Source organism: Lentibacillus kapialis, assembly GCF_014646635.1.
Taxonomy (GTDB): domain Bacteria; phylum Bacillota; class Bacilli; order Bacillales; family Amphibacillaceae; genus Lentibacillus; species Lentibacillus kapialis.
Map to the genome: position 1 here is coordinate 1 of NZ_BMNQ01000020.1, position 48,480 is coordinate 48,480.

Annotated in this window: 59 protein-coding genes and 1 other annotated feature; of the genes, 21 read left to right on the forward strand and 38 right to left on the reverse strand. The window is 41.4% G+C overall.

The features are described from left to right. Positions 1–150: 150 nt before the first annotated feature. Together IEW67_RS08665 and IEW67_RS08670 are read right to left on the reverse strand one after the other, a co-directional pair. On the reverse strand, positions 151–342 hold the full coding sequence (locus tag IEW67_RS08665; RefSeq protein WP_188632675.1) for a hypothetical protein: 192 nt from the start codon (positions 340–342) through the stop codon (positions 151–153). A gap of 238 nt (positions 343–580) precedes the next feature. Then, positions 581–811, reverse strand: coding sequence for a hypothetical protein (locus IEW67_RS08670; protein WP_188632676.1), 231 nt, complete (start codon positions 809–811; stop codon positions 581–583). A gap of 283 nt (positions 812–1,094) precedes the next feature. Here IEW67_RS08670 and IEW67_RS08675 point away from each other — a divergent pair, with 283 nt between their 5' ends. Next, entirely contained in the window at positions 1,095–1,613 is a 519-nt protein-coding gene (locus tag IEW67_RS08675) for a CotY/CotZ family spore coat protein (RefSeq protein WP_188632677.1), read from the forward strand. Between the two features lie 83 nt (positions 1,614–1,696). On the opposite strand, the gene IEW67_RS08680 is transcribed toward IEW67_RS08675, so the two are convergent. Next, complete coding sequence (locus IEW67_RS08680) at positions 1,697–2,194, reverse strand: CotO family spore coat protein (RefSeq protein ID WP_188632678.1); 498 nt, start codon at positions 2,192–2,194, stop codon at positions 1,697–1,699. A gap of 106 nt (positions 2,195–2,300) precedes the next feature. Further along, the gene (mgtE, locus tag IEW67_RS08685; RefSeq protein ID WP_188632679.1) at positions 2,301–3,659 is read right to left on the reverse strand and encodes a magnesium transporter; all 1,359 of its coding nucleotides are present in this window, start codon (positions 3,657–3,659) and stop codon (positions 2,301–2,303) included. A gap of 556 nt (positions 3,660–4,215) precedes the next feature. Between mgtE and IEW67_RS08690 the strand changes: the two genes are divergently transcribed. Together IEW67_RS08690 and prpE are read left to right on the forward strand one after the other, a co-directional pair. Then, the gene (locus IEW67_RS08690) at positions 4,216–5,397 is read left to right on the forward strand and encodes an FtsW/RodA/SpoVE family cell cycle protein (protein WP_188632680.1); all 1,182 of its coding nucleotides are present in this window, start codon (positions 4,216–4,218) and stop codon (positions 5,395–5,397) included. Continuing rightward, entirely contained in the window at positions 5,397–6,137 is a 741-nt protein-coding gene (gene prpE / locus IEW67_RS08695; RefSeq protein WP_188632681.1) for a bis(5'-nucleosyl)-tetraphosphatase PrpE, read from the forward strand. Before IEW67_RS08690 ends, prpE begins: the two co-directional genes overlap by 1 nt. A gap of 28 nt (positions 6,138–6,165) precedes the next feature. On the opposite strand, the gene IEW67_RS08700 is transcribed toward prpE, so the two are convergent. Genes IEW67_RS08700 through yjbM form a run of 3 tightly spaced genes read right to left on the reverse strand, consistent with a single transcriptional unit; the run spans position 6,166 to position 8,511 of the window. After that, on the reverse strand, positions 6,166–7,059 hold the full coding sequence (locus IEW67_RS08700; RefSeq protein ID WP_188632682.1) for an RluA family pseudouridine synthase: 894 nt from the start codon (positions 7,057–7,059) through the stop codon (positions 6,166–6,168). Between the two features lie 23 nt (positions 7,060–7,082). After that, the gene (locus IEW67_RS08705) at positions 7,083–7,892 is read right to left on the reverse strand and encodes an NAD kinase (protein WP_188632683.1); all 810 of its coding nucleotides are present in this window, start codon (positions 7,890–7,892) and stop codon (positions 7,083–7,085) included. A 13-nt stretch (positions 7,893–7,905) separates the two neighbouring features. After that, a complete protein-coding gene (gene yjbM, locus IEW67_RS08710) occupies positions 7,906–8,511 on the reverse strand; it encodes a GTP diphosphokinase (RefSeq protein ID WP_188632684.1) in 606 nt (201 codons plus the stop codon). A gap of 129 nt (positions 8,512–8,640) precedes the next feature. Here yjbM and IEW67_RS08715 point away from each other — a divergent pair, with 129 nt between their 5' ends. The 5 genes from IEW67_RS08715 to IEW67_RS08735 all read left to right on the forward strand — a co-directional run bounded on the left by IEW67_RS08715 (position 8,641) and on the right by IEW67_RS08735 (position 12,077). After that, the gene (locus IEW67_RS08715) at positions 8,641–9,306 is read left to right on the forward strand and encodes a CYTH domain-containing protein (RefSeq protein WP_229671719.1); all 666 of its coding nucleotides are present in this window, start codon (positions 8,641–8,643) and stop codon (positions 9,304–9,306) included. 58 nt (positions 9,307–9,364) lie between these two features. After that, on the forward strand, positions 9,365–9,748 hold the full coding sequence (locus IEW67_RS08720) for a globin domain-containing protein (RefSeq protein WP_188632685.1): 384 nt from the start codon (positions 9,365–9,367) through the stop codon (positions 9,746–9,748). Positions 9,749–9,859: 111 nt separating this feature from the next. Beyond that, entirely contained in the window at positions 9,860–10,756 is an 897-nt protein-coding gene (locus tag IEW67_RS08725; protein WP_188632686.1) for a ClpXP adapter SpxH family protein, read from the forward strand. Positions 10,757–11,668: 912 nt separating this feature from the next. Further along, the gene (locus tag IEW67_RS08730; protein WP_188632687.1) at positions 11,669–11,812 is read left to right on the forward strand and encodes a hypothetical protein; all 144 of its coding nucleotides are present in this window, start codon (positions 11,669–11,671) and stop codon (positions 11,810–11,812) included. 79 nt (positions 11,813–11,891) lie between these two features. Further along, entirely contained in the window at positions 11,892–12,077 is a 186-nt protein-coding gene (locus tag IEW67_RS08735; RefSeq protein WP_188632688.1) for a hypothetical protein, read from the forward strand. A 135-nt stretch (positions 12,078–12,212) separates the two neighbouring features. Here IEW67_RS08735 and pepF read toward each other — a convergent pair whose 3' ends face one another. From pepF to IEW67_RS08790, 11 genes are all read right to left on the reverse strand, one after another. Continuing rightward, a complete protein-coding gene (gene pepF / locus IEW67_RS08740; RefSeq protein ID WP_188632689.1) occupies positions 12,213–14,024 on the reverse strand; it encodes an oligoendopeptidase F in 1,812 nt (603 codons plus the stop codon). Between the two features lie 159 nt (positions 14,025–14,183). Next, positions 14,184–15,350: a competence protein CoiA gene (locus IEW67_RS08745; protein ID WP_188632690.1), complete on the reverse strand. Its 1,167-nt coding sequence runs from the start codon at positions 15,348–15,350 to the stop codon at positions 14,184–14,186. Positions 15,351–15,506: 156 nt separating this feature from the next. Beyond that, positions 15,507–16,202, reverse strand: a complete 696-nt coding sequence (gene mecA, locus IEW67_RS08750) for an adaptor protein MecA (RefSeq protein WP_188632691.1) — start codon at positions 16,200–16,202, stop codon at positions 15,507–15,509. A gap of 354 nt (positions 16,203–16,556) precedes the next feature. After that, positions 16,557–16,952, reverse strand: a complete 396-nt coding sequence (gene spxA, locus IEW67_RS08755; protein ID WP_188632692.1) for a transcriptional regulator SpxA — start codon at positions 16,950–16,952, stop codon at positions 16,557–16,559. A gap of 270 nt (positions 16,953–17,222) precedes the next feature. Further along, positions 17,223–17,810, reverse strand: a complete 588-nt coding sequence (locus tag IEW67_RS08760; protein WP_188632693.1) for a GNAT family N-acetyltransferase — start codon at positions 17,808–17,810, stop codon at positions 17,223–17,225. 209 nt (positions 17,811–18,019) lie between these two features. Beyond that, positions 18,020–19,222 (reverse strand): putative glycoside hydrolase, encoded by a 1,203-nt coding sequence (locus IEW67_RS08765; RefSeq protein WP_188632726.1) that lies wholly within the window; start codon positions 19,220–19,222, stop codon positions 18,020–18,022. Positions 19,223–19,369: 147 nt separating this feature from the next. Next, positions 19,370–20,953, reverse strand: coding sequence for an FMN-binding glutamate synthase family protein (locus tag IEW67_RS08770; RefSeq protein ID WP_188632694.1), 1,584 nt, complete (start codon positions 20,951–20,953; stop codon positions 19,370–19,372). Positions 20,954–21,415: 462 nt separating this feature from the next. After that, a complete protein-coding gene (locus tag IEW67_RS08775; protein WP_188632695.1) occupies positions 21,416–21,832 on the reverse strand; it encodes a universal stress protein in 417 nt (138 codons plus the stop codon). Positions 21,833–21,860: 28 nt separating this feature from the next. After that, entirely contained in the window at positions 21,861–23,348 is a 1,488-nt protein-coding gene (locus IEW67_RS08780; RefSeq protein ID WP_188632727.1) for a SulP family inorganic anion transporter, read from the reverse strand. A gap of 241 nt (positions 23,349–23,589) precedes the next feature. Further along, positions 23,590–24,183 (reverse strand): peroxiredoxin family protein, encoded by a 594-nt coding sequence (locus IEW67_RS08785; RefSeq protein WP_188632696.1) that lies wholly within the window; start codon positions 24,181–24,183, stop codon positions 23,590–23,592. 17 nt (positions 24,184–24,200) lie between these two features. Further along, the gene (locus tag IEW67_RS08790; RefSeq protein ID WP_188632697.1) at positions 24,201–24,959 is read right to left on the reverse strand and encodes a cytochrome c biogenesis CcdA family protein; all 759 of its coding nucleotides are present in this window, start codon (positions 24,957–24,959) and stop codon (positions 24,201–24,203) included. Between the two features lie 224 nt (positions 24,960–25,183). Further along, positions 25,184–25,364 (forward strand) — a binding site (T-box leader). Between the two features lie 72 nt (positions 25,365–25,436). On the opposite strand from IEW67_RS08790, the gene trpS reads away from it, so the two are divergent. After that, a complete protein-coding gene (gene trpS, locus IEW67_RS08795; RefSeq protein ID WP_188632698.1) occupies positions 25,437–26,441 on the forward strand; it encodes a tryptophan--tRNA ligase in 1,005 nt (334 codons plus the stop codon). 164 nt (positions 26,442–26,605) lie between these two features. Here trpS and IEW67_RS08800 read toward each other — a convergent pair whose 3' ends face one another. The 6 genes from IEW67_RS08800 to IEW67_RS08820 form a co-directional block, all read right to left on the reverse strand. Beyond that, positions 26,606–27,367, reverse strand: a complete 762-nt coding sequence (locus IEW67_RS08800; RefSeq protein WP_188632699.1) for a YjbA family protein — start codon at positions 27,365–27,367, stop codon at positions 26,606–26,608. A gap of 145 nt (positions 27,368–27,512) precedes the next feature. Then, positions 27,513–27,716, reverse strand: a complete 204-nt coding sequence (locus IEW67_RS18570; RefSeq protein ID WP_505735185.1) for a YuzI family membrane protein — start codon at positions 27,714–27,716, stop codon at positions 27,513–27,515. Positions 27,717–27,933: 217 nt separating this feature from the next. After that, on the reverse strand, positions 27,934–29,172 hold the full coding sequence (gene fabF / locus IEW67_RS08805; RefSeq protein WP_188632700.1) for a beta-ketoacyl-ACP synthase II: 1,239 nt from the start codon (positions 29,170–29,172) through the stop codon (positions 27,934–27,936). Between the two features lie 31 nt (positions 29,173–29,203). Continuing rightward, positions 29,204–30,145: a beta-ketoacyl-ACP synthase III gene (locus tag IEW67_RS08810; protein ID WP_188632701.1), complete on the reverse strand. Its 942-nt coding sequence runs from the start codon at positions 30,143–30,145 to the stop codon at positions 29,204–29,206. A 143-nt stretch (positions 30,146–30,288) separates the two neighbouring features. Next, positions 30,289–31,254, reverse strand: coding sequence for a BMP family ABC transporter substrate-binding protein (locus IEW67_RS08815; RefSeq protein ID WP_188632702.1), 966 nt, complete (start codon positions 31,252–31,254; stop codon positions 30,289–30,291). A 95-nt stretch (positions 31,255–31,349) separates the two neighbouring features. Continuing rightward, positions 31,350–31,922 carry a hypothetical protein gene (locus IEW67_RS08820; protein ID WP_188632703.1) on the reverse strand — a complete coding sequence of 191 codons (573 nt, stop codon included), beginning with the start codon at positions 31,920–31,922 and terminating at the stop codon, positions 31,350–31,352. Positions 31,923–32,031: 109 nt separating this feature from the next. Here IEW67_RS08820 and IEW67_RS08825 point away from each other — a divergent pair, with 109 nt between their 5' ends. Then, positions 32,032–32,211 (forward strand): DUF2929 family protein, encoded by a 180-nt coding sequence (locus tag IEW67_RS08825; protein ID WP_188632704.1) that lies wholly within the window; start codon positions 32,032–32,034, stop codon positions 32,209–32,211. A 131-nt stretch (positions 32,212–32,342) separates the two neighbouring features. On the opposite strand, the gene IEW67_RS08830 is transcribed toward IEW67_RS08825, so the two are convergent. Further along, on the reverse strand, positions 32,343–32,696 hold the full coding sequence (locus IEW67_RS08830; RefSeq protein ID WP_188632705.1) for a hypothetical protein: 354 nt from the start codon (positions 32,694–32,696) through the stop codon (positions 32,343–32,345). Between the two features lie 103 nt (positions 32,697–32,799). On the opposite strand from IEW67_RS08830, the gene IEW67_RS08835 reads away from it, so the two are divergent. Beyond that, positions 32,800–33,618 (forward strand): undecaprenyl-diphosphate phosphatase, encoded by an 819-nt coding sequence (locus IEW67_RS08835; protein ID WP_188632728.1) that lies wholly within the window; start codon positions 32,800–32,802, stop codon positions 33,616–33,618. A gap of 157 nt (positions 33,619–33,775) precedes the next feature. Here the strand turns inward: IEW67_RS08835 and IEW67_RS08840 are convergent, their stop codons facing one another. Next, positions 33,776–34,918 (reverse strand): TIGR04053 family radical SAM/SPASM domain-containing protein, encoded by a 1,143-nt coding sequence (locus IEW67_RS08840; protein ID WP_188632706.1) that lies wholly within the window; start codon positions 34,916–34,918, stop codon positions 33,776–33,778. Between the two features lie 174 nt (positions 34,919–35,092). Next, complete coding sequence (locus tag IEW67_RS08845; protein WP_188632707.1) at positions 35,093–35,332, reverse strand: DUF2249 domain-containing protein; 240 nt, start codon at positions 35,330–35,332, stop codon at positions 35,093–35,095. A 219-nt stretch (positions 35,333–35,551) separates the two neighbouring features. Between IEW67_RS08845 and IEW67_RS08850 the strand changes: the two genes are divergently transcribed. The 5 genes from IEW67_RS08850 to IEW67_RS08870 all read left to right on the forward strand — a co-directional run bounded on the left by IEW67_RS08850 (position 35,552) and on the right by IEW67_RS08870 (position 38,553). After that, positions 35,552–36,244, forward strand: coding sequence for a Crp/Fnr family transcriptional regulator (locus IEW67_RS08850; protein ID WP_188632708.1), 693 nt, complete (start codon positions 35,552–35,554; stop codon positions 36,242–36,244). Between the two features lie 247 nt (positions 36,245–36,491). Continuing rightward, complete coding sequence (locus IEW67_RS08855) at positions 36,492–36,743, forward strand: DUF2249 domain-containing protein (protein ID WP_188632709.1); 252 nt, start codon at positions 36,492–36,494, stop codon at positions 36,741–36,743. Further along, positions 36,740–36,955: a DUF2249 domain-containing protein gene (locus IEW67_RS08860; protein ID WP_188632710.1), complete on the forward strand. Its 216-nt coding sequence runs from the start codon at positions 36,740–36,742 to the stop codon at positions 36,953–36,955. Before IEW67_RS08855 ends, IEW67_RS08860 begins: the two co-directional genes overlap by 4 nt. A gap of 19 nt (positions 36,956–36,974) precedes the next feature. After that, a complete protein-coding gene (locus tag IEW67_RS08865; RefSeq protein WP_188632711.1) occupies positions 36,975–38,204 on the forward strand; it encodes a hypothetical protein in 1,230 nt (409 codons plus the stop codon). A gap of 46 nt (positions 38,205–38,250) precedes the next feature. After that, complete coding sequence (locus IEW67_RS08870) at positions 38,251–38,553, forward strand: metal-sulfur cluster assembly factor (RefSeq protein ID WP_188632712.1); 303 nt, start codon at positions 38,251–38,253, stop codon at positions 38,551–38,553. Between the two features lie 57 nt (positions 38,554–38,610). Here IEW67_RS08870 and IEW67_RS18400 read toward each other — a convergent pair whose 3' ends face one another. The 6 genes from IEW67_RS18400 to IEW67_RS08895 form a co-directional block, all read right to left on the reverse strand. Further along, entirely contained in the window at positions 38,611–38,745 is a 135-nt protein-coding gene (locus IEW67_RS18400) for a hypothetical protein (RefSeq protein WP_308430723.1), read from the reverse strand. Positions 38,746–39,058: 313 nt separating this feature from the next. Next, positions 39,059–39,292 (reverse strand): molybdopterin converting factor subunit 1, encoded by a 234-nt coding sequence (moaD, locus tag IEW67_RS08875; RefSeq protein ID WP_188632729.1) that lies wholly within the window; start codon positions 39,290–39,292, stop codon positions 39,059–39,061. Then, entirely contained in the window at positions 39,285–39,758 is a 474-nt protein-coding gene (locus tag IEW67_RS08880) for a molybdenum cofactor biosynthesis protein MoaE (protein ID WP_188632713.1), read from the reverse strand. The genes moaD and IEW67_RS08880 overlap by 8 nt, the downstream gene beginning before the upstream one ends. Continuing rightward, a complete protein-coding gene (gene mobB, locus IEW67_RS08885; RefSeq protein WP_188632714.1) occupies positions 39,758–40,258 on the reverse strand; it encodes a molybdopterin-guanine dinucleotide biosynthesis protein B in 501 nt (166 codons plus the stop codon). The genes IEW67_RS08880 and mobB overlap by 1 nt, the downstream gene beginning before the upstream one ends. Before the next feature lie 138 nt (positions 40,259–40,396). Beyond that, positions 40,397–40,708, reverse strand: coding sequence for a metal-sulfur cluster assembly factor (locus IEW67_RS08890; RefSeq protein ID WP_188632715.1), 312 nt, complete (start codon positions 40,706–40,708; stop codon positions 40,397–40,399). 100 nt (positions 40,709–40,808) lie between these two features. Continuing rightward, positions 40,809–41,570 carry an alpha/beta fold hydrolase gene (locus IEW67_RS08895; RefSeq protein ID WP_188632716.1) on the reverse strand — a complete coding sequence of 254 codons (762 nt, stop codon included), beginning with the start codon at positions 41,568–41,570 and terminating at the stop codon, positions 40,809–40,811. A gap of 130 nt (positions 41,571–41,700) precedes the next feature. Here IEW67_RS08895 and IEW67_RS08900 point away from each other — a divergent pair, with 130 nt between their 5' ends. From IEW67_RS08900 to IEW67_RS08915, 4 genes are all read left to right on the forward strand, one after another. Continuing rightward, positions 41,701–42,531: a Cof-type HAD-IIB family hydrolase gene (locus tag IEW67_RS08900; protein ID WP_188632717.1), complete on the forward strand. Its 831-nt coding sequence runs from the start codon at positions 41,701–41,703 to the stop codon at positions 42,529–42,531. 185 nt (positions 42,532–42,716) lie between these two features. Further along, entirely contained in the window at positions 42,717–42,866 is a 150-nt protein-coding gene (locus tag IEW67_RS08905) for a hypothetical protein (RefSeq protein WP_188632718.1), read from the forward strand. A 1-nt stretch (position 42,867) separates the two neighbouring features. Continuing rightward, a complete protein-coding gene (locus IEW67_RS08910) occupies positions 42,868–43,071 on the forward strand; it encodes a DUF3813 family protein (RefSeq protein WP_188632719.1) in 204 nt (67 codons plus the stop codon). A gap of 196 nt (positions 43,072–43,267) precedes the next feature. Then, on the forward strand, positions 43,268–43,531 hold the full coding sequence (locus IEW67_RS08915) for a NifU N-terminal domain-containing protein (RefSeq protein ID WP_188632720.1): 264 nt from the start codon (positions 43,268–43,270) through the stop codon (positions 43,529–43,531). Positions 43,532–43,587: 56 nt separating this feature from the next. Here IEW67_RS08915 and IEW67_RS08920 read toward each other — a convergent pair whose 3' ends face one another. Next, positions 43,588–44,430: a YitT family protein gene (locus IEW67_RS08920; RefSeq protein WP_188632721.1), complete on the reverse strand. Its 843-nt coding sequence runs from the start codon at positions 44,428–44,430 to the stop codon at positions 43,588–43,590. A gap of 111 nt (positions 44,431–44,541) precedes the next feature. Between IEW67_RS08920 and fakB the strand changes: the two genes are divergently transcribed. Continuing rightward, positions 44,542–45,402: a DegV family protein gene (gene fakB, locus IEW67_RS08925; RefSeq protein WP_188632722.1), complete on the forward strand. Its 861-nt coding sequence runs from the start codon at positions 44,542–44,544 to the stop codon at positions 45,400–45,402. A gap of 429 nt (positions 45,403–45,831) precedes the next feature. Here fakB and IEW67_RS08930 read toward each other — a convergent pair whose 3' ends face one another. The 4 genes from IEW67_RS08930 to IEW67_RS08945 all read right to left on the reverse strand — a co-directional run bounded on the left by IEW67_RS08930 (position 45,832) and on the right by IEW67_RS08945 (position 48,381). Further along, positions 45,832–46,674, reverse strand: a complete 843-nt coding sequence (locus IEW67_RS08930) for a nucleotidyltransferase domain-containing protein (protein WP_188632723.1) — start codon at positions 46,672–46,674, stop codon at positions 45,832–45,834. Between the two features lie 113 nt (positions 46,675–46,787). Then, entirely contained in the window at positions 46,788–47,450 is a 663-nt protein-coding gene (locus tag IEW67_RS08935; protein ID WP_188632724.1) for a hypothetical protein, read from the reverse strand. A 332-nt stretch (positions 47,451–47,782) separates the two neighbouring features. Continuing rightward, positions 47,783–48,214, reverse strand: coding sequence for a hypothetical protein (locus IEW67_RS08940; RefSeq protein WP_229671722.1), 432 nt, complete (start codon positions 48,212–48,214; stop codon positions 47,783–47,785). Then, entirely contained in the window at positions 48,211–48,381 is a 171-nt protein-coding gene (locus IEW67_RS08945; RefSeq protein WP_188632731.1) for a helix-turn-helix transcriptional regulator, read from the reverse strand. Before IEW67_RS08945 ends, IEW67_RS08940 begins: the two co-directional genes overlap by 4 nt. Between the last annotated feature and the right edge of the window lie 99 nt (positions 48,382–48,480).

The following is a 48,480-nucleotide window of genomic DNA, read 5'->3' on the forward strand; positions in this document are numbered from 1 at the left end:
TCTCGCGCCCATGTTTTCGATCTCGCGCCCATGTTTTCGATCTCGCGCCCATGTTTTCGATCTCGCGCCCATGTTTTCGATCTCGCGCCCATGTTTTCGATCTCGCGCCCATGTTTGAAGGAAACTGTCTCGGGAGCTCGACAGTTTCCTTCACTCCATGATTTTTTCAAATTCAGCCATCATTTTTTCAAACGATATGATCCCCTTCTGAAATTCTGCATCCCAGGTGTGCATTTCATCTTCAATTAATCGCATTTTCTTTTCCGGATATTGAAACCACTTTTCATTTTTTTCCAAATGTTTTTCGATAATCTGTAATGTCCGGAGCAATCTGTCACTCATTCCGCTACCTCCCTTCCTTTCAGTCACCGCCTATTTTTAGATAATCCTCGGCCCTCGCCTTACCTTATAATAAGCGCCATAGCTTATAAGATCTTCCACAATTTATACTTTCTGACGTTATTAAAAAAATTGGCTTATCGCCAAGCTCTAATGGCGAAAGCTTTAGTTGCATTTATGAAGTAAGAAAATCACTGCCAAAGAAAAAGACAGCCACATAGCTGCCCTAACCTGTCATGTTTTAAATCCACGAAGACGGACCTTTGCCCTTTTTGTCTTCTTCAGTTTCTTCATAATGATCATCCTGTTTATCCGCCGATTCTTTATATGCCTCATCATCTCTTCCCATCCAACGGCCAAAAAACGGATCCCGTCGCGGACGATGATGCTGTGGTTCTATATGAACATTGTCCGCTTTGATGACTAAGTCCTTGACATGTATGACTTTTTTATGATCTTTATGATCAGACATGACGTCAACACTCCTTATGAATTAGAATTACAATCGTTATTAGTTTATGTACTTTTAACCATAAGGTATAGGCTAGTGTCCCAATAACCTTGAAAGTTTCTTTTACAAAATGGCCTATACTATGATCACCACCGCTGACGCTTCAGCCTTGATGAAGAAGCAATTGGTATTTGCCCTTAGAAATATTCGCCCGATAAAGACGAGTGCCCACACCATATACCCAGCAGTACATATCTTATTAGGGACACCAAGTCAATAACTCTAAAGGAAGGGGTAATAATTCATGGGTTGTGGAAAAGAAAGAGATTTTGAAAAAGATTATGGCGGAAAAGGCAATTGTGTGGCAGATATTCTAAAGGATATTGTAGAAGCACAAAACGACGTTATCGAAAACTGCTGTGAAACCAGCTGTGAACAGTCAATAAATGACTTACTGGGAGAAACAGAAAATGGCAATGGATTGGATACAGTTCCTGTCATTTTATACTGCAAAGACTGTAAACCATTCAAAGGCTTCGGTGCAAACAGGAAATATTATCGTGATAACGAAGATAACAGCAGAAACAATATCGGAGAAATCCTTTCAAGCTTTATCTTCAGAGTTAAGCGGGTTGACTATGATGGATGCGCTGTACTTGAATTACTGTTGAGTGATGGCGATTCATGTGCGTATGACCATATGAAAGACCCAACCGATCAGGACACTAAACATCTGGAAGCAACGGGCATTTGCATTACTGTTGACCTGGATTGCTTCTGTCATGTAACATGCCTGCCTGCAATAGACGTATTTAACAGATAATATTAGAAAAAAGGTGCTACGGGGACTCCCGTTGCACCTTTTTTCATTTAAGTGCTTAAGTTGTTCAAACATTTCATTCAACTTTAAAACCCGATCATCCGTATTTCGTTTATTGTATTAAATGGAATATTGGTCGGCGTTGTTCGTCTTCCTGTCTGCATATATACTTGCTCATCCTGATAATCGACTATTTTACCACGGTGCTTCCGTTCAGTTGTCCGTATCTCACACCGCATGACAGGTGCATACTTCGGTGGGTTCAGAAAATAATGCACACGTTCCAGTAATGTCATGTCTTTAAATTTTTTCTGCTGGTAATCAGCATCTTCATCTTCATTGTTTTGCTTATCATAATCATCTCTATTCACTGAATCAATATTGTCGGATTCATCTTCGGCAACCTGTTTCGTAAAATGATTTCGATTTGAGGGACGTTTTACTGCCCTATTTGACTGCTTATTTTGATTATCCTGCTGTTTTTTTGGTGTCATATAATGGCTTTGCATGGATACCTTGGGTGTGTGTACATGTGGCTGATGAATGTAAAGTAATGGACTTTTTGCGCTTCTTTTATCTCCCATTTATTATACGCTCCTTTATTAATCCATTCGTCAACCCATTATATGAACCTCGCTATAAATGTGTGTATGCCCATAAAGGATAAGCTGATCGTTCCATACGATGACCCTAAACCAAATATTGCATGAACATCGTTGCAAGGCCAAAATATATTAAAATGGAAATAATATCGTTAATGGTTGTGATGAATGGTCCTGAAGCAACGGCCGGATCAATATTCAGCCGATCCATAAAGATGGGTACCAGTGCTCCAGCCAAAGTGGCAATCACCAATATCACCATAATTGAAAATCCAACCAGCATTCCAAGGTAGATGTCATCCTGCCAAAAATACACAATTCCTGTTAACAAAGTGCCACAAACGATGCCATTAATTAATCCGGTAGAAGCTTCACGGAACATGAGACGCAATTTCCCTTGCTTACCATAGTCACCTGTCGACAGCCCCCGGACAGCAACTGCCAGAGCTTGAGTTCCTGTGTTACCAGCCATTCCGGCAAGCAACGGAATGAAAATAGCAAGAACAGCTACCTGTTCAAGTGCTTCTTCAAATTGTCCGATCAGGCTTGCGGTTAACATTCCGAGAAATAAAAGGATTACCAGCCAGGGCAGTCTTTTTTTTGCCGAGATGAAGGCACTGTCTTTTGGACTGTCCTTATCAGATACACCGGCAAGCATAGAATAGTCTTCACCGGCTTCCTCTTCCATAACGTCCAAAATATCATCGACCGTTATAATACCAAGTAAATGATTCTGAAAATCGACAACCGGAATTGCCAGGAAATCATAGTCTCGGATCATTCGGGCAACTTCTTCTTGATCTTTTGCCACTGAAACAGATAATACTTTTTCACTCATGACATCAGCAACGCGCATATCCGGTTCAGCTATTATCAAATCTCTTAAGGAAACCACACCAACAAGATGCTTATCCTCATCGACGACATATAAATAATAAATCGTCTCTGCTTCAGGCGCCTCAGCCTTCAAATATTGCATGGTATCCTGAACTGTTTTTGACTCGTAAACCGCCACAAACTCGGTGGTCATAATACTTCCGGCGGTTTTTTCCTCATAGTGAAGCAATTCCTTGATTTCGGCAGCATTTTTCGCATCCATAATGGTCAGCAGACTGACGACCACATCTTTTTCCAGCTCGTTTAACATGTCAACAGCATCATCTGTCGCCATTTCTTCAATAACCATTGCCGCATAACGCGGATCCATTTCAGTAAATAATGGTTTGATATCATCCAATTCAATATGTTCCATCATGCCCGCTGTTTCTTCCGGCGACAGATACGTATAAATGTTCAAACGTATCTCTTCCGGCTGTTCTATGAAAAATGAGGCTTGGTCATATGGATGCATGTCCAGAAATTTTTCGCGAAATGAATCGATTTTTCCATTTGCAGCAAGTGTCTGTAATTCTTCCTGGAGAATCTGTTCCGAAACGTTATTATCCATGCGCTCACGTCCTTTCACCATGTCTCATTATACACGAGAGACGACTCATCCTAAACTTAAAATCCCATTAGAGGTTGGTCAAAAAATCCGTTTTTTCCCTTCTATTTCAACACCCACTGTAATAATTTTTTTGATGATAATGCTTAAAATATCAATTGATTTCGTGTAAACTAAAGGTATAATGGGTTCATATACGTTGATGATTTTTGTCGTTAGATCTATTATTCCCTTAAAGTGCGTGTTCAAAAAGGAGGATAAAAAGGATCAAGAAGTTCGAGACGGCGCAGTTTCGAGCAGCGGAGTGTATGCCTTTAGATACATGAGCACAAGTAATGCTACCCTGAATCCGCTTCGCACGCAGGAAAAGTGTTTTTCTTTTCCAAGGAGCGGAGAAACAAGCCAACGAAGAAATTCGAAGTGTCATGTTTACCGGACTTTTTGAACAACCTCTTAAAGAGGTTGTTCAACAATTTCGGTATTCCTCGCCTTGTTATGGTTACATACTTTAAGAAATCTGTTCAGGCAACAAGATTTATACGGAGAGTTAGGTTAAAACATGCAGAACCGAATTAATGTAGATTATACAATATTATCCATACTTATACTGCTTGGAGTAGCCAGCATATTTACATTATATACACTGGAACCGACGTTATCGGCAAGTGAGGGTTCCGGTTACTGGCTGAAACAAGGCATGTGGTACGTTGTCGGCGGGCTTATTATTACTGCAGTCATGCTGATCGATTATGACCGGTTCCATCAAATCACCTGGATTTTGTATGGCGTTGGACTACTCTCGTTAGTGATGCTTTTTGCCGGTTTTCCACCAGGAATCGTTCACGAAGCGAATGGTGCTGTCAGCTGGTTCAAATTTCCTGTGCTTGGAACGATTCAGCCCGGTGAGTTTATTAAGGTTATTTTAGTCATAACATTGGCACATGTCATCGTCCGTCACAATAACAAATACGTTGAGAAAACATTAAAAAGTGATATTATATTGCTATTGAAATGCATCGTTATCTCGTTTCCGCCCATGTTTTTTGTGGCAACGCAGCCGGATCTGGGCGGATTTCTGGTGCTCGCGGCGATTATGGGCAGCATGGTACTCGTTTCGGGAATCAGATGGCGGATTCTGTTTTTCATAGGGTTCATTGCTCTGGTTGCTATCTCCCTCATTACCGCTGTGTCGTATTTTTTCCCTGATATTGTTGCTGGATTCCTTGATACGTCCGGTCTTGAACATGTCGCGGGCAGATTCATCGGCTGGCTTAACCCTGAGGAAACCAACGGCGGCTATGGTTACCAGTTGATTACCGCCATGATGGCGATTGGATCGGGTCAGCTGTTCGGAAAAGGCATCAGTGATCTGGAAGTCTCGGTACCTGAACAGCATACGGATATGATATTCACAGCAGTAGCTGAACAGTTCGGGTTTATCGGTTCCAGTATTGTTGTCACTTTGCTTTTTTTGTTGATTTATCGCCTGATTTATATAGCTATCCAAAGCAATGATGACTATGGAAGCTATCTTGTAACTGGAATGGTCGGCATGTTCGCCTATCAAATTTTCCAGAATATCGGCATGTCGATTCAACTGCTACCGATTACTGGACTACCGCTCCCATTTCTCAGTTACGGCGGAAGCTCAACACTTACGTACATGCTCGCAATCGGAATTGTACTAAACGTCCATTCGAGAACGAAAGAATATATGTTTGAAACAAGGTGGAAAAATTAATGCGATATGATGTCATTGGGGATGTGCATGGATGCATCAGCGAATTGCATACGCTTTTCTCCAAATTGGGGTATGGGCGATATGAGCGGATTTTTGTGCATCCCGATGGCAGGATTCCGGTTTTTCTTGGTGACATTACGGATCGCGGCCCCTATTCAACAGCCATGATACAGCTCGTCTATGAAATGGTCTTGAACCATCAGAAGGCGTATTATGTTCCCGGCAACCACTGCAATAAGCTTTACCGCTATTTCCTTGGAAACAACGTTCAAGTGCGGCATGGTCTTGAGACGACCGTCACCGAATACAAGAATTTACCGCAGTCCGAACAGCAATCGGTTAAAAAACAATTTATGGAACTTTATGAACAAGCACCGCTCTATTTGGAGCTTCATGATGTTAATGCAATTGCTGCGCACGCCGGGATAAAAGAACACTATATCGGACGGTATGATAAGAAAGTGCGCTCTTTTGTCCTGTATGGCGATGTAACTGGCGGAGTTTATGATGACGGCAGGCCCGTTAGACGCGACTGGGCACAACATTATAAAGGTGATCGCTGGATTGTTTACGGCCATACACCTGTCATGGAGCCGCGCACTGTCCATAAAACCATTAATATTGATACAGGGTGTGTATTCGGAAATGCATTAACGGCATTTCGCCTGCCGGAGGAACAAACCGTATCCGTCCGATCAGACCAGTCTTTTGTTCCGGAAAAATTCCAGTATGTTGATTAGAGCTTCATTCATAGTTCATATATCTCCTTCAATTTCCGCAGCGGTCCTCACGACTTAGCGTGTTCATATCAGCCGGGATTTCCACCGAAAAATCCATCACCTCATCTGTGATAGGGTGTTCAAATGATAGTTGATGACAATGGAGAGCCTGCCGGTCAATATAATCCGTTCTTCCGCCGTACAAATCATCACCTGCCAGCGGATAACCGGCGTGCGAAAAATGAACACGGATTTGATGTGTCCGACCGGTTTCAAGGGTGACGCGAACAAGCGTGTGATGACGAAATTTATGTAAAACAGTGTAATGCGTCACGGCATGTTTGCCCGCTTCCGTCACTGTCCGCTCAATAATCGAACCATCTTTGCGGCCAATCGGTGCATTGATGGTTCCTTTTTCCCGCGGCAGACGTCCTTCGATCATGGCAAAATAGGTACGGTCAATCATTCCATTTTTCTGTGCATCTGACAGTACCGAATGACTCCAGCGATGCTTGGCAATAAGCATTGCACCAGATGTGTTCCGGTCAAGACGGGTTACCGGGTGAAATGTATAAGAAAGGCCGTTCTCGTCATAATGTGCCAATACACCGTTGGCAATTGTCCCCGATGTATGAACATAGGATGGGATGACGGCCCGTCCCGGCAACTTGTCGATAACCAGAATGTCATCATCCTCATAAAGGATATTAAGCGGCATTTTCTCTGGGATCATCATGGTCCCCCTCCTTTCTTCAGGAAAGGTAACAGCGACCACATCTCCTGCTTTCAGCTTATATTTGACCGTCCGGCTAATGCCGTTCACTTTTATGGATCCACCGCCATGTATAATGTGCTTAATCATCCGTTTTGACATTTTATGTGTTTGCTGCAAATAGTTTCGTATGATTAACCCTTCATGTTGTTGGGTTATCGTCCATTTCATGTTGCACCATCCCCGGTTCCATATTAAACATCGTCATCATCAGCAACGAAGGAATCACGAACACGATCCCAGAAAGGGAATGGCCTAAATCGCGCGAATCGTACGGGTTCCTTGGCCACCCGGCACTGAATGGATTTGACATTGGAATAATTCTCTGTAAAATGATCAACCGCTATTAAAAAGGTTTTTTTTCTGCCTATCGGTTTCAGCATGCAAGTATGGTGCTTCGGTAATATCAACGGAGAGCCGATTGTCCGGAAGACCCGGTTGTTGATCGAGGCAATTTCTGTCAACTGAATCGCCTCCAGCGATGGATGAATGATCCCGCCTCCGAGTGCTTTATTATAAGCAGTACTGCCGGATGGCGTGGAAATACACAGTCCGTCACCACGAAATGTTTCAAAATGGGATCCTTTGATTTCGACATCAAACACGACGGACCCTTCAGCTGTTTTAATCGTCGCTTCGTTCAATGCGAGATAACGGCTTTCCTCACTGCCATCAAAATCGCGGATGATCACCTCAAGAAGCGGATATTCAACAACCTGAAAAGGTGTTTTGGCAATTTCTATAATCAACTTTTCCACTTCTTCCGGCGTCCAATCTGCATAAAATCCTAAGTGCCCGGTATGTACTCCGATAAACGATGTTGAATCAAGACAGTGGATGTACTGATGAAAAGCTTCCAGAAACGTCCCGTCACCACCGACGGAAATAACCAGCTCCGGATTGGTTTCATCGTATTCCAAATCAAAATCGGTTAAATATTGCTTCATTGTCGCCTGTATTTTATTGGACCGGTCATCACCTTTAGACACAATCGCGAACTTCACTTGCCAGCCTCCCTTATTTACGGTGGAATATTCGTTTTGCTTCCTGTACTTCATTTTTAATGATGGACATTTCCTCGTCAAGTTTAAAAGCTGCCTCGGCTGCACGTTGCAGTCTGGCTTGAATATCTTCCGGAATTTTCCCCTTATATTTATAGTTCAGAGAATGTTCATTGGTTGCCCAGAAGTTCATAGCCAGTGTACGGATCTGAATTTCTGCCAAAACCTTTTTTACCCCATGAATAGTTTCAACAGGATACTCAATAATAATGTGATAGGAGCGATAGCCGCTTTCTTTTTTATGTGATATATAGTCTTTTTCTTCAACGATGTGTAAATCTTCACGGGATCGGATCATTTTAACAATAGCATATATATCATCAACAAATGGACAAACAACCCGTACGCCTGCTATATCCTGCAATTCTTCGATTCTGTCAAGGGGAATCCGCCTTGTTTCAGCTTTTTCCAAAATACTTGGTACCGGCTTAACGCGCCCGGTTATAAATTCAATCGGTGAATGTTTTGACTCATATTCATATTGTTTTCGTATACCTTTTAATTTTATTTTCAGTTCTTCTACTGCCTGGGCATAAGGGGCAAGCAATGCTTCCCAATTCATTCTTTACACCACCTGTTGAGTCATCTTCTTCAAATATCATAACATATTCACCAAGGATTCTTTGCATAATTGCCCATCATTCGCCATAATAAAGTGAAACTGCATTCTGTGGGGGGATTTTCCCACTGAATGGAATCAGGCATTTATGGGTGGTTTACTGCCTGTTATGCCAAGATAACCAGGTACGGAGGGTTCCAATTGACACAGGAAATTGAAATAGAATATAAAAATCTGTTGACAGAAGCCGAATTCACACGGCTTCGGGAGGAACTTCCCTTCCCTGAAAAAGCACAACAACAGGTCAACCACTACTTTGAAACAACTGATTTCACCTTAAAGGAACGTGGCTGTGCACTCAGAATCAGGGATAGAAATGGTGCATTCACAGCCACACTGAAAGAGCCGCATCCCCAGGGGCTTTTGGAAACACATGATTCGTTGACACCTCAAGAAGCAGAGCAATGGATGAAATCGAATATAACACTGAAGATGAACATTGCAGAACGTCTGGCCGTTCATCATCTCCATGCAGAAGAACTGATGTATTATGGCAGCCTGGCAACCAGTCGGCGTGAACTTGACTATCAAAATGTGCTGCTGGTCCTAGATTACAGCACCTACCACGGCTATAATGATTATGAGCTTGAAATTGAAGCACAATCCGAATCAGACGGGCTTGACGTAATGCATGACATTATGAATGAGTTCTGCATCGAAAAACGGCATACCCCGAATAAAATCGAGCGTTTTTTTCAATCCACCCCTGTAAATAAGGGGTACCGCAAATCAGATTAGTTGCTCTTATTTTTTGACGTTGCTAAAATATATACAAATGTAAGAGGAGCACAAACTGATGAGAAAAACTGGAACCATATATGAAGCGATTGGCGGATTCGAAGCCATCGACACCTTAGTGACGGCTTTTTATAAACGTGTCGGTAACCATCCAAAACTCGTACCCATTTTTCCAGCCGATCTGACCGAAACAGCCAGAAAGCAGCGGCTATTTTTAACACAATTCTTCGGCGGTCCAAGATGGTATACCGAAGACCGGGGGCACCCGATGATGAAGCGGCGCCACTCACCATTTGAAATCACCCCGGAACGCCGGGATGCGTGGCTTGAATGTATGAATGCAGCCCTTATCGAATCCAACATTGACGAACCGTATCGGACAGCTATATTTGAGAAACTGACCATGACCGCACACCATATGGTGAATACACCTGATAAATGAATACAAGAGGTTTCGATACAGAATTTCAATCAGCTCCACAGGAATCAATGACATCCTGTTGCGTATGACTACCTATTGATTTTCTGACATCCTTTAGAAAGGAGAATCGATGTGAGTTGGAATCAGGCAGGATTATCAAGCTCAAATAACACAAACACATCGTCTAAATATAGCTATGTCGATTTTGTTCAAAAACCGGTTGAAATATACGTTTTTATCGATCCGTTATGTCCCGAATGCTGGTCCCTCGAGCCTTATTTAAAAAAATTGTCTATAGAGTACGGACGCTTCTTTACCTTACAGCCGATTCTCAGCGGACAATTAAACGAATTAAATAAAGATATTTTTGATAAACCGAAGCGCCTAAAGCACATCTGGGAAAAAACCGCATCCCGCACCGGTATGTCATGTGATGGTGACATGTGGACAGAAAACCACATCACCTCGCCATGGATTGCTTCGCTTGCTGTAAAAGCAGCTGAACTGCAGGGCAAAAAAGCGGGAAAGACATTTTTAAGAAGGATTCAGGAGAGGGCATTCCTCGGCAAAGAAAACATATCTGACATGTCTATTTTGCTGAAGTGCGCAGAAGAAGCCAAACTGGATATAGAGGAATTTACCAATGATCTGTATTCACAATCCGCCAAAAAGGCTTTCCAATCTGATTTGAAGCTGACCCGGGAAATGGAAGTCGATTATATCCCGACGATTGTATTTTTCAATCAGCGAACCAATGAACAAGGTATTAAGGTTTCCGGGCTCTATCCATATGATATCTATGTGGAAATATTGAAACAGATTCTGCAGAAAGATCCGGTTCCATCGAGTAAACCGCCGCTTGAGCACTTTGTTCGGTTTTATCAGGTTGTGGGCAGTAAAGAAGTATCGGTTGTATACGACTGGTCCGCAACAAAAGCTGAAAAAGAAATGAAAAAAATGCAACTGCAGCAATCAGTTAAAAAAATCCCGGTAAAATACGGCACATTCTGGGAGCATATTGATGAATAAAACCCAAAGTTAAACAGAATAACTTTGGGTTTTTGGTTTTAACATCTGAAGTTATATAAATTATGGATGACCTTATAGTGCATGTTCAAAAAAAGGATAAAAAGGACCAAGAAGTTCGAGGCGGCGCAGTTCCGAGCAGCGGAGAAACAAGCCAACGAAGAAATTCGAAGTGTCATTTTTACCGGACTTTTTGAACAACCTCTTATAGGAAAAGCTTCGGCATTCGCTATAAGACGAGGCGAATGCTTTATCAGAAAATGCCACATCCGGCTCCAGCGCTAAAGCTGTAACATTACTTCCTTCACCTCTATCCGATAAAGAAGACTTGCCGATTAGTGAAACCAGAGGCCCAGGAGCACTTATACCCTTATGGTGAACGTCAACACCGACCCACCTGCAGCGCTGAGCGCAGTCTGTGCATCGCTAAACGGGCGCCCCGCAGCTTTGTTCCCATAGTTTTACCCTGTTTTTCCACGATTAGCGGAACGAGGGCCCGTTTAATCCGAATAACCCAGCTTTGGCGGATCCTCATTCCGCTATTCACTTCAATTAAAGCTATTCAAACACGTTAGCGGATCCTGATTCCGCTATTTGCCTTTTTTGCCCTGGTTTTGCCCTGTTTTCACCCGATTAGCGGAATGAGGATTCATTACAACACTGAATAGGGCGGTTTTTGTCCATTTATCGGAACGAGGATCCGTTTAGCCCGAATAACTCAGCTTTAGCGGATTCTCTCCTTCCGCTATTTCGCTTTTTGCTCGGTTTTGCCTAATGCTGTAAGACAATATTCACACACGAGGCAGCAAATGAATGTGATTTTTTTCAGCGAAACAAAAAACAGGATGTACGGGGCAGCGTACATCCTGTTTTTCTCCGTCTCTGTATAAACAAAGGGGGATGGGAGAAAATTTCATGATCAAAAACAAAGGGGTTTTGTTTGTGACTCATATCACATTTTTAATCTTATCAATAGCTGCTCTATTTATCAATCATGGTGTTCAGCATTTCACAAAAATGTCACTGTTCTATTTCACATATTTGTCACATATACTGTAACAGCGGCATGATTAGGCCATAAGGATATATGTGGCGCCGAGCTCAGCCACAAGAAACTCAGCAATGAGGAGCGGATATTATGAAGGAACTTCTTCCGTTTATTTTTTTCGTTATAACGGTTGTGGCTGCTTTTTTAAATTTACTTGGACTCATGCAGCTGATTCCACTGTATATTACGCTGCCCCTGCTTTTCATCTCAATTTATTTAACCATTTTTACATTCACACACCGGAATGTGTATCGTGGCGGCCGGATACGCGGGTGAGCAGACAGAATGGTATTTGACCTTGACCTACTTGTGTGAACGGAATCGTGAGTTGTTTAAGGAATTAAAATGCATTCAGCATAAACAAAGGCTGTCACAACCATTGTGAGCCGTGACAGCCTAACGTAATGAATTTTAATTCAACAGCAATTCTTCCATTTCATTCAGTTTTTCTTCAAACACATCGAGTGCTGACAATATTGGCTCTTTTGATGTCATGTCAACGCCGGCCTTCTTAAGAATTTCGATCGGATAATCACTGCTGCCGGCCTTGAGAAAATCGAGATAGCGGTCAACTGCCCCCTCTTTGTTATTCAGGATATTATGTGCAAGTGTTGTAGCAGCGGAAAACCCGGTTGCATATTGGAACACATAATAATTCATGTAAAAGTGAGGGATCCGGGCCCATTCTTTACCGATTTCCTCATCTGAAACAACATCTTCCCCGTAGTATTTTTTATTGAGATCATAATAAATTTGCGTTAATGATTCCGCCGTCATTGCTTCACCATTTTGCATGCGTTTATGAATCTCATGTTCAAATTCAGCAAACATCGTCTGACGGAAAACAGTTCCCCGAAAACCCTCAAGATAATGGTTCAGTAAAAATAGTTTTCGTTTCTCATCATCAACATTCTCCAGAAGATAATCATTTAACAAGGCTTCATTGGTTGTCGATGCCACTTCGGCTACAAAAATCGAATAGTTGCCATAACGGAACGGCTGAGATTTGTGGGTATAGTAACTGTGCAAGGAATGACCAAGCTCATGGGCCAGCGTAAATAAGTCATCCAGCTTATCCTGCCAGTTCAGCAAAATGTAAGGATGTGTTCCATACGCACCGGATGAATAGGCACCGCTCCGTTTGCCTTTGTTTTCATCGACGTCAATCCACCGGCTTTCGAAACCTTTCTTCAGCACACTGACATAATCTTCTCCGAGTGGCTCCAAGCCTTTAAGTACGTGCTGTTTAGCCTGTTCATAGGAAAATTCCATATCCACATCCTTAACGAGTGGTGTATAAATATCATACATGTGCAGTTCATCAAGTCCAAGCACCTTCTTGCGCAATCGCATGTACCGATGCAGAAGCGGCAGCTTTTCATTGACTGCCTCAATCAGATTCTCAAACACTGTTTCCGGAATATTATTGCTGTCCAATGCAGCTTGTCGGGCGGAATCATAGTTCCGGACCTTGGCATCGAAATTGTCCGTTTTCACAGTTCCGGTTAAGGTTGATGCGAACGTATTAATAAACTCACCGTACGTATCATACATCGCTTTAAACGCCGACTTACGCACTTGCCGGTCATCGGATTGCAAAAAACCAATGTATCGGCCATGAGTCAGATCCACTTCTTCCCCGTTCTCATTTTTAATCGAGGGAAACTTCAAGTCGGCATTGTTTAACATGCTGAACGTATTGGATGCGCTTGACATCGGTTCAGACGCTTCCGCCAACAGCGCTTCCTCTCTTTCGTTTAGCACATGCGGACGCTGCCTGTTTATTTCATCGAGAACATGTTCATATAGTGTTAATGCCTTATGTTCATTCAAAAATTTACGCAGATCTTCCTCATCCATTTCCAGGATTTCCGGCACAATATAGCTCATTGAACTCGAAGCTATCGTTAAAAGATTTTCCGCCTTGGAATTCATCGCCTGATACGTCGAATTGGTCGTATCCTGATCATAGCGCATGTGAGCGTATGTAAACAATTTTCCTAGCCGTTCTGACAGCTGGTCCTGAAGCTGCAATACATCATACAGATTTTGCGCTGAATCAGCGATTTTACCCTGAAATTTCTCAATAGACGGCAAATCATTTTTCAATGATTCCAGTTCTTTTTCCCACTCATCGTCCGTTGCAAAAATATCTTCCAGTCTCCATTGGCGTTCCTCTGCTATTTCATTTCGTTTCGGCAGTTCTTTTGCAGCATTTGCCATATACAAGTCCTCCTTCTAATCAGGTACATATAATATATTCTATTCCATCCCTAAAACTCCTGCCTAATATTTAGTATAACGAATCACTGCGGAATCATGCCCGTATTTTGCTTTATCCACATGTAATGGGTATTGAAGTTTCACTTTATACATGCCCTGTTAAGGCGGTAAAAATTGATCCATCAGTAATGCATCGCCTTTAAGCGCAGACTCGATATGATCATAAAAAATAATCGGTTTAAGTTTGGTAAAGTGATCCGGAGCAGACTCGTTGATGACTTTCAATTCTATGAGGAGTTGGAGATACTGATAAACAGGGTTGGGTTCAGATTGAATAAGCGGAAGTGACGCTGAACGGATATGACGGTGCAGCATATGCATGCATCGCTGCAGACTGAACGTTCCGCCTGCTGCAACAGGATGGATAATCTCAAGGCACAAGCGGCTCTGCCAGTCCCATGGCTGTGTCAGCATTCTAAATTGTGCCGATACCGGAAGATAAATAATGGACGGGAGGGTTTCACGGTGAGCCGAGTTGGCATAAAGCCAGTGATTCCACGCTAATTCCTGACCAAACATGCGTCTGGAAGGACGTGTTCGGAATGATCGTTTTTTCTGTTTCCAGCGTTTAAATAGATTTTCTCGTGCAGCAAAGGAAACAGTGAACAAATCAGTAAACACCATTTCGTCTAACTTTCGGATGGTGATTTCCCCCATTGCCCGCTGCATTACAGGGAAATGAAGATCCTGAAAAGACGTGAGCCGGAGTGTATCGGGACAGAAGAAATATAATGTCAGTGGAAAATTCACAGAGAACTGATGGATGAAATGAAGCCTAAACTGATCAATTCCAATTTCATTCGATTTGCGGCGATCGAACTGATTCGCTCCCAAAATCCAGATGGGTATAATCCCCTCACGCTGATACCCCTCGTTTCGTTTAATGATGTCGGCGGGCGGAATTCTGGCACATTGGTATTCAATTGCTACCTTTTTGTGCTTCAGATTAATCAGGAGATCAGGACGCTGATTGATTGACGGCAAGTATACCTCCAGTTCGACATCAAGCCGCTGGTATTTGAGCCATTGGTAAAGCAGTAGTTTACCCTTCTCATGATAAGGTCCCTCACCGCCTTCCCGCACCGGGCAACTGCTTTTCGATTTGTGGGCAAAATGCGGTATCATTTTGGAGCCCGCTTTTACTATGACCGGTTCCTGACATGCTGGGCAAAAGAACTGCGTGTGTTTCTGCAAGAAAGATATTTCCTCTCGTGTGTAAGATGCCAGTGTCATGATGTTTCCATATTCAGTTTTAGCTTGAAGCATAAAGTAACCACCTCCAATCTATATATTCGACAAAGATTAACAAAAATCCTGCTTGGAAAAAAATCAGGCCCAGCCTCGCCTTATACCGAGGTATTTCTTATAAGGGCATCCATAATTTATACTTTCTGACGTTATAAATAAAAAAAAGACACTCTTTTATTCAGAGCGTCCAATCACAGCTGGGAAATGGGAGCGTATTTGTTTAAATGTGTCATTTTCAAAAATCTGTTTACCATATTCCTCAAGGAAATGAATGGTTACATCTGTGTCATTTGCGAACTCAAATATTTGACTGAGCATGTCTTCCTGCTTGTCATCATCTTCTTGCGGAAATTCGACATACAAGTAATAATCATTTTTATAATGGTAAAGCACGTTATCTAATTCATCGTCATTACCTTTGAAATAGTGACTCAATTGGATGACATCCTCAAAATCATTGAAACGGACAATTAATGAAAGATTGCCGTCTTCTTCTCCAGATTCAGAGTTTTGTTCCTCTTTTTCATTGCCAAACTTATCATCAAGAACATCTTCTATTTTATCGTCCATTGAGATATCAACCGGTTTCCCATTCTCATCTGGAAGTTCGATATTCTCACCATCTTTGGAAATCTGTGCTTTTGTTACAACGATTTCCAATCCTTTATCCATTGCCTGGACTTGAATCCACAGTGGACCATCAACATTAAAGTCCTCTTTATAATTAAGTTCTTCCATCATTTGCCAGAATAGTTGTTCGCCCCGCTCACGGTTATACCAGATTTCTTCACGCTGGAATCCGCGATCTTCAATATCTACATACGTAATATAAAATTTTACCGTATTCTCATTAATACGTTCTATTTCCATTCGTTTTCTCTCCCTTCGTTATAAGAATCATGACTTTAAGGGTCAAATCCAAATGGTGGAAGAGTCAATTACACCTTTCTTGTTAATCATATTCCCCTTTTGAACAGTTTTATAACCAATCATTAATCCTTAATTTCATTGTATGATACGAACATCGTAATTGAAAATTTATATGCCTATATATATGATTGATTTTTACATTCTAACTGATATTGCTTCCGTTGTCACTAGCTGTTTCAAAAATTATCACTTAATTTTCACGCGGCACGAATTAATCCCGAATTACAGTTAAACAAAAAACGCAGACCTGGTATTGAGCGATCTGCGTTTGAAATTTTATATTGGGTCTAAAAATTAGTTAACCAACCGTTGAGCTTCGCGCAGCTGGAAGGTGCGTACCGTTCTTGGCAGGAATCTGCGTATTTCATCTTCGTTATATCCTACTTGCAACCGCTTCTCATCAAGGATGATTGGGCGGCGCAGTAACCCGGGATTTTGCTGAATCAAATTAAACAAGTCCTTCATCGGTAATTGATCAATATCGACGTCCAGCTTTTGAAAAACTTTCGATCGGGTTGATATAATCTCATCAGTACCATCTTCAGTCATCCGCAATATTTCCTTAATCTCATCGAGTGTTAATGGTTCAGAAAATATATTACGCTCATTGAATGGTATACCCTGTTCTTCCAGCCATGCCTTTGCTTTCCTGCAAGAAGTACAGCTTGGTGAGGTATAAAGTGTTACCATGTAACTTCACTCCTCATTTAGAATGTATAAACATTTTAATAAACACCAGCAAACTTATTATTAGATTAAAATAAGTTTAATTAACTTATATGTATAATTATACTATAGTTGTCAAATAAAAGGTAGAGGATTTTCGAAAAAAGTTGATAAAATTATATATGTCTACAAAATGTTCGCATCTGGTTGTAATCTTCCCTAAACCATCTTAAATTAAACCTGCTAACTGAAAAAAGCCTCCCGGTTTCTGTAACGTACCAGAAGGCTGAATGGTTATGCCCGCTCAGTCAGGTTTTCAAATATATCATCTGAATCGCGTTCTTCGTCATAACTTAGGACTTCGTCAACCGGCTGATAAGATTTTCCGTAAATTTCTTCGTCTTTATACGTATGAATCATTTCGTACATCTGCTTCATTTTTTGGTATATTTCTTCTTCCGGTTCGTTATTTGGTGACCAGTACAGTATTTCCATCGGCGTTTCCTCATTGGTAGCCAATGAACGCCGGTTATAATCAATATACTGAGCATGGCTAAATCCTTCACGCTTATAGAAGTGAAGCCGTTTGGCGGTATCCGTATCATCATAATCAACAGGTTCCACTTCCAGGATAATCGGTTTATTCCGCTTCTTCAGTTTTTCGATTAATTTATGACCAGTTCCCTGTCCTCTTGCTTGTGAGGAAACCCAGACATAATCGATAAATAGGAATGAGTCGAACTCAGCATACATTAAAACATGGTACTGTCCCTCATCCTTATGATATACATCCCCTTTTTCCTGCATCAGCATATCCATGTGTTTCTTGGATTTCATTTCCTCAACGGGGAAGTATTTGTTCAATTTTTCATACCAGTTCATAGACCTACTCCTTCGTTTAGTAGTCTTTTCCATTATAACGATTAACATAGCCTTTGTTAAATCAGTATAAGTACTATTTTCGTGTATTTTTCTTTGTTTCGTTTACTGTGAACTTATTATAATAAAAAAAACCGGGTTTTATTCGTAAAAGCCCAGTTTTTCAAAAATATAAGGTGCACACGAAACGTTAGCAACATCGTACGTACTAGTCAATTCATAGGTGTGTAATCAACGTTCTCCGTGTAACTGTTTCCCGCATTCCAAATTAGGAATTCGTTTATCCCATTTTCATTTAAAGCTTTGATTTGTGCTTCTACTTCCGCTTTCCCGTACTCAGTTGGCGCTCCGCTATAAAGCCATGGTGCTTCAAAATCCTGAATCCACGGACGGGATACCGGTTTATCGTCAAGCCGTGATAGAATGTCATTTTCCACTTTCGCATATTCATTCACCGTTTTATACGGCTCTTTATCCGGAAAGTCAATGTTAAAGTACGATGTCCAATGGCTTGGGTAAATCATCGAAGAAATGACATCCACATTGCTCGCGATTTTTGGGAAATTCTGTCCTATTCCAGGCGCTTCCTCAATTGTAGCCGTATATCCGAATATATCAACTGCCAAGTCCACATCGTAATAATCCAGTTCGTTTCCGGCATATTCAACAAAATCCGTTACTGCTTTAACACGCCGTTTAACATTGCTCATATCCTCGCCTTTATAATCGCCGCGGCTATAGCTTAAGTCATCATCCTTGTTCTCAAATCCTTCCGGGAAACGGACATAATCAAATTGAATTTCCTGAAAACCAAGTTCAGCCGCTTTTTTGGCTATTTTCAAATTGTATTTCCAGACTTCTTTTTGAAACGGATTGACAAATGCTTCACCTTTATTATTGGTCCAAACTTCGCCGTTTTTCTTAAATGACAAGTCAGGTCGTTTCTCAGCAAGAATTGAATCTTTAAACACCACAATTCTGGCAATCGGGTAAATGCCCTTTTCCTCCAATTTTTCCAACATTTTCCGTGGCTCATCGATATAGTTTTCGGCCGCATCCGAGTATGGAGAATCTTCCGGAACACTGATTGTCAGATTTCCATGATCCTCCTTAATATCAATGACCATCGCGTTCAAATCAGACGTGTCAACCAAATTAACCAGTTTATTAAATCGCTCCCCGCCTGCTGAGGGACCTGTTACATAAATCCCTCTGACCGCATCCGGGTACTCAAAACCCAAACCCGAATCATATGTAAATCGCTGCATCTTCTGGTCACTGCCGATAGCGGACAGATTCGTTTGCCGTTCTATATGAGAGCTCGCTTTTAATGCCTCTTCTCCTTTTGTTTTTTGTGAGGTAATCGGTATGATTGTCACGATCACCAGGAGAACAATGACAAAAGCAATAATCATGAAGGGTTTTCGATTCAATATCTATCAATCTCCTATCCAGTTTTATATCCATTATAACGGAAATCGACACATAATAGAATATTAAATATCAAAATTTGACAAAAAGCTTTTGGTTTAGATATGTCTGACCATAGTATTCCCTTACAGCTATTTATATTCATCGGCTAGCTGATTATTCGGATTTGCAAATTCTTTAAATGCTGAGCGATACACGAGATGGTCGCGATTGAATTTGGTCGGGCTGTCTAATCCCACGACAGCAGCCAAATTAAACAGATCGTTCCGCAACGTAATAAGATAGTTAGCCACGCGGTATTTCTTCTCCTCTATATTCAAGGCCTTCTGCAGGTTTTCATCAGTTGTGGCAACTCCGACCGGGCATGTGTTGGTATGGCATACCTGTGCCATAATACAACCTGTTGCGATCATAAAACCTCTGGCAATATTGATCAGGTCCGCACCCAGGCAAAGCGCCATAGCGATTTTATCCGGCGTCAGAAGCTTACCCGAAGCAATTATTCTGGTTCGATCTCTCACTCCGTATTTCTTAAGTGCTTCATCCACTAACGGAATAGCAGAAAAAGACGGCAGTCCCACCGAATAAGCCAACGCATAATAAGAAGCTCCTGTTCCCCCTTCTCCCCCGTCGACAGTTATAAAATCGGGCACAATTCCGCTATCGGCCATTGCCTTGATAAACTGGTCCACTTGTTGTTCATCACCTGCAACAAGCTTAATGCCGATCGGCTTTCCGCTTACTTCCCTTAATTGGGACAAAAATGAAAGCAGCTGCTGAGAATTTGAAATCCCCGGGAATCGATTCGGACTGTTAATATCCTTTCCTACCTCAACTTTGCGTATATTCGCAATCTCTTCTGTTACTTTATTACCACTCACATGGCCTCCCCGTGTTTTGGCGCCCTGGGCAAGTTTTAATTCAAATGCCCGGATTTGTTCCGTCTCAGCTTGTTTTTTAAATTCTTCCCATGAAAAATAACCCGCTTTATCACGAACACCAAAAAGACCGGGGCTGATTTGCATAATGATATCCGTATTACCTTTCAGATGATAAGGCGAAACGCTTCCTTCACCGGTATTCATCCATGTTCCCCCGGCCATACCGAGACCTTTGGACAGGGCTGTTATCGCATGGTCCCCCAAAGAGCCATAGCTCATGGCTGACTGGCCGATTAGACCTTTTAACCGAAAGGGGTGACGGACGGTATGTTCTCCTAGAACGACATTGTCGTCTTCGTGAAGAAAGGATGGGTCAACTTCCATGTCTGCACTCTTTTCTTTGCGGCTGAATAGATTTTCCTTATCAATCTCATAAACATGCGTTTTGACTTTCGGTGATTGAGTAACTTTTAATTCCCCTTTTTGCGCAGGAAACATATGGTTGACTAAATAAAATCCGTCGTCTTCAAAATTCCGCTCAGCACCAAATCCCATCATACTGCTGTTATACTTCCCCGCTTTGGCAACAAATTCAAATTCCTTCCGATTAAAAGGCTTTCCTTCCATATCATCCAAAAATAAATATTGTCTAAGCTCAGGCCCCATTTTTTCTAATATATAGCGCATTCTTCCTAGAATCGGATAATTTTGCAAAACCGAGTGTTCTTTCTGTTTCACATCATGAAAATAGAGCCGCAACAGCAAAACAGCCGGAACTAGTATGACGAGTGCCAATAAGATCAAAATTCCAATTACAAACCATTTCACCAGCATTTATAAACCACCCTCTCATATTAAACATTTACTAAATCTCAAAATAATTAATCGTTGTCATTCTCTACCCTCCATGACTTATATAAAACATGGAAAAGTCAGAGCTTGTTTTGATGTAACACAACAGAGGACCAGCGTATATTTCCTCCGCTAAAACGGAGTATCGTTCGTCTTTAGTATAGAATATCTTAATTATGTCCAAGGCTCCTAGACTGCCTAACAGTGAGGCACCCTAAAACACCACAGTTTTGGATATTGTGATACCCCCAAATTTTATAGTCTCTTATAAGGTCATCCATATTTTATACTTTCTGACGTTATTAGAAAAACTCGGCATTCGCCTCGTCTTATAGCGAATGCCGAAGCTTTTCTTATAAGGTCATCCATATTTTATACTTTCTGACGTTATAAAAAAGAACAGTATATATTTGTCATATACACTGTTCCTCATTCCTATATTCTTCATTTCACAATAAGCACAGGGCAATCCGCCCGCTTAGCAACCTTATGACTAACGCTGCCCAAAATCATTGTCTGCAGATTGTTCAGTCCCCGACTTCCTATGACAATGCAATCAAAATCATTTGTATTTGCAAATTCAACTATTGCAGGTCCGGGTTGACCGTGCAGTATTTGCACATTATATTCAATATCGGTTTCTTTGAGCTGTTCCAATACAGACTGGATCTTTTCTTTTCGTTTTCGTTCAATCTCATATTTGCTGTCGTTATGCAAGACATCCGATTTTGAAGTCTGTTCATCGACAACATAAACAACATCAATCGTTCCGTTAAACTGATTAGCAAGTTGAATCGCATGATTAGCTGAGCGAACCGAGTGCTTTGATCCATCTGTAGCCAAGAGTATTCGTTTAAACACGACCTTCCCCCCTTTTTCCAGCTTACCATTAATGACCTGATGCTTTCGACAATCCGCCTATTCGTTTTTTCAAGTGGTGGCTTTCATCATTCAGTCCCAAATACGTTACGTTAATATTATTTTCTTCAAATTTCATTTCAATCTTATCCAATGCACCAATGGCTGAATCATCCCAAAGATGCGCGTGCGTTAAGTCAATTTCAACCTCATGAACAGAGTCCGCAAAGTTAAACTTAGCCGGAAAGTCACTTACCGATGCGAAGAAAAGTTCCCCTTCTACACGGTAAACCTTTTTCTGCTTACGTAACACCAGTTCTTCGGTCACGTTAATTTTAGAAATTTTCGCAGCAAAGAATATAGCACTTAACAATACTCCGGCCAGTACACCAATCGATAAATTATGCGTGACGAGCACAATAGCAACTGTTGCTACCATGACAGCTGCATCCGTTTTTGGCAGTTTGTTCAAATGTTTAACAGATGACCAATCAAATGTACTGATCGATACCATTATCATAACACCGGCAAGTGCTGCCATTGGAATTTGAACAACAAATCCGCCCAGCACGATGATTAAAAACATTAAAAATACACCCGCAACAAGAGATGATAATCTGCGAGATCCGCCTGATTTTACATTGATAACGGACTGGCCGATCATGGCACACCCGGCCATCCCTCCAAAAAATCCTGTAACAACGTTAGCCATTCCTTGTCCACGGCTTTCCTTATTTTTGTTACTTTCGGTATCGGTCGCATCATCAATAATATTGGCGGTTAAGAGGGATTCCACTAGTCCGACAATTGCCAAAGATAACGAATACGGAAAGATAATCATGAGTGTTTCCATTGTAAATGGAATGGACGGAATTAGAAAGACAGGCAACTGTTGTGTCAGTGTTCCCATATCTCCCACCGTTCCAACATCCAAATTTCCATAAATAACAATAGCCGTTACTGCAATAATTGCTACGAGTGTCGATGGGACAGCTTTCGTGAGACGTGGAAAAAGATAGATAATAGCCAAAGTTATCCCAACGAGAGCATACATAACCCATGATTCACCAACAAAATGCTGAAACTGTGCCATTAAAATCATAATGGCAAGTGCATTCACAAATCCCACCATTACTGAGCGCGGAACGAACTTCATTACTTTCGATAGTTTAAAAACGCCAAATAAGATTTGAATAATGCCTGTTAAAATCGTTGCCGCTAATAAATACTGCAGCCCATAATCAGCAACTAAGTCAGCCATTAGCAATGCCATTGCTCCCGTTGCCCCGGAAATCATCCCCGGGCGTCCTCCAACGAATGCAATGACGACCGCAATACAAAACGATGCATAAAGACCAACCATCGGGTCTACTCCAGCGATAATAGAGAAAGCAATTGCCTCTGGTATGAGAGCCAACGCTACCACTATTCCTGACAACACATCTCCCCGTACATTGCCAAACCATTCCTGTTTCAGTTCATGTGTTTTCAATGAAGCACTCCTTTCATGTTTTATCATTTTTACCATTTCCACTTCATTAGAAAAACTTAGCCTGCCTTTATCTGCAAACGGCAAGCTAAGTCTCTTTATCTTTATCCTTCTTGGCGTGCAAAAGTAAGATCCGTTCTCAACATGTCAAATCATATCACAAGATGTATGCCTCGTAAAACAGCATGTAAACGTGGTCATTTTTGTTTTTCTCTTATTTTCCCTGTTTATTTTGAAATAGATATACGATTTGACAAAATCATTGGTCAAACTAATCCATCTTGTTCAATCTTTTCTCCATCAGTTCATAATCCATTGCTCCCATTGCCATAAATTGTATATGACCTTCCGAATCAATCATATAAGACGTCGGGTAGGCCCGAACTTGATACTTGGAAGCAATGTCACCGTTCACATCCATTAAAACCGGAAATGTCATTTCGTAATTTTTGACAAATTGATTCACATCTTCATCACTTTGTTCCGTATCCGTCATATTAACGGCCAGAATAACGACATCTTTGTTGTCATAGAGTTTTTGAAAGTCGGGAATTTCCTCCCTGCAAGGAGGACACCATGTTGCCCAAAAATTAAGGATGACACGTTCTCCCCTGTAATCGGATAAACTCACCTTTTCCCCATTCAACTTTTGTAATTCAAAGTCAGGAGCAATCTGGCCCGTTTCAAGTCCAACCTTGTCGGACTCGACAACCTCCTCAGAATTTTCCTTTGGCGGGGACGTAATCATATTCCCGCCTGCCTGATCACCCTCCTTATTACCAGCCTCGTCAAATGGACTTACATATTCGTAGACAGCCCAGCCAACCATTGCAGCTGCAATCAGAGCAAGAATCACTTTTTTCATTAACTATCTCCTCCAGATCAACCTAATTTTGACAACCATGTACCTTGTACTAAATCAAGCAGAAACCCAGTTATACGCGGCATGAAACCGAAGAATAAAACCAATCCCATGATAACCATAATCACACCGCCTATTTTCATAATAGTTCCGCTATGCCGGACTATCCATTTTGTCGAACCAAGGAAAAATGTCAACACAATGAATGGCAGCGAAAATCCAATGACATACATTATGGTGTAAAACACGCCCTGACCGGGATTGGTGGCAGCCAGAAGCAGAATTGACCCGAATATAGGACCGATACAAGGGGTCCATCCTGCTGCGAAACCAAGCCCGACAAAAAATGTTCCCAAATAGCCAACAGGCTTTTTCGTATAATGGAAGCGCCTTTCTTTCATTAATGCCGGGATGGTGATCCAGCCTGCAACAAATAATCCCATGAAAATGATGAAGATCCCGGCAATCCGTTGAATTAATAAACCGGACTCCCCTAACAGCAGGTCTTGTGCCCATTTGCCCAAAAACGACGCGCTGGCTCCCAAACTGATAAAAACAAGTGAAACAGCCAGCAAAAAGAAAAGCGAATGACTCAATAACTGCCTGCGAATTTTGGAGTTCTTGTTTCCTTGCAATTCTTTGACACTAATTCCTGTAATATAAGACATGTACGCTGGAAAAATCGGCAACACGCAAGGTGACAAAAAGGATAGCGCTCCTGCCCCCACCGCCAGCATCATGCCTGCAATCAACATTGTATCTGCTTCAATTCCGCCCATTCTGTTCCCTCTTTCCAATATAAGTTTTAAACGTTTTATCGGAGTTTTCCTCTTTTAAGTATTCCAAAATCTATTGTAAAGGATCTCTGTTAAAATTTAATGAAAAAAGACTGGATAAGATGTGACAATTCCGTGATGTTTTAAATGTGGAAAAAGGCTTTATTTAAGAAGATAAGAGTTTCTTGTTTTCCAGCCATGAATTGTATATAATTATGTAAACGAATATCATTGTGATGAAAAAGACGCAGTACATTTGCCCACTGATTTTCAGAGAACTTGTGGCTGGTGAAAACAAGGATCAAGGTAATTTGGAATTGGACTTTGGAGCACGTTAACGAGTAAAGCGATTCTCCCATAATAATGGCAGGATAACAAGGGTGGCACCGCGGTTCATTCGTCCCTTTTTTGTAAGGGGGATTAATGAACTTTTTTATTGAAATCAACCAAGCTAAGTGAAAGACGAAGGAGTGAAAGATAGTGCATACAATTTTCTCAGGTATTCAGCCAAGCGGCACGTTAACCATTGGAAACTACTTGGGGGCGATTCAACATTTTATCGAGCTGCAAAAAGAAAATGACTGCTACTTTTGCATCGTTGATGAACATGCGATTACCGTACCACAAGACCGTCTCAAACTGCGTAACAATATCCGCTCCCTAGCAGCATTATACCTTGCATCCGGAATTAACCCGGAAAAATCAACGTTGTTTATCCAGTCGGAGGTCCCGGCGCATACACAGCTAGGCTGGATGTTACAGTCCATCAGCTATATAGGTGAATTGGAACGCATGACCCAGTTCAAGGATAAAGCAGCTAAATCTGCGGGTAAAGAAGCTGTATCGTCAGCCTTATTAACATATCCCCCACTGATGGCATCGGATATCCTGCTTTACAAAACGGATGTTGTCCCGGTCGGTGAAGACCAAAAACAGCATCTTGAACTAACCCGTAATCTGGCAGAGCGTTTCAACAACAAATTCAATGACATTTTTACCATTCCGGAAGTGCGTATACCAGAAGTCGGGGCACGGATTATGTCACTGCAAGATCCAACTAAGAAAATGAGCAAATCAGATGAAAATGAAAAAGCATTTATTTCGATGCTTGACGAACCAAAAAAAATTGAAAAGAAAATTAAAAGTGCTGTAACCGACTCAGATGGGATTGTAACATTTGATGCCGAAAACAAACCCGGTATCTCAAACTTGTTGACCATCCACTCCAGCTGCTCCGGTGAATCGATTGAGAATTTGGAAACAGCGTTTGCAGGAAAAGGTTATGGTGAATTCAAGCAAGCAACGGCCAAGGCGGTCATCGATATCCTGAAACCAATTCAGGAGCGCTACAATGAGCTGATTAACTCTGAGAAGCTGGATGAGATATTGGATAAAGGGGCAGACAACGCTTCCTTTGAGGCCAACAAAGTGCTCAAAAAGGCCAAGAAAGCGATGGGACTCGGACGTGTGAAGAAAAAACGATAACATTTAACGCGATTGCGGGGAAGGGATGTCGAAATGGCGTGATCGCCTGAGATTGAAGATTTTTGGCACAAACCAAAAACCCTTCCTAACAGGGAACAATAAGAAAGATTTACGGCATTTGCTGCATCAGCAAATGCCGGTTTCCAAATTCTTCTTAATTGTTTTCAATTCTGTTTTGACGTATTTTGCTCTGGTGTCTGTTCTACTTCCCACATTTTCTCCAAAAATGGCTGGCCCTTAATCATTTTGTTGCATAAATCTTCATGTGACCGGCTCCAGCCTTTTTTGACACCTTCATAAAGTTCATGCCAAACGGTCTCTTCATCCATATATCGTATAAACGGATATTTCTTTGGATCCCATTCGGTCAGCCAATACCGTAATTCTTCAGGGTTATTGGCCGTGCGAAGCTGATCCAATGCGATCATTAGGATTTGTTTCAACTGACGCTCCCGTCTTGTCAATCCGTGAACAAGGCTCGGTTCCATCGACAGCATATGATATTCCTTTTCTACATTTCGCCCCTTAAAATTGAACGATTCGGGTTTAGTCGTGCTGACCATATCAAATACAAGCTGCTCTTGCCGCGGAATCAGCCGGCTTTTTCGTACCGGTATCTGATAGCCTATTGTATCAAATACAATGATATCATTCCCATCGGTAACCACGGCTGCAAAGTCAAGTCCATTGCGCTCCTGGCCTTTGCGCATATAGGCACGTTTATAAATGTTGTCCAGCATATCTTCCGGCAAATCATGCATGTCATTTTCAATGTAGTCGTAAAGATCTTCAGTTATGTACAGTAACGGTACCTGATCAAGTAGCTCAATTCCGTCACTTTTCCGCCATTCATGAAAATGACAGACACTATAACCATTCTCTTCACCTTCAAACCAGTTTACCCAGACATCATGTAAATACAGCATAAACAACCCTCACTTTGAATGAATCATTTAAAGGATTTCCAAAAGTCATCAAATTACATTTCCAATCATAATTTGTAAGCCTTCGAACCCGTTCTTAAGATACATTATGACCATATTGGAAAAAATTATTCGATTCGCCGGTATTTTAAAGGTTGTTAGGATATCGAAATAATGCAATGGACATCAGAAGAACACCGATCGGGAGAAAATAACACTCGGGCCTTCCGACTATAAAAACAATGTAATCTGTCCAGGAAACCCCTACAGGCAAAAAGTTCATATAAGCGATAATACTGACACCGCCTGTAACAGCAAATCCAAACCCAACTAAAAAAAGGAATAATAGCACCAATTTTTTACACCCGCCTTGCAGTATCTAAAAGCAAAAAATCAACCTTTCAGTCACTAGCTTGTCCTGTTCATTTATTTCATTTTATGCACGGGAAAATCATTCATGTGCATTGTTTCATTTTTGATTGGGTAATATGATCATAAAGATAACTGGCAATGATTTCAGTAACAAACTAAAGAAGCTGACTGCTCGCGGCAATCAGCTTCTCCTTACCTTATTGATGCTTTTTAAAAACCAGTGTAGCATTGTGACCGCCGAATCCGAGTGAATTGCTCATGACGACATGGACATCCTGCTTTCTTGATCCATTCGGGACATAATCGAGATCACACTCCGGATCGGGTGTCTCATAATTCATAGTAGGCGGTATGATGCCATCATCAATGGCTTTGAGGGAAATCACAGATTCCAATCCGCCGGCAGCACCAAGCAAATGACCGGTCACACTTTTTGTTGATGACACAGCTAATTCTCTTGCATGGTCGCCGAATACATGTTTAATGGCTTGGGTTTCATACTTATCGTTCAGTTCAGTGCTTGTACCGTGTGCATTGATATAATCAACCTCTTCCGGTGAAATGCGGGCATCCTCAACTGCCTGCCGCATTGCACGCGCAGCACCTTCGCCATTTTCTGCGGGTGCTGTAATATGATAAGCATCACCGGTTGCCGCATATCCGATGATTTCACCATAAATATGTGCACCGCGTTCGACCGCTGATTCCAGCGATTCCAGAACTAAAATACCAGCACCTTCCCCCATGACAAAACCGTCACGTTCCTTATCAAAAGGGCGACTTGCACTATTTGGATCTTCATTCGTTGATAAAGCTTTCATCGCTGAAAAACCAGCAAACGCCATGTTCGTGATAGGTGCTTCAGTTCCGCCTGCAATCATATAGTCAGCATCTCCGCGTTCAATTGTTTTAAACGCATCACCGATCGAATTGGCTCCCGATGCACACGCAGTTGTCGTGCAGGAATTAATGCCTTTAGCTCCAAGTTGAATGGATACTTGTCCTGCTGCCATATCAGGAATCATCATTGGCACAAAAAACGGACTGATTCGACGTGCCCCTTTTTCCATGAGTTTGGTATGCTGGTCTTCCAGGGTGCCCATGCCGCCTATTCCGGAACCAACCCAGACTCCGACACGAGTGGCATTGCTCTCATCAATCGTTAAATCGGCATCGTCAACTGCCATTCGCGCGGCAGCGACTGCGTATTGTGTAAATAAATCCATCTTTCGTGCATCTTTTTTGTCCATGTAATTTTTCGGATCAAAACCTTCTACTTCAGCTGCTGCAACTGCCGGCAGTCCACTGCGTTCAATCCGGCTTAGAAAATCGATTCCGCTTTTCCCGGAAACAACATTATCCCACATTGTCCCAACATCATTACCATTGGGGGAAATGGTTCCAAGACCGGTAACTACTACTCTTCTTCTTTCCATTTATTGCTCCTCCTATAAATTACTGAAGTCATTAATGGCCCCAGCGCAAGGCAATGGCGCCCCATGTCAGTCCTCCGCCAAAACCAACAAGAACGAGTAAGTCATTATTTTTTATTTTACCACTATTAACACCTTCTGATAAAGCGATTGGAATGGAAGCTGAAGATGTATTGCCATATCTCTTGACCGAAGTAGCCATTTTGTCCTCAGCAATTCCCAGACGTTCACGGGCAGCTTCCATGATACGGATGTTCGCCTGATGCGGAATTAAATAATCCACATCTTCATTATTATACCCGGCTTTTTCAACCACATTTACTGATGATTCCGGCATTTGTCTGACAGCAAACTTAAACACTTCCCGTCCATTCATGGCCAAATAGCCGCTTTCTTTATCTTGATAAAGATCTTTTTCGCCTGAACCATCTGATCCAAGTTCAAACGACAGGATCCCCTTCCCTTCTGAAACAGGACCAACAACGGTCGCTCCCGCCCCATCTCCGAACAGGACACAGGTATTCCGGTCAGTCCAGTCAGTGATTTTGGAAAGCTTTTCAACACCGACCACTAACACATTTTGGTACGCATTTGTTTCAATAAATTGTTTAGCGGTAATCACACCGTACATAAAACCGGAGCATGCGGCACTGATATCCATTGCGGCGACTTTTCTTGCTCCCAGCCGCTCTTGAAGCAAGCACGCAACAGACGGAAAAGGCATATCAGGGGTGACGGTTGCAACCAGAATCATATCAAGATCCTCTGCCCGGATGTTCGCTTTATCCAAGGCTTCCTGAGCTGCATAAAATGCCATATCCGATGTATCCGCACCATCATCGACGATGCGCCTCTCTTCAATACCGGTACGCGTTCTGATCCATTCATCACTCGTATCCACTATTTTTTCAAGGTCTTTATTTGTAACAACGTTGGACGGAACATAATGCCCGGTACCTAACAGTCCCACGCCCATATACCCATCTCCTTACAATAATTATTTTTAAATGACGTGAATGTCTCATAGCATGTTTTATGATTTTTAAAACTGTCATTATAATCAATTCTTATGACTTGGTGCTAATTTTAATGCAAACTATTGGAAAGTGCAAGCGTCACTTACTCGTCATCACGTTCATTCGGCAACAACCCGGTCTCCTTATAGGCATCCACTTCTTCCTGAATATAATTACGAATATCTTTCGGGACTTCAGGACTGAATTCTCCCAATGAAATCACGTCATCCTGAAAATCGAATGTTGTAACGCCGCCGCGCAGGTCACCATCATTGAATTTTCCTGCAGCCATTGTATACAGGTCCTCCACATGTTGCACTGTGCTTGACAGAACAGTTTTTTCAGCGATCTTTGACTGATCTGCGACATAACCAATCGCATGTATCCCATCCGCAGCAGCCTGTTCAATGATGGATGCACTGTAAGTATTACCGGTCGGGTAAACCACATCAGCACCCTGTCCCCGCATCGTATTATACATTTCGGTTGCTTTCTCTTTAGCATTCCAATCATTCACATAATTCAGATGTACTTCGGCTTCCGAATTTTGGAATGTGACACCCTCAAAATAGCCTTCTATTTCCGGCTGCCACTCAAATGCGCCAATAACACCCACATGATTCGTGTCAGTCATTTCACCGGCCAGCATTCCGGCAAAAAATCCCATGGCATGTGAATTGAAATTCAGGCTTGTCACATTCTTTGTAAATTGACCGCCATTAAAATAAACGAAATGAACTTCCGGATAAACGTTTGATATTTCTTCAAAAAACTTGCCGTATACAGCGCTATGTCCATAAATCAGATTCACCCCGTTTTTGACTAATTCATCGACAGCGTCTCTGACTTCCTGTTGGGTCTTAACATCTTCTTTATAATAAACTTCGGTATTAAACTGTTTCTCAATGGCCATCAGACCTTCGTAACCTTTTTTATCCCATGGCTGCTCATGGGCGGATGATTCCATTAGCATTCCGACGTTTTGCAGGTTGCCCGAGTCAAAGTAACTGCCACAGCCGGATAGAACCAATATGAAAGCAGCCGGGATGAGGATTGATAACTTTTTCACGCTTCCACTCCATTTCCGGTCATTGTTAAGCTTGTACAAAAAATGGCACGATTTAGTGGTATCCACTAATATCGTCAACTAGCTATGATCACCTTCTACATTCGAGGGTAAAATTTTTTGTACCTTTCATAATGTTTTTTTACGTTTTCAATTTCTTCCTTTATAGGTCTATTGTTTCGTATATAGACAGTATTTTCAAGTTTTAAATCATCCGCTTTGCGGTCATGAATCGATCTCGCGTTTACCACCTGGGGCAGCCCGGATGCACGGATCCATTGCTTTACGCTTTCAATAATATTCTCCACATGAACAGCGCTTGATATAAATCGTTGTGAATCAAATCGGATAAAGTCATTTTGTATGCAGGCCCCATCCTGGTTCATTGGCATCCACTCGCCAAAAACGAGGGGGAGTTTAATTGTAATCGCTTCTTTTTTCTTTAGAATCATTTCACACTCGCCAATGCTGATTGATGCATCATAACTTTTGTTGTGCCCGGATTTAGCTACATGATGAAATAAATCATTTCGGCCGAGAAACATAGACAAATGCTCCTTTTCATCTGTATCAAGATCGTCCATTCCGTCTACATGCCAGCCGTTCTCAAGAAAATGATTGACCATATGAAAACCGATCCAATGGAAGCAATCTTCTACAAAAAAGTACATATTGACATCCTCCTGTTAAAACAAATCCTTTTATTTTTTTGACTGATTTGCTAAACTATATGAGAATAGCAGAAAATGAGTGAGTAAATAAAATAGAGGTGTATTTATCATGCGTTTCTTGTGGCCGCTTATCTGGGCTTTTCTCATTAGTTGTGTTGTTTCATATGTATTAGTTAGCATGGCAGGTAATGATTTTGACATCGTAAGCACATTCGGAGCGACTATCGTCATTACACTTGCTGTTTTTATACTGGGTGAAGGTGTCTTAAAAGGCGAAAGTGAGTATTAAACTGAACTTTGGGATTATGATCTCAGTCTGTAAACAACCCTTGCCTTCAAGGTATGATGGCAAGGGTTTTGTGCTTACAAATCTCTTGACGGATGTTATAAATCAATTTCGGAGCTTGATTTATTACCGGTTCAATACCATGGCAATACGCTCAAGGCCGTAAGTGCAGCTAACGGCAATACCAGGCGGTTGAACCTTTTGGGCCGGCCATAGCCGCCATATCCATAACCGGGGTATCCATAGCCATAATTGGAATATCCGTAACCCGGGTAACCATAGCCAAATCCCCCGTATCCAAACTGGCGTTGATGGCACCCGGGCATATGGTTGTTACCGTGAGACAGCGGTATCGCCATGTAGACGTATTTCTCATCAAGCCCTGTGATAATCCCATCAATCTGCGAACCGTCATTCATTTCAGCCAGCACATACGAATGCATATGCTGTTTACACAATTCATACATATGTTGATGATTATAACTCATATTCCAACCTCCTCACCAATCAGCCTATTCATTTGCCTTTGGGTTGGTGACATGTTTATGGTATTGAAATTAATTGAGTTCAGGAGGAAATATTATGGAAACAATCGAAGCATTTTGGGTGTTGATCAAATACATTATCCTGGGGCTGTTGCAGGGTTTCACAGAGCCCATTCCAATCTCATCAAGTGGACATTTAGTTATTGTAAGAGAGCTATTTGGTATCGGAATCGACGGGCTTTCATTTGAAATCATGGTCAATTTCGGGTCACTTATTGCTGTGCTTGTTATCTACCGAAAAGACATTTACCGGCTGGTGGAAAATGGAATTCGTTACATAACCACCCGGGCGAATGATGCCAAAAGTGACTTTCAATTTGTTATGTTTTTGATACTCGCAACGATTCCAACCGGTATTATCGGCCTGTTATTTGAAGATTTTATTGAGAGACAGCTTGGCGGCCGTGTGGTGGTTGTCGGCGTGGCACTCCTGATTACTGGAGCCGCTCTATGGATTATCCGCAACCTTCGAGGAAATAAAGGTGAAGGTAGCATCACGGTTCTTGATGCTATTATTGTTGGACTGGCCCAATCGGTTGCATTGGTACCCGGCATCAGTCGATCAGGTGCAACAATTGTTGCGGCAATGCTTGTCGGAATGAAAACCGAAACTGCCCTCAGATTTTCATTTCTGTTATACATACCTGTAAGCCTTGGTATCACCATGCTATCAGCCGGTGACCTTATCGGCGGTGACAGTGAATTGAGTGCTGTTGCCATACCGTCAATCCTGGCGTTTGCAGCTGCCATTATTGCCACTTACTATTCATTACGCTGGTTTATGAACGTGATGGCACGCGGCAATCTGAAGTATTTTGCCTATTATTGTTTTGCTGTCGGGGTACTTGTCATCCTGTTCCTATAGAATTCAGTGAATCCTATAAGCTAAAAATTTTATACTTTCTGACGTTATTAGAAAAACTCGGCGTTCGCCTCGTCTTATAGCGAATGCCGAAGCTTTTCTTATAAGGTCAACCATTTTATACTTTCTGACGTTATAACAAAAGACTTCTAACTGCTGATCAGTTAGAAGTCTTTTGTCTTCTTTCACGCCTATGTTTTTCACGCCATGCTTTTGGAATGTATACACAGTAAGGATCACTTTCCATATAATCTCCTGTCACATTATATGCGCGGGATCTTGAGCCGCCACAAACATGCCGGAATTCGCACACACCACATTTGCCTTTATATTGATCCGGATCTCTTAAATTTTTAAACACCTCTGATTCCCGGTAAATCACCGGAAGTGGCGACTGACGCACGTTGCCTGCTTTAATCGGCAAGAGTCCGCTCGGATAAACATCGCCTGTGTGGGAAATAAACACAAACCCATTTCCATCATTAACACCCTTAGGTGCACGACCAAGCCCATCAATCTGTCCGGTTTTGCCATTCATCAAAGCATCTTCATACCGGATTGAGTCGTCACCGTTGTTGCTTTCACGAATTTTACCTTGGATAACAACCCGGCGGTAATGCTGTGCGGCTGTTGTTTTTATATCAAATGGTACGCGTTTGGAAAGCTGATAAAGCCAGCGCAACACTTTTTCGTGTTCAGCCGGCGAGATCATATCACTTTCCTTGCCTCTTCCTGTCGGCACAAGAAAAAAAACACTCCAGAGCACACAATTCAAATCCTCTACCATTTTTGCCATTTCATCGAGATAACCTGCGTTATACTTGGAAATAACCGTATTAATTTGAAGTGGCATTTCAAGCTCATGCAAATAATTAATCGCGTTCATTGTTAAATCAAACGATCCGGATGTTCCACGGAAATGATCATGAACTTCTGCACAATGCCCATCGATTGAAAATGCCCATCTCGACAGTCCAATATCTTTTGCTTTCCGCATCGCTTCTTTTGTCACATTAGGTGTAGCGGATGGTGTCATGGATACCCGTACACCCTTCTGCACGGCATATTCCGCAATATCGAAAACATCCGACCGCATCAGTGGATCACCACCGGTAAATACGAGCATCGGATTATCCATCTCATATATATCATCAATTAATGTCTTACCCTCTTCAAATGACAGTTCAAGTGGATGCCGGTGGTATTGTGCTTCGGCTCTGCAGTGCAGGCATTTCAATTCACAGGCACGTGTTAGCTCCCAAATAACAATAAACGGGTTTTCATTGTAGTCTCGAGGAAACATCAAGACCCCTCCCTAGTCAATAATGGCTGATTTCATCATAATTTTTTTAGGTGAAAGCGGCAGTGATCTAACTCACTTGTGCAGCTTCTTTACCATTTGAAGCACCCTTCTTTATTGTAGAAGCAATTCCACACAAAAGCCTCCGGATGGAACATCTCCAGAGGCAACAACAGTTTATTTTTTTCCGATCGCTATGCGCCACATCGGCGGGCCTTGTTCCAAGTATTCCCATGTAAATGACCCTTCCCGCTCAATCATCAACTGGTAATGAAGCGGCTTTGGATCATGATCATTTGACAGCTGCATAAATTCACCCGGATTCAATTCATCGAACACTTCAAAAATTTTCGGATGCCTGTGACGCGGCTCAATTTCCGGTGCGTGTATTTTGGCAGTAAATTGTGTATCATGCATATAGATCCCTCCATTAGTGTTCTTGCTTTTGAACAATTTCATCATATAACCTGGCAGGCTATAAAGATGTGAGGAGCGGCATCACATATGTATGATATTCATCACTTAATCACAAAACGTTCAAATTTAATAGGGAAAGTCATATTTGTAATATGATAGCATGAACGTAACAATAGAAAACGGCATTGAATGAGAACCATCTGTACAAGGAGGTATTGCATGCATACAGGTACTATACAACGGCTGCTTCAAAAAGTTCCCCTTTTCAAAGACCTGACCGACGATGAAATGGAACCGATCATTGACTTGGCAAAGCACCGTATGTACCGTCACGGCACCCACATATTCATGCAGGGTGATCCGCTGACAAACGTTTATTTTATCCATCAAGGAAAAATAAAAATTTACAAAACCGACTTCCATGGCAGAGAACAAATTGTAAATGTGCTGCAGCCCGGTGATATGTTCCCGCATCAAGGTTTTTTTAGACAGGATGATTATCCTGCTCATGCCGAAGTGCTGGAAGATGCGATTTTAATCTATATTCCGATTGAATCCTTTGAAAATTTTCTGGTTAATCACCCCGAAATTTGTATTAAACTGTTTCGTGTGCTGGGCGATATCATTGTTGATCTACAAGCACGGCTGGAAGAAAAAATTCTCCATAACACATACGAGCAAATTATTATGCTCCTGTTGCGCTTATCGAAAGGTTACGGAAAAGAAACCAATGGTGGCATGATTAGACTGACAACTCAGTTTACAAATCGCGAACTCGCCAACATGATTGGTTCAAGCCGCGAAACCGTCAGCCGAACCCTGACTCAACTGAAGAAGCAAAATTTGATTGCCTCCGACAAAACCGGAGCGGTTGTTTTAGATACCGATGCACTGGAAGACGAGCTGTTTTAAACTGGAAGATCATCCCGCTACGGGGTGGTCTTTTTTTTAACGTCAGAAAGTATAAATGATGGATGACCTTATAAAAAAGCTTCGGCATTCGCTATAAGGCGAGGCGAATGCCGAGTTTTTCTAATAGCCTACCTCCAGCCGTATTAAAATCTATTATACCGCCAAGGAAAATGTGACACACATCACTACTTCCCCAACTGAAAATCATTATCATATAATTAAGTCAGACATTTCATGAGGTGATGCTATGCCTAAGCAGGAAAAGATGGTAGAACTGGATGTACGCGAAGATTTAGCCAGGAAAAAGGAACCATTTGACAAGATCATGAGAACAGTTAAGCGTTTAAAAGACGGAGAGTCTTTCATTTTGCATGCACCATTCAACCCGCTTCCGCTTCACACGATACTAAAACGCCGTGGTTTTTCATATGAAGTTGAAAAAATTGAGAAAAAACATTGGAAAGTCATCTACACCAAGAAAGAAGGTGATATGACATGACGATTGACAACCGCGGACTTGAGCCGCCTCAGCCGATGATGCGCACATTGAAGGCACTGGATAGACTGAAGAGCGGCGATTCCTTATCCATCATCAACGATCGCCGTCCACTGTTTTTATATGAAGAACTTGATGACCGTGGCTATATACATGAAACCGAAGCACAAGAAGATGGGAGTTTCAAAATTACTATAACGAAGTCTGGTGATTAATATGATAACTGGCGGAAGCATGCAATCAAACACAAGCATCAAGTTGCCGCTGGCGTTTATTCTCTATGCCTTGACAGCATTTGTCGCATCGCAATTGATTCTTTTCATTAATAACGATGTCCTGACTACGGGGCAGTTTCGGATACCGGATATTTGGATGGGTGCTCATTTTCTTGTTTTAGGCTATGCCGTCATGATTGCAATGGGGGCTATGTACCAGCTTATACCGGTCGCCCTGCTTGCTCCGATATGGAGCCAGGCATTTGGATTCATCCAGTTTATTGTTACCGCTATCGGTATTACAGTTTTTTCATTACTGCTCGGAGTGTCACCTGACCATGCGTTTTATGGCGGCATCATTGCAGTCGCCGGAATCATCATGTTCATTATCCAAATGTTGGTCACCATCTTAAAGCAGAAAAACAAAAATATGATGACCGCTTTTATATTAGGCGCCATTTCATGTCTCTTCCTGACAATTGCAGCCGGATTCGTGCTCGCATGGAATCTGGCTGAAGGTAGAATCACCAGCCATGGGGCGATTTTATCCTCTCATATAACGCTTGGGGTTTCCGGTTGGTTCACATTGCTAATTTTTGGTTTTTCCTATAAGCTTGTCCCGATGTTCAGTCTGTCTCACGGTTTTTCCATGAAATGGGCAAAACCTGCTTTTTTAACTTATATTAGCGGGCTTCTTATTTTAATCGGCTCATTCTGGACAAAGACTCAATTTATCGACTCTATTGGCTGGTTTGTTTTGCTGGCGGGATTCTTTTTCTTTGTCCTTGACATTCGTGAAATACTTGCAAAACGGCTAAAAAAAAAGCTTGATAAACCATTTTCATTTTCATTGATTGCGATCATAAATGGGCTTGGCGTACATGTTCTGGCGTTTGTCTTCAGTTTCTATGGTATTCAGGAAGTAGCCGTTTGGGGCTGGCTCATCTTTTTATATGTAATGGGCTGGATTATTTTCAGTATTCTGGGGTATCTTTACAAGATTGTCCCTTTCTTATGGTGGACATATAAATACTCGAATAAAATCGGTAAGGAACAGGTCCCGACTTTAAGAGAGATGATTAATGAAACATACAGTGTCATCCTGTTCACACTTTTTATTTTCAGTATAGCTGGACTAAGTATAGGCGGACTACTTTATATCAATATAATGGTGTACGTTTTCCAAGGACTGCTTGCACTTGCCTCCCTGTTATACATGCTGTCGATCATTCGAGTTCTAACCAAATAAATATCTACCAGAGTTAAAACGCACTTGCAGAAAGGAGATGGCAGTATTGTCCCTTGAGAAAAAAGTCGGTGCTGCTTTATTTGAAGTAATCGATCCGGAGCTCGGCATTAATATCATGGATTTGGGGCTTATTTACGGAATTACCGTTGATGTGGAAAACAATGTGAAAATTATCATGACCCTTACAACACCCGGCTGCCCAATGCATGACAGTATCAGAAACGGTGTAAAACATCGTATTAATCAGATAGAAGATATCGGTGATATTGATATCAGTCTGGTATGGGAACCGGCATGGACACCTGCGAAAATTAGTGACCGCGGCAAAGAAATGCTTGGCTTTGGATGACGTGGGCCACAGAAGGAGGAAAACTGATTTGCTTCTTCTGTGGTTTTTTACCATCCACTAGCCCAATATCGCCCTGTCACTTTCAAAGTCGTTTCCGCGTTTATTCTGAAATTCCTTCATTAAATCTTCAATCGTCAGCTTCTGTTTCTCATGGTTGGGCACATCAAAAATGATTTCACCATTATCCATCATAAAAGTCTGTCCCCCAAATCAAGAGCTTGCTGCATATTGTGTGTCACCATAAGCGCTGTCAAGCCGAATTTTGCCACCACATCACGGGTAATATCAATGATCAATTCGACTCTTGTATTTCAACATATTGTCAGTCATGCATCCCAGATTACTATGCATTAAAGCAATGGTAGCTAAAATATTATGAATAATACTACACCAATTCCATACATGGCGTCAATAAGAAATTAAATATAGAGGGAAGGAAAATCCTAAGTTCTCCTTCCCGCAAACAGTAATATTTACAAATACATTCCAATTGAGAACTTTAAACTTATCCGCCGCTGACAGGGGGGATAAATGCAACGGTATCACCATCTGTTAACTTTACATCGTCGTGAGAATAATCTTCATTAACTGCCGTCATAGCACTATCCAAATCGACCAAGTCATACGATGATTTTAACTTTGCTTTTAATTCGTTTATGGACAAGCCACCTGCTTCCACATTTATTTTCCCGCTGCCGGCGGCTTCTTGCAGTTCTGCAAAAAAAAGGACATCAACCATCACACATTTCCTCCTCTAAAGGAATTTTCTTCTCATACGATTTCTTTTCTTTCTGATCGCCGATCCATTTTGTACCGTCTTCCCAGTGTTCTTTTTTCCAAATCGGCACAATCTCTTTAATCCGTTCGATGGCATAACGGCTTGCTTCGAACGCATCCGCACGGTGTGGAGTCGATACAGCGATAACGACTGCTATATCCGTAAGTTCCAGCCTGCCGATCCGGTGGACAATTACCGTATCGGTATCTCCCCATCTTTCCTGAATTTCATCGCCGATCTGCCTGAGTTTTTTTTCAGCCATCGGTATATAGGACTGATATTCAAGGAATAAAGTTCGCTTCCCCCTTGTAAACTCACGGACCGTGCCGATAAAGGTGTTCACTGCTCCCGCTTCATTCCGTACAACTTTTTCAATACAGTCGTTTGGATTAATCGGTTCCTCTGTTATCCGGAATTTATTAGTCATCAAAAGTCCCTTCTTATATAATCAGCTAGTGCTGAAATGTCTTTATGCAAATGATTCATATCAAAGACGGGATATTCCTGATTTTCCAGCCATTTCATATCCCATGTTCCTATGGCTATTATATTTGAAATTTCCCGCAAAAGCGATACTTCCGCTTCATTTTTTATTAATACAATCTTGCGATAATGCGCTTTTTTATAACCTTCAATTAACAGTAAGTCAAGTGGAAACTTCTCATAAAGGTTAACTAATGTTTCTAGTTCGAAAGGCATCTGAAGTGTCAGTTGCGTCTGTTCCTCACCCTGGACACCGCTCATAAGCGATCCGGATTCAAGATGCTTGCTGCTGTCGCTGCCTCTAACCTTATCCGGCTCGCCGCCATGACCATGATGTTTCAAAGAAGCGACTTTCAGATTTTGTGCTGAAAAATAGTGTATGAGCTGGTTCATAAGCGTTGTTTTCCCCGTATTTTTATATCCTGCAATCTGACAAATTTGCATAAAAAGGCTCCATTCTTAAAACGCTCTATTTCAAACGGATCCTACTCGCGGCTTTAGACCTTTTCGAATCTTTATATTTTTGAAGTTATAAAAAAAGGCCGATTCACGAGAGATGAATCAACCATTTAATTGACGCTGTTAATCAGGAATACCGAGAGCGATTTTGGCATAACGTGACATTTTATCTTTGCCCCATGGCGGATCCCAGACGATATTCACATCTACTTGTTCGACTTCCGGAATATCTGAAAGGGCACGCTTAACATCCTGTTCGATATGACCTGCCAGCGGACACCCCATTGCCGTCAGTGTCATAGTAACGGTACAGGCGCCTTGATCGTCAAGGTCAGCACCATATACTAGCCCAAGGTTGACAATGTCAATACCGAGCTCTGGATCAATGACGTTCTCAAGTGCACCCATAATATTTTCTTCGAGAGCTGCTTCCATGACAATCCCTCCTTCAATGCTCATAGTCTTATTTAAACATATTCCTGCCTATTTTTAAATGATTTAAATCACACTTTTAGCCTTTACGAGAGCATGTTTCTTATAAGTATGTTTTAAACCATTTCACCGTTTCCAGAACGGCATAACGACTTACCTTATGATCCCGGTTGTCTTCTTTGATAAAGCGGATTTTATTCTGATCAGAATAATGATGTCTCGCGAGTTCATAAAAGGTATAGGAATGATCAAATGGCACAATTGCATCATTTTCACCATGCCAGAATAGAACCGGTCGTTCCTTCAGTTTATCAGCCTGCTTTGACAAATCATACTGCTCGAGTTGATGATACAAATGTTCAATGACATCATCGGTCACTGGCAGATTACCCATTTTCTTAAAGCTATCCACCAGCGTTTTTGCATATGTCGTGATTTTTGGTGAACCCATCAGTATCCCTGCCGTTTTAATCCATGGGTATTGGGTGAGTGCAGCAGCGGTTGTGATACCGCCCATACTTGTACCGGCAACGCCAAAACGTCCATTAAGGATAATCCCTTGTGCATTGAGTTCGTCTCGAATATCCTTTAATTCCTCTACATTTTGCATCACAATATCCCAGAATGATATTTGCTTTTTCATGCGGGATATTTCTTTTTCACGCTCACCATGATACATACTATCGGGGAGAATAACCCGAAAACCTTCTTCAGCAAGCAAATATGCAAGTGGCAAATTATGTTCTTTTGCACTGGTGAAACCGTGGAAATATGTAAGTGTCGGCAGTACTGCGTTTTCTTTTGTATGATCTGTAATGACGAGACAAGGTATTGAAGCAATCGTATTGTGAGATACGCCAATCATAAATGAGCTTCCCTTCCTGTGAACTTAATACTACGGTTTATCATAATATGAACTTTTTATAAATTGCAAACGAATACTTTACATATGCTATTATCCCTTATAGACTATAGAGAATACGAGGTGAAAATATATGGATAGCAAACATCTAATTGCATTGGATCTGGATGGAACATTATTAACCGATGATAAACAAATCAGTATGCGTAACCGTGAGATACTTAAGAAAGCAATCAACGATGGTCATATCGTGGTTATTGCCACTGGAAGACCTCACCGTGCCAGCATCGATTATTACCGCACACTTGAACTCAATACACCGATGGTTAATTTCAATGGTGCTCTCATCCATCATCCGACAGACAACAAATGGGATGTGCTGCACAACCCGATGCCTGTTAGAACAGCCCACCGGATTGTTAATGTCTGTTATGACTTAAAAGTCCATAACATCCTGGCAGAGGTGATGGATACCGTTTACATGGATCAATATGATGAAAAAATCCTTGAAATTTTTCAGGCAACCCGCCAGGATTCACCTTTCACGATCGGGAGCCTTAAAAATAAACTTCAGGACAATCCGACTTCATTGCTGATCCATCCGAAAGAAGACAATATCCACACATTAAGACAGCATTTGGACGATTACCACGCTGAACTGATTGAGCACCGTAAATGGGGTGCGCCATGGAATATTATTGAGATTGTCAAAAAAGGGCTGAACAAAGCCGTCGGATTGAAGAAGATCGCTCATTATTATCATATCCCGGAAGAGCGGATTATTGCATTCGGGGATGAGGATAATGACTTGGAAATGATTGATTATGCAGGAGTCGGCGTTGCTATGGGCAACGCGATCGATGAACTTAAAGCCGTTGCCAAACATGTTACAGACTCCAACGAAAATGATGGAATCAGCATGTTCCTGGAGGACTATTTAAAACTTCAATCCAAGGTGATTTAAAATCCGTTCCATGATGTTCCGAACTTTTGAAATAACTGTGTAAAAATTTCCTTTCATATTTGGCCTGCAACAGGCCAAACTAGAAGTGAACGCATCAAAGCGTTCACTTTCTTATATGTTTTGATGACTTCTTGCACGGAACTCTTGCCGTTTGCACAAGGCTTACTCCATAGGGGGAATTGCCGATGGGAAAGAACAGCAAGTCAAGACGGTTCACTCAGCATAGTGTTGATGCCGTTAAAAAACACGATGAAGTGTTTCCGTACAAAACCCGTTTTTCAGAAGTAAGGCGCAATCAGGAAGACACTGACAGCCAAACATTAGGAGGGGTTTAACATGGCTCAGCAGCAAAATAATTTGATGCAGCGCGCTAAAAATGCTGTTAACCAATTAACGAATGCTCAAGGTAATGCAAATCAGCAGGAGCAACAAGCTGCGCAAAACGCTATTCAAGCTGCCAAAAATCAGGCATCAGCCGAAGAACAGCAACAACTTCAGCAGCTTGAACAACAATTGCAACAGAAAAACCAATTGCAATAACCTCCAAGCATCAGTCAAAACCTTGTCAGCATAACATGCAAATGTTAACGATCCACCATTCATTCATATATAATGAAAAGCGGGATTATAACAGGCATGTACAACACCCTTATCCGGATATCCGGATAAGGGTGTTTCCCTTCTCGTTTATTTTCTGTTAAAATAAAGACAAGTATGGATAACGGAGGGAAGAATAATGGGAGTAAGAGCTGAAGCTACGCCAAATCCAAACGCATTGAAATTCACGACTGACAGCCTCATTTTTGAAGGGGACAGCAGTATTTCCGTCATGCCCGGCGATACAAGCGAGCACGATATTTTAAATGATTTGATGGAAGTGAATGGTGTCGATAACGTTTTTGGATATCAGAATTTCATTACCGTTAACAAAGCCTTTGACATGGAATGGGATGAATTGCAGCCAAAAGTGATTGATGTCATGGAAAAATACGGCTATTAAGTCATACATAGCTGAAAGACAGCAATTTTTAGTTGCTGTCTTTTTCTTAACATGCCTTAATCTCGTCTGAACGAACCAAACACACCCGTTGTCTGTACAATATTGGTGAAGGCATTAGGATCCACCTCTCCAATAATCCGTTCAAGATCATAAAGTTCATATCGGGTGACGACCAGATACATCATGCTTTTATCATCCCGGGTATAAGCTCCTTTAGCGGGAAGAATCGTGATACCGCGCACCATTGTATCGTGAATCGCTTTTTGCAGTTCTTCCGGTTTATGTGTAATAATCATGACCGTCACTTTTGCATGCCGTGTATGAAGAGCATCAATGACGCGTGTTGTCACATATAATGTCAGCAATGTATACAACGCATTTTCAGGTTCATATAGAAGACCGGCCATTGCAATGATGATTGAATTCATGGTCAAAAAGTAAATCCCAATCGGCCTGTCCTTCATACGGGATAATACCATCGCCACAATATCCATCCCGCCCGTTGATGCACCATGCCTTAATGTCAAGCCGACACCAGTGCCGCCGAGTACACCGCCGAACACAGCATTTAAAATAATATCTTCCGAAAGTGCCACAACAGGGATAGCCTCCAGGAAAACGGTTGTGACAAGAACTGAAACAACACTATAGATGGTAAATCCTTTTCCAACTTTATACCACCCTAATATCGCCACAGGAATGTTTAATACGAATAAAATAATACCGGTCGATAAACCAATATTCAGAAAGTCGTTAAATATACTGGAAATTAGCTGTGCCGCACCTGTGAATCCGCTTGCATATACATTGGCCGAAATCAGGAATAAATTCAGTGATAAAGCATTTAAAAGGGCACCACATATAACTATAACGATTCGTTTTGCTTCTACTAAAAACATCCTTTTCCTCCTCTTTCGGGCATATGCTATTTCCTACCGCTATTTTTTGACTATTCTTGTAAGCCGATTTAAACTGAAGTAAATAATAATTTCAAGAATGCAGGTGAAAAAATGATGATTAAAATTCTCGCTGATTCTGCATGTGATCTATCCGAAACTCATTATAAAACATATGACATTGAAATGATACCTTTAACCGTTCATCTCGACGGTCAAGAATATAAAGACAGTGTTGACATAAAGCCCAAAACGGTATATAACGCCATGCGGGAAGGAAAAAGTCCCAAAACATCTCAAGTATCGCCACAAGCATTTAAAACTATTTTCACATCATATGCCGAAGCAAATCAACCATTAGTGTATTTTGCCTTCTCTTCAGAACTATCAGGTACATACCAGACTGCCAAAATGATGGAGCAGGAAGTGAAAGAAACTTATCCGGATGCTGAACTCCATGTGGTTGATACAAAATGTGCATCTATCGGGTATGGTCTCGTCATCCTTCGTGCCGCCCAGCTTGCCAAGAATGGCGCCGACAGCAGCGAAATTATTGACACAGCTATCTATCATGCTGAACACATGGAACATATTTTTACTGTCGATGACCTTGAATACCTTTATCGCGGCGGCCGTGTCAGCAAAACAGCTGCATTTGTCGGATCGTTTTTAAAAATAAAACCGGTCCTGCATGTGGAAAATGGCAAACTGGTTCCTCTCGAGAAAATACGCGGATCCAAAAAGCTTTTGAACCGGATGCTGGCTATTATGGAAGAGCGCGGCACCGACTTTTCAAATCAGATCATTGGCATCAGTCATGGTGATGATTTGGAGAAAGCACAGAATATCGCCAACATAATGAAGGAAAAGCTTGCTGTAAAAGAAGTTATGATCGAAATGGTTGGCTCAACAATCGGTGCACATTCCGGTCCCGGTACCCTTGCGATTTTCTTTTTAAACAGCGATTATAAGTAACCGCCGGCACAGTTGACGCCGGCTATTTTAAGAATTTTGCTTTGTGGTGGGATTTTGACATAACCATAATACAACTCTTTGGACATGAATTGTCAGCGACTAAAACGCTTTTCGGAACTAATAAAATAAATGCCATCCGGAGCAAAATTCGCACAAGTCTTATGTAATTCTCGCACTAGGAGCCTTGGACAGAATTAAGATATGCAATACTAAAGGCGAACGATACTCCGTTTTAGCGGAGGAAATATACGTAGACTGCGGGAGAAAAGGCCTCGGTGAGACCTCGCAGTGCGTTAGCACGAGGAGGCTTAACAGCCGCCCTAAGGTGCGCGAAGTATATTTCCGGAGGGGTGTATACGCTCTAGTTAGTTCGGTTTGTTCCTTAATAAAACAACTTTTGTCCAAGGCTCCTAGATTACGGAACTGTCTTTATAGTGGTAGATGTATTTCTTTTTTGGGATTGTAAACCTTAAGCCAATTCTCTGCTTCTTCTTTCATCCAATTCCCAAAGCAGTCTAAGAAGCCTAATATTTCTTCTGAATCTGATAAGGGATTGATTGCGTACCAGAGCGCAGTTCTCATTTCTTGTTGTTTTTCGGGATAATGCTTTGAAAAAAGTTTAAATGCCGGGTATAAATCTCTTGTATACGCTTGTTCTTGAACAATAACAAGCGCAAGGCCAGCTCTAACAATAAGTCTCATAACCCATATACAACAATCCGTAATATCTTCAATGTCGTCATTCCCCTTCAAATCATCCTTAGCCTTATCAATCAGAGATGCCAAATGAAAAAGGTGTTCATTTGCTAAGGAGCTGTCGGGTTTATAATCCGGGAGATTACTTATCAGGTTTTCACCATAAACACAGACACCGTAAGTTTTTAATATAAATGGAAGCATAGAACAGCGCTTTGATTCTTCTGTCTCACTTAAAGAGCAGAATCCCAATTCCACACCTGCTACAAATGGAAACCTTTGATTGATGAATTGTTCAGCTTCCTCTACCCAATCAAGGTCTAGATTTTGAGGATCAGAATAAGTAACAATTATGGCATCTACATCAGATACATTTTCAATACCTAATCCTCTTGGAATAGACCCTCTTATATAAATACTGTGAATCTTCCTCGATAAATTAGAAATACAGCGTTCTTTTATTAATTGAATTACTTCCCAAAATTTATTACTGATCTTATTTGGGTCAGATTGATTTACAATATAACCTTTTTTGTCTACAGAGCATAAAGATCCTATTTCTTTAATTTGAGCCACTTTTTGAAATCCTCATTTCTTTTTAACGTCACCCTTTACGTGTTAATACTTTTTATAGTGGGGTCCCCCTCATAATTCCAAAAAATTAATGTTTAAATTGGCCTTTGATGACTTTACAAACGCCTTGTATTATCGTCATCATCGATTATGAGATTAAATATATCAAGTTCCCCGCCTACACTTTGATATTTTGACGATTGAAGCAAATGTCTGAAATTAATATTAAATGTTCTATGTTCATTCGCATCAAGTTTCAATTGGTGGTCTTTCAGATTAATTAGGTCCGTTACATTGAATCTATTGTGATCATATTTTGAGTCTATCGAAACACGGAAAGTAACGACATCGCTACTATGGTTCACAATAGAGATTTTACAATTACCTTCAACAATACCTGAATCATTTGTATCATATTGACAATTGCTTCCGTCCTGTTGGAATTCTAACGCATAAATCCCATTTGCAAAGCTTGATTGATACACGTTTGCAAACAAGTTAGTGGGTATGAGTATGATCACAAGAAAGAAAACAAAAATCATTTTACCGCTGTATTGTTTAGCCAGAAAAAACAGACCCATGATCAACAATATAATGGACATAATTCCTGTATAATGAAACCCACTATTGTCATTAGACCACGCAGTTAAACCGATTGAACCAAGCAACCGATCGATGGCAGGTTCGCTATATATAAATTCCCACTTGAATAAAAAAGATAAGACGAGCGACACAAACCCTACGATAACCAATGGTCTTGTTTGCCTTTGTTGATCCATCCTTTCACACCCTCCTAATCTTATGAAATCTATTCTCTGATATCCTCTATATAATGGTCTTTATGTGCGATATTAGTGTGATTTCATTAGAATATCGTGTCCGTTTCTGCAACACCGTTAAAAACTTTTCGAGGTGCAGACCCTTTCTCACTACTTTTAACAGCCATAAATGCTGGTACGACAAATGCAAAAAAGTACAACTACCTCTGCAATCACTTCAAATATTAATGATAATGTAATTATCTTCATCCCCCAATATATCAACCAGTATCAATCTTTATTCCAGAATGGTGCCCGCCTGTATAAGAAACAGTCTTTTACATTGTTGAAATTTAATCTTGTCGTTTAGTCCGTAGGTAATAAATATAAAGAGATGGTGCAAGAAAACAAACAAAGACTATTCCTCCCACGAGTATTGAAGTAGCCACAGTAGACACACCACCTGTAAAGAAAACTAAAACTCCAAATCCAATAGCAATAAAAGCACCGATGATGGTCAAAATAATTAATCCCTTTTTTGGGGATTTGTTACTTGATTCATGATCTATACTAATGCTCATGGATAAATATGCAGAAACAACACCTGTAATTAAAAAAACATACCATAATGGATTAGCTGTCATACCATCCATACCTTTAGTGACCAAGTCATATCCCAATATACTAATGATTCCAATGTTTTGAAATAAAAATAAAACCCTGATGTTTTTCAAATTTTTCAATTTCAACCGTTCATCAGTAATCTTTTTCATTATTTCGTTCATTCCCCCTTATCCACCCAGAATAGTTCATCCAATGACTTATGTACGACGTCACAAATCGAAAGACACAATTTTAAAGTGGGATTATATTTTCCTTTTTCGATTAAACTAATCGTTTGACGGGTGATCCCTATTTTTTCAGCTGTAAGCGTCAAATAATCCCCACCTATGTATAGATGGGGATTTCATGTATGCTTTATTTAGATTTATTTGGAACGTGGCATTCCTGTGGTAGCGTTGATGACCATGGCATGAATTGAGCCAATTGT

Coding starts and splice junctions, on each gene's coding strand:
- IEW67_RS08665 (WP_188632675.1), bottom strand. CDS start 342: ATGAGTGACAGATTGCTCCGGACATTACAGATTATCGAAAAACATTTG.
- IEW67_RS08670 (WP_188632676.1), bottom strand. CDS start 811: ATGTCTGATCATAAAGATCATAAAAAAGTCATACATGTCAAGGACTTA.
- IEW67_RS08675 (WP_188632677.1), top strand. CDS start 1,095: ATGGGTTGTGGAAAAGAAAGAGATTTTGAAAAAGATTATGGCGGAAAA.
- IEW67_RS08680 (WP_188632678.1), bottom strand. CDS start 2,194: ATGGGAGATAAAAGAAGCGCAAAAAGTCCATTACTTTACATTCATCAG.
- mgtE (WP_188632679.1), bottom strand. CDS start 3,659: ATGGATAATAACGTTTCGGAACAGATTCTCCAGGAAGAATTACAGACA.
- IEW67_RS08690 (WP_188632680.1), top strand. CDS start 4,216: ATGCAGAACCGAATTAATGTAGATTATACAATATTATCCATACTTATA.
- prpE (WP_188632681.1), top strand. CDS start 5,397: ATGCGATATGATGTCATTGGGGATGTGCATGGATGCATCAGCGAATTG.
- IEW67_RS08700 (WP_188632682.1), bottom strand. CDS start 7,059: ATGAAATGGACGATAACCCAACAACATGAAGGGTTAATCATACGAAAC.
- yjbM (WP_188632684.1), bottom strand. CDS start 8,511: ATGAATTGGGAAGCATTGCTTGCCCCTTATGCCCAGGCAGTAGAAGAA.
- IEW67_RS08715 (WP_229671719.1), top strand. CDS start 8,641: ATGGAATCAGGCATTTATGGGTGGTTTACTGCCTGTTATGCCAAGATA.
- IEW67_RS08720 (WP_188632685.1), top strand. CDS start 9,365: ATGAGAAAAACTGGAACCATATATGAAGCGATTGGCGGATTCGAAGCC.
- IEW67_RS08730 (WP_188632687.1), top strand. CDS start 11,669: ATGATCAAAAACAAAGGGGTTTTGTTTGTGACTCATATCACATTTTTA.
- IEW67_RS08735 (WP_188632688.1), top strand. CDS start 11,892: ATGAAGGAACTTCTTCCGTTTATTTTTTTCGTTATAACGGTTGTGGCT.
- pepF (WP_188632689.1), bottom strand. CDS start 14,024: ATGGCAAATGCTGCAAAAGAACTGCCGAAACGAAATGAAATAGCAGAG.
- IEW67_RS08745 (WP_188632690.1), bottom strand. CDS start 15,350: ATGCTTCAAGCTAAAACTGAATATGGAAACATCATGACACTGGCATCT.
- mecA (WP_188632691.1), bottom strand. CDS start 16,202: ATGGAAATAGAACGTATTAATGAGAATACGGTAAAATTTTATATTACG.
- spxA (WP_188632692.1), bottom strand. CDS start 16,952: ATGGTAACACTTTATACCTCACCAAGCTGTACTTCTTGCAGGAAAGCA.
- IEW67_RS08760 (WP_188632693.1), bottom strand. CDS start 17,810: ATGAACTGGTATGAAAAATTGAACAAATACTTCCCCGTTGAGGAAATG.
- IEW67_RS08765 (WP_188632726.1), bottom strand. CDS start 19,222: ATGATTATTGCTTTTGTCATTGTTCTCCTGGTGATCGTGACAATCATA.
- IEW67_RS08770 (WP_188632694.1), bottom strand. CDS start 20,953: ATGCTGGTGAAATGGTTTGTAATTGGAATTTTGATCTTATTGGCACTC.
- IEW67_RS08780 (WP_188632727.1), bottom strand. CDS start 23,348: ATGATAAAACATGAAAGGAGTGCTTCATTGAAAACACATGAACTGAAA.
- IEW67_RS08785 (WP_188632696.1), bottom strand. CDS start 24,183: ATGAAAAAAGTGATTCTTGCTCTGATTGCAGCTGCAATGGTTGGCTGG.
- IEW67_RS08790 (WP_188632697.1), bottom strand. CDS start 24,959: ATGGGCGGAATTGAAGCAGATACAATGTTGATTGCAGGCATGATGCTG.
- IEW67_RS08800 (WP_188632699.1), bottom strand. CDS start 27,367: ATGCTGTATTTACATGATGTCTGGGTAAACTGGTTTGAAGGTGAAGAG.
- fabF (WP_188632700.1), bottom strand. CDS start 29,172: ATGGAAAGAAGAAGAGTAGTAGTTACCGGTCTTGGAACCATTTCCCCC.
- IEW67_RS08810 (WP_188632701.1), bottom strand. CDS start 30,145: ATGGGCGTGGGACTGTTAGGTACCGGGCATTATGTTCCGTCCAACGTT.
- IEW67_RS08820 (WP_188632703.1), bottom strand. CDS start 31,922: ATGTACTTTTTTGTAGAAGATTGCTTCCATTGGATCGGTTTTCATATG.
- IEW67_RS08825 (WP_188632704.1), top strand. CDS start 32,032: ATGCGTTTCTTGTGGCCGCTTATCTGGGCTTTTCTCATTAGTTGTGTT.
- IEW67_RS08830 (WP_188632705.1), bottom strand. CDS start 32,696: ATGAGTTATAATCATCAACATATGTATGAATTGTGTAAACAGCATATG.
- IEW67_RS08840 (WP_188632706.1), bottom strand. CDS start 34,918: ATGTTTCCTCGAGACTACAATGAAAACCCGTTTATTGTTATTTGGGAG.
- IEW67_RS08845 (WP_188632707.1), bottom strand. CDS start 35,332: ATGCATGATACACAATTTACTGCCAAAATACACGCACCGGAAATTGAG.
- IEW67_RS08850 (WP_188632708.1), top strand. CDS start 35,552: ATGCATACAGGTACTATACAACGGCTGCTTCAAAAAGTTCCCCTTTTC.
- IEW67_RS08855 (WP_188632709.1), top strand. CDS start 36,492: ATGCCTAAGCAGGAAAAGATGGTAGAACTGGATGTACGCGAAGATTTA.
- IEW67_RS08860 (WP_188632710.1), top strand. CDS start 36,740: ATGACGATTGACAACCGCGGACTTGAGCCGCCTCAGCCGATGATGCGC.
- IEW67_RS08865 (WP_188632711.1), top strand. CDS start 36,975: ATGCAATCAAACACAAGCATCAAGTTGCCGCTGGCGTTTATTCTCTAT.
- IEW67_RS18400 (WP_308430723.1), bottom strand. CDS start 38,745: ATGATGGATAATGGTGAAATCATTTTTGATGTGCCCAACCATGAGAAA.
- moaD (WP_188632729.1), bottom strand. CDS start 39,292: ATGGTTGATGTCCTTTTTTTTGCAGAACTGCAAGAAGCCGCCGGCAGC.
- IEW67_RS08880 (WP_188632713.1), bottom strand. CDS start 39,758: ATGACTAATAAATTCCGGATAACAGAGGAACCGATTAATCCAAACGAC.
- mobB (WP_188632714.1), bottom strand. CDS start 40,258: ATGCAAATTTGTCAGATTGCAGGATATAAAAATACGGGGAAAACAACG.
- IEW67_RS08890 (WP_188632715.1), bottom strand. CDS start 40,708: ATGGAAGCAGCTCTCGAAGAAAATATTATGGGTGCACTTGAGAACGTC.
- IEW67_RS08895 (WP_188632716.1), bottom strand. CDS start 41,570: ATGATTGGCGTATCTCACAATACGATTGCTTCAATACCTTGTCTCGTC.
- IEW67_RS08900 (WP_188632717.1), top strand. CDS start 41,701: ATGGATAGCAAACATCTAATTGCATTGGATCTGGATGGAACATTATTA.
- IEW67_RS08905 (WP_188632718.1), top strand. CDS start 42,717: ATGGGAAAGAACAGCAAGTCAAGACGGTTCACTCAGCATAGTGTTGAT.
- IEW67_RS08910 (WP_188632719.1), top strand. CDS start 42,868: ATGGCTCAGCAGCAAAATAATTTGATGCAGCGCGCTAAAAATGCTGTT.
- IEW67_RS08915 (WP_188632720.1), top strand. CDS start 43,268: ATGGGAGTAAGAGCTGAAGCTACGCCAAATCCAAACGCATTGAAATTC.
- IEW67_RS08920 (WP_188632721.1), bottom strand. CDS start 44,430: ATGTTTTTAGTAGAAGCAAAACGAATCGTTATAGTTATATGTGGTGCC.
- fakB (WP_188632722.1), top strand. CDS start 44,542: ATGATGATTAAAATTCTCGCTGATTCTGCATGTGATCTATCCGAAACT.
- IEW67_RS08935 (WP_188632724.1), bottom strand. CDS start 47,450: ATGGATCAACAAAGGCAAACAAGACCATTGGTTATCGTAGGGTTTGTG.
- IEW67_RS08940 (WP_229671722.1), bottom strand. CDS start 48,214: ATGAACGAAATAATGAAAAAGATTACTGATGAACGGTTGAAATTGAAA.